The sequence below is a fragment of the Streptococcus sp. CM6 genome (genome assembly GCF_000526095.1).
Lineage (GTDB): Bacteria > Bacillota > Bacilli > Lactobacillales > Streptococcaceae > Streptococcus > Streptococcus oralis_BW.
The window spans coordinates 115344-171926 of the sequence record NZ_JATS01000018.1 but is presented as its reverse complement, the minus strand read 5'-3'; the positions used below and the strand labels follow the sequence as shown (position 1 = coordinate 171926).

General features: G+C 41.7%; 58 protein-coding genes and 1 pseudogene (2 of these 59 running past the window's edge). 45 read left to right on the top strand and 14 right to left on the bottom strand.

All coding sequences use genetic code 11. The annotated features are described in order from the left end of the window. Positions 1 to 302, top strand: partial view of a hypothetical protein gene (locus HMPREF1516_RS05420; protein ID WP_033605976.1) — the end only. 463 nt of this gene lie to the left of the window's left edge; only the last 302 of its 765 coding nucleotides appear in the window; the start codon falls outside the window, past its left edge; it ends in the stop codon at positions 300 to 302. A 104-nt stretch (positions 303 to 406) separates the two neighbouring features. Here the strand turns inward: HMPREF1516_RS05420 and HMPREF1516_RS05415 are convergent, their stop codons facing one another. Together HMPREF1516_RS05415 and HMPREF1516_RS05410 are read right to left on the bottom strand one after the other, a co-directional pair. Next, entirely contained in the window at positions 407 to 1036 is a 630-nt protein-coding gene (locus HMPREF1516_RS05415; RefSeq protein ID WP_000690839.1) for an MBL fold metallo-hydrolase, read from the bottom strand. Positions 1037 to 1099: 63 nt separating this feature from the next. Continuing rightward, positions 1100 to 2194, bottom strand: a complete 1095-nt coding sequence (locus HMPREF1516_RS05410) for a DUF2974 domain-containing protein (protein WP_033605975.1) — start codon at positions 2192 to 2194, stop codon at positions 1100 to 1102. Positions 2195 to 2350: 156 nt separating this feature from the next. On the opposite strand from HMPREF1516_RS05410, the gene HMPREF1516_RS05405 reads away from it, so the two are divergent. The 4 genes and pseudogenes from HMPREF1516_RS05405 to HMPREF1516_RS05395 all read left to right on the top strand — a co-directional run bounded on the left by HMPREF1516_RS05405 (position 2351) and on the right by HMPREF1516_RS05395 (position 5541). Then, complete coding sequence (locus tag HMPREF1516_RS05405) at positions 2351 to 3028, top strand: response regulator transcription factor (protein WP_000548985.1); 678 nt, start codon at positions 2351 to 2353, stop codon at positions 3026 to 3028. Further along, the gene (locus HMPREF1516_RS05400) at positions 3021 to 3995 is read left to right on the top strand and encodes a HAMP domain-containing histidine kinase (protein WP_000887933.1); all 975 of its coding nucleotides are present in this window, start codon (positions 3021 to 3023) and stop codon (positions 3993 to 3995) included. The genes HMPREF1516_RS05405 and HMPREF1516_RS05400 overlap by 8 nt, the downstream gene beginning before the upstream one ends. Before the next feature lie 75 nt (positions 3996 to 4070). Beyond that, positions 4071 to 4349 (top strand): annotated as a pseudogene (locus HMPREF1516_RS09870) (ABC transporter permease); the annotation flags it as partial. A gap of 142 nt (positions 4350 to 4491) precedes the next feature. Next, complete coding sequence (locus HMPREF1516_RS05395; protein ID WP_033605974.1) at positions 4492 to 5541, top strand: DUF389 domain-containing protein; 1050 nt, start codon at positions 4492 to 4494, stop codon at positions 5539 to 5541. A 212-nt stretch (positions 5542 to 5753) separates the two neighbouring features. Here the strand turns inward: HMPREF1516_RS05395 and thrS are convergent, their stop codons facing one another. Both thrS and HMPREF1516_RS05385 read right to left on the bottom strand, forming a co-directional pair. Continuing rightward, positions 5754 to 7697, bottom strand: a complete 1944-nt coding sequence (thrS, locus tag HMPREF1516_RS05390; RefSeq protein WP_000591025.1) for a threonine--tRNA ligase — start codon at positions 7695 to 7697, stop codon at positions 5754 to 5756. 334 nt (positions 7698 to 8031) lie between these two features. Then, positions 8032 to 8406, bottom strand: a complete 375-nt coding sequence (locus tag HMPREF1516_RS05385) for a hypothetical protein (RefSeq protein WP_033605973.1) — start codon at positions 8404 to 8406, stop codon at positions 8032 to 8034. A 197-nt stretch (positions 8407 to 8603) separates the two neighbouring features. On the opposite strand from HMPREF1516_RS05385, the gene HMPREF1516_RS05380 reads away from it, so the two are divergent. The 3 genes from HMPREF1516_RS05380 (at position 8604) to HMPREF1516_RS05370 (ending at position 11046) form a co-directional block, all read left to right on the top strand. Next, on the top strand, positions 8604 to 9446 hold the full coding sequence (locus HMPREF1516_RS05380) for a metallophosphoesterase family protein (RefSeq protein WP_000161099.1): 843 nt from the start codon (positions 8604 to 8606) through the stop codon (positions 9444 to 9446). A 72-nt stretch (positions 9447 to 9518) separates the two neighbouring features. Next, on the top strand, positions 9519 to 9956 hold the full coding sequence (locus HMPREF1516_RS05375; protein WP_001167378.1) for an Rrf2 family transcriptional regulator: 438 nt from the start codon (positions 9519 to 9521) through the stop codon (positions 9954 to 9956). Between the two features lie 67 nt (positions 9957 to 10023). After that, on the top strand, positions 10024 to 11046 hold the full coding sequence (locus tag HMPREF1516_RS05370) for a YdcF family protein (RefSeq protein WP_033605971.1): 1023 nt from the start codon (positions 10024 to 10026) through the stop codon (positions 11044 to 11046). A 289-nt stretch (positions 11047 to 11335) separates the two neighbouring features. Here HMPREF1516_RS05370 and HMPREF1516_RS05365 read toward each other — a convergent pair whose 3' ends face one another. Further along, entirely contained in the window at positions 11336 to 11791 is a 456-nt protein-coding gene (locus HMPREF1516_RS05365; protein ID WP_002877424.1) for an ROK family protein, read from the bottom strand. Between the two features lie 418 nt (positions 11792 to 12209). Here HMPREF1516_RS05365 and HMPREF1516_RS05360 point away from each other — a divergent pair, with 418 nt between their 5' ends. From HMPREF1516_RS05360 to HMPREF1516_RS05350, 3 genes are read left to right on the top strand one after another with little or no spacing between them, the layout of a single operon-like run. Beyond that, positions 12210 to 12422, top strand: a complete 213-nt coding sequence (locus HMPREF1516_RS05360; RefSeq protein ID WP_000646903.1) for an AbrB/MazE/SpoVT family DNA-binding domain-containing protein — start codon at positions 12210 to 12212, stop codon at positions 12420 to 12422. A 1-nt stretch (position 12423) separates the two neighbouring features. Continuing rightward, complete coding sequence (locus HMPREF1516_RS05355; protein WP_033605970.1) at positions 12424 to 13158, top strand: ABC transporter ATP-binding protein; 735 nt, start codon at positions 12424 to 12426, stop codon at positions 13156 to 13158. Further along, entirely contained in the window at positions 13158 to 13808 is a 651-nt protein-coding gene (locus tag HMPREF1516_RS05350) for an ABC-2 transporter permease (protein ID WP_033605969.1), read from the top strand. The genes HMPREF1516_RS05355 and HMPREF1516_RS05350 overlap by 1 nt, the downstream gene beginning before the upstream one ends. A gap of 301 nt (positions 13809 to 14109) precedes the next feature. Here HMPREF1516_RS05350 and HMPREF1516_RS05345 read toward each other — a convergent pair whose 3' ends face one another. From HMPREF1516_RS05345 to HMPREF1516_RS05330, 4 genes are read right to left on the bottom strand one after another with little or no spacing between them, the layout of a single operon-like run. Next, on the bottom strand, positions 14110 to 14769 hold the full coding sequence (locus tag HMPREF1516_RS05345; protein WP_033605968.1) for an amino acid ABC transporter permease: 660 nt from the start codon (positions 14767 to 14769) through the stop codon (positions 14110 to 14112). Positions 14770 to 14778: 9 nt separating this feature from the next. Then, positions 14779 to 15456 carry an amino acid ABC transporter permease gene (locus HMPREF1516_RS05340; RefSeq protein ID WP_033605967.1) on the bottom strand — a complete coding sequence of 226 codons (678 nt, stop codon included), beginning with the start codon at positions 15454 to 15456 and terminating at the stop codon, positions 14779 to 14781. Positions 15457 to 15468: 12 nt separating this feature from the next. Beyond that, the gene (locus tag HMPREF1516_RS05335) at positions 15469 to 16263 is read right to left on the bottom strand and encodes a transporter substrate-binding domain-containing protein (protein ID WP_084647646.1); all 795 of its coding nucleotides are present in this window, start codon (positions 16261 to 16263) and stop codon (positions 15469 to 15471) included. A gap of 10 nt (positions 16264 to 16273) precedes the next feature. Continuing rightward, positions 16274 to 17032, bottom strand: coding sequence for an amino acid ABC transporter ATP-binding protein (locus HMPREF1516_RS05330; protein WP_001229587.1), 759 nt, complete (start codon positions 17030 to 17032; stop codon positions 16274 to 16276). A gap of 177 nt (positions 17033 to 17209) precedes the next feature. On the opposite strand from HMPREF1516_RS05330, the gene recJ reads away from it, so the two are divergent. The 13 genes from recJ (at position 17210) to brnQ (ending at position 31596) form a co-directional block, all read left to right on the top strand. Continuing rightward, on the top strand, positions 17210 to 19429 hold the full coding sequence (gene recJ / locus HMPREF1516_RS05325) for a single-stranded-DNA-specific exonuclease RecJ (RefSeq protein WP_025169567.1): 2220 nt from the start codon (positions 17210 to 17212) through the stop codon (positions 19427 to 19429). Between the two features lie 175 nt (positions 19430 to 19604). Next, positions 19605 to 21266, top strand: coding sequence for a ribonuclease J (locus tag HMPREF1516_RS05320; RefSeq protein WP_000065596.1), 1662 nt, complete (start codon positions 19605 to 19607; stop codon positions 21264 to 21266). A gap of 68 nt (positions 21267 to 21334) precedes the next feature. Then, positions 21335 to 22114 (top strand): alpha/beta hydrolase, encoded by a 780-nt coding sequence (locus HMPREF1516_RS05315; protein ID WP_000290051.1) that lies wholly within the window; start codon positions 21335 to 21337, stop codon positions 22112 to 22114. A gap of 104 nt (positions 22115 to 22218) precedes the next feature. After that, positions 22219 to 22920 (top strand): M57 family metalloprotease, encoded by a 702-nt coding sequence (locus HMPREF1516_RS05310; RefSeq protein ID WP_000498559.1) that lies wholly within the window; start codon positions 22219 to 22221, stop codon positions 22918 to 22920. A 101-nt stretch (positions 22921 to 23021) separates the two neighbouring features. Beyond that, positions 23022 to 24845: an excinuclease ABC subunit UvrC gene (uvrC, locus tag HMPREF1516_RS05305; RefSeq protein ID WP_033605966.1), complete on the top strand. Its 1824-nt coding sequence runs from the start codon at positions 23022 to 23024 to the stop codon at positions 24843 to 24845. Positions 24846 to 24869: 24 nt separating this feature from the next. Continuing rightward, a complete protein-coding gene (locus HMPREF1516_RS05300; RefSeq protein WP_033605965.1) occupies positions 24870 to 25475 on the top strand; it encodes a hypothetical protein in 606 nt (201 codons plus the stop codon). After that, entirely contained in the window at positions 25472 to 26305 is an 834-nt protein-coding gene (locus tag HMPREF1516_RS05295) for a metallophosphoesterase family protein (protein WP_001015759.1), read from the top strand. The genes HMPREF1516_RS05300 and HMPREF1516_RS05295 overlap by 4 nt, the downstream gene beginning before the upstream one ends. Before the next feature lie 140 nt (positions 26306 to 26445). Continuing rightward, positions 26446 to 26967, top strand: a complete 522-nt coding sequence (locus HMPREF1516_RS05290) for a hypothetical protein (protein ID WP_000720914.1) — start codon at positions 26446 to 26448, stop codon at positions 26965 to 26967. Positions 26968 to 27152: 185 nt separating this feature from the next. Then, positions 27153 to 27758 carry a nitroreductase family protein gene (locus tag HMPREF1516_RS05285; RefSeq protein WP_000670152.1) on the top strand — a complete coding sequence of 202 codons (606 nt, stop codon included), beginning with the start codon at positions 27153 to 27155 and terminating at the stop codon, positions 27756 to 27758. 12 nt (positions 27759 to 27770) lie between these two features. Further along, the gene (gene pepV / locus HMPREF1516_RS05280; protein WP_000125051.1) at positions 27771 to 29171 is read left to right on the top strand and encodes a dipeptidase PepV; all 1401 of its coding nucleotides are present in this window, start codon (positions 27771 to 27773) and stop codon (positions 29169 to 29171) included. Between the two features lie 53 nt (positions 29172 to 29224). Continuing rightward, positions 29225 to 29815: a uracil-DNA glycosylase family protein gene (locus HMPREF1516_RS05275; RefSeq protein WP_033605964.1), complete on the top strand. Its 591-nt coding sequence runs from the start codon at positions 29225 to 29227 to the stop codon at positions 29813 to 29815. Next, positions 29812 to 30099: a rhodanese-like domain-containing protein gene (locus tag HMPREF1516_RS05270; protein ID WP_000658239.1), complete on the top strand. Its 288-nt coding sequence runs from the start codon at positions 29812 to 29814 to the stop codon at positions 30097 to 30099. The genes HMPREF1516_RS05275 and HMPREF1516_RS05270 overlap by 4 nt, the downstream gene beginning before the upstream one ends. 171 nt (positions 30100 to 30270) lie before the next feature. After that, positions 30271 to 31596 carry a branched-chain amino acid transport system II carrier protein gene (brnQ, locus tag HMPREF1516_RS05265; protein WP_001074573.1) on the top strand — a complete coding sequence of 442 codons (1326 nt, stop codon included), beginning with the start codon at positions 30271 to 30273 and terminating at the stop codon, positions 31594 to 31596. A 48-nt stretch (positions 31597 to 31644) separates the two neighbouring features. Here the strand turns inward: brnQ and HMPREF1516_RS05260 are convergent, their stop codons facing one another. Beyond that, positions 31645 to 32196 (bottom strand): DUF1307 domain-containing protein, encoded by a 552-nt coding sequence (locus HMPREF1516_RS05260; protein ID WP_033605963.1) that lies wholly within the window; start codon positions 32194 to 32196, stop codon positions 31645 to 31647. Between the two features lie 139 nt (positions 32197 to 32335). On the opposite strand from HMPREF1516_RS05260, the gene HMPREF1516_RS05255 reads away from it, so the two are divergent. The 18 genes from HMPREF1516_RS05255 to HMPREF1516_RS05170 all read left to right on the top strand — a co-directional run bounded on the left by HMPREF1516_RS05255 (position 32336) and on the right by HMPREF1516_RS05170 (position 48226). Then, complete coding sequence (locus tag HMPREF1516_RS05255) at positions 32336 to 33373, top strand: M42 family metallopeptidase (protein ID WP_001016924.1); 1038 nt, start codon at positions 32336 to 32338, stop codon at positions 33371 to 33373. A 1-nt stretch (position 33374) separates the two neighbouring features. After that, positions 33375 to 33836, top strand: coding sequence for an HIT family protein (locus tag HMPREF1516_RS05250; RefSeq protein WP_000335643.1), 462 nt, complete (start codon positions 33375 to 33377; stop codon positions 33834 to 33836). A 15-nt stretch (positions 33837 to 33851) separates the two neighbouring features. Next, positions 33852 to 34568: an LD-carboxypeptidase LdcB/DacB gene (gene ldcB, locus HMPREF1516_RS05245; RefSeq protein WP_033605962.1), complete on the top strand. Its 717-nt coding sequence runs from the start codon at positions 33852 to 33854 to the stop codon at positions 34566 to 34568. Positions 34569 to 34690: 122 nt separating this feature from the next. Then, on the top strand, positions 34691 to 35116 hold the full coding sequence (rplK, locus tag HMPREF1516_RS05240; RefSeq protein WP_001085808.1) for a 50S ribosomal protein L11: 426 nt from the start codon (positions 34691 to 34693) through the stop codon (positions 35114 to 35116). A gap of 207 nt (positions 35117 to 35323) precedes the next feature. Next, entirely contained in the window at positions 35324 to 36013 is a 690-nt protein-coding gene (gene rplA / locus HMPREF1516_RS05235; protein ID WP_001085676.1) for a 50S ribosomal protein L1, read from the top strand. Positions 36014 to 36192: 179 nt separating this feature from the next. After that, entirely contained in the window at positions 36193 to 36705 is a 513-nt protein-coding gene (locus HMPREF1516_RS05230) for an adenine phosphoribosyltransferase (RefSeq protein ID WP_001049316.1), read from the top strand. 181 nt (positions 36706 to 36886) lie between these two features. Next, positions 36887 to 37831, top strand: a complete 945-nt coding sequence (metA, locus tag HMPREF1516_RS05225) for a homoserine O-acetyltransferase MetA (RefSeq protein ID WP_001122694.1) — start codon at positions 36887 to 36889, stop codon at positions 37829 to 37831. Positions 37832 to 37839: 8 nt separating this feature from the next. Continuing rightward, the gene (locus HMPREF1516_RS05220; protein ID WP_033605961.1) at positions 37840 to 38517 is read left to right on the top strand and encodes a DnaD domain-containing protein; all 678 of its coding nucleotides are present in this window, start codon (positions 37840 to 37842) and stop codon (positions 38515 to 38517) included. Positions 38518 to 38613: 96 nt separating this feature from the next. Beyond that, entirely contained in the window at positions 38614 to 39372 is a 759-nt protein-coding gene (gene tpiA, locus HMPREF1516_RS05215) for a triose-phosphate isomerase (protein WP_000087900.1), read from the top strand. Positions 39373 to 39550: 178 nt separating this feature from the next. After that, complete coding sequence (locus HMPREF1516_RS05210; protein WP_033605960.1) at positions 39551 to 41287, top strand: ABC transporter ATP-binding protein; 1737 nt, start codon at positions 39551 to 39553, stop codon at positions 41285 to 41287. Positions 41288 to 41295: 8 nt separating this feature from the next. Further along, the gene (locus HMPREF1516_RS05205; RefSeq protein ID WP_000857081.1) at positions 41296 to 43077 is read left to right on the top strand and encodes an ABC transporter ATP-binding protein; all 1782 of its coding nucleotides are present in this window, start codon (positions 41296 to 41298) and stop codon (positions 43075 to 43077) included. A gap of 149 nt (positions 43078 to 43226) precedes the next feature. Continuing rightward, a complete protein-coding gene (locus tag HMPREF1516_RS05200) occupies positions 43227 to 43745 on the top strand; it encodes a Dps family protein (RefSeq protein ID WP_000229898.1) in 519 nt (172 codons plus the stop codon). A gap of 210 nt (positions 43746 to 43955) precedes the next feature. Further along, entirely contained in the window at positions 43956 to 44294 is a 339-nt protein-coding gene (locus HMPREF1516_RS05195) for a zinc ribbon domain-containing protein YjdM (RefSeq protein ID WP_001061600.1), read from the top strand. Positions 44295 to 44296: 2 nt separating this feature from the next. After that, positions 44297 to 44920 carry a Pr6Pr family membrane protein gene (locus HMPREF1516_RS05190; protein ID WP_033605959.1) on the top strand — a complete coding sequence of 208 codons (624 nt, stop codon included), beginning with the start codon at positions 44297 to 44299 and terminating at the stop codon, positions 44918 to 44920. A 112-nt stretch (positions 44921 to 45032) separates the two neighbouring features. Beyond that, positions 45033 to 46175, top strand: a complete 1143-nt coding sequence (locus tag HMPREF1516_RS05185) for an MFS transporter (RefSeq protein ID WP_000816262.1) — start codon at positions 45033 to 45035, stop codon at positions 46173 to 46175. Between the two features lie 99 nt (positions 46176 to 46274). Continuing rightward, positions 46275 to 47024, top strand: coding sequence for a tRNA pseudouridine(38-40) synthase TruA (gene truA / locus HMPREF1516_RS05180; RefSeq protein ID WP_033605957.1), 750 nt, complete (start codon positions 46275 to 46277; stop codon positions 47022 to 47024). After that, complete coding sequence (locus HMPREF1516_RS05175; protein ID WP_000794762.1) at positions 47014 to 47787, top strand: bifunctional hydroxymethylpyrimidine kinase/phosphomethylpyrimidine kinase; 774 nt, start codon at positions 47014 to 47016, stop codon at positions 47785 to 47787. The genes truA and HMPREF1516_RS05175 overlap by 11 nt, the downstream gene beginning before the upstream one ends. After that, entirely contained in the window at positions 47765 to 48226 is a 462-nt protein-coding gene (locus tag HMPREF1516_RS05170) for an ECF transporter S component (protein ID WP_000814965.1), read from the top strand. The genes HMPREF1516_RS05175 and HMPREF1516_RS05170 overlap by 23 nt, the downstream gene beginning before the upstream one ends. A gap of 102 nt (positions 48227 to 48328) precedes the next feature. Here the strand turns inward: HMPREF1516_RS05170 and HMPREF1516_RS05165 are convergent, their stop codons facing one another. The 4 genes from HMPREF1516_RS05165 to HMPREF1516_RS05150 all read right to left on the bottom strand — a co-directional run bounded on the left by HMPREF1516_RS05165 (position 48329) and on the right by HMPREF1516_RS05150 (position 53079). Next, complete coding sequence (locus HMPREF1516_RS05165) at positions 48329 to 49411, bottom strand: M24 family metallopeptidase (RefSeq protein ID WP_000040923.1); 1083 nt, start codon at positions 49409 to 49411, stop codon at positions 48329 to 48331. 127 nt (positions 49412 to 49538) lie between these two features. Continuing rightward, positions 49539 to 50321, bottom strand: coding sequence for a lipid II isoglutaminyl synthase subunit GatD (gene gatD / locus HMPREF1516_RS05160; protein ID WP_033605955.1), 783 nt, complete (start codon positions 50319 to 50321; stop codon positions 49539 to 49541). Then, positions 50321 to 51664 (bottom strand): lipid II isoglutaminyl synthase subunit MurT, encoded by a 1344-nt coding sequence (gene murT, locus HMPREF1516_RS05155; RefSeq protein ID WP_000770021.1) that lies wholly within the window; start codon positions 51662 to 51664, stop codon positions 50321 to 50323. Before murT ends, gatD begins: the two co-directional genes overlap by 1 nt. A 98-nt stretch (positions 51665 to 51762) precedes the next feature. After that, positions 51763 to 53079: an FAD-containing oxidoreductase gene (locus HMPREF1516_RS05150; RefSeq protein WP_000958902.1), complete on the bottom strand. Its 1317-nt coding sequence runs from the start codon at positions 53077 to 53079 to the stop codon at positions 51763 to 51765. Positions 53080 to 53419: 340 nt separating this feature from the next. Between HMPREF1516_RS05150 and HMPREF1516_RS05145 the strand changes: the two genes are divergently transcribed. The 3 genes from HMPREF1516_RS05145 to HMPREF1516_RS05135 form a co-directional block, all read left to right on the top strand. After that, positions 53420 to 54976 carry a DEAD/DEAH box helicase gene (locus tag HMPREF1516_RS05145; RefSeq protein WP_000671071.1) on the top strand — a complete coding sequence of 519 codons (1557 nt, stop codon included), beginning with the start codon at positions 53420 to 53422 and terminating at the stop codon, positions 54974 to 54976. Between the two features lie 282 nt (positions 54977 to 55258). After that, positions 55259 to 56047, top strand: a complete 789-nt coding sequence (gene codY, locus HMPREF1516_RS05140; protein ID WP_033605952.1) for a GTP-sensing pleiotropic transcriptional regulator CodY — start codon at positions 55259 to 55261, stop codon at positions 56045 to 56047. After that, positions 56047 to 56583, top strand: partial view of a cysteine hydrolase family protein gene (locus tag HMPREF1516_RS05135; protein ID WP_001029642.1) — the 5' portion only. 39 nt of this gene lie beyond the right edge of the window; the window shows 537 of its 576 coding nt (coding positions 1–537); its start codon is at positions 56047 to 56049; its stop codon lies off the right edge, out of view. Before codY ends, HMPREF1516_RS05135 begins: the two co-directional genes overlap by 1 nt.

The following is a 56583-nucleotide window of genomic DNA, read 5'->3' as shown; positions in this document are numbered from 1 at the left end:
TTTATTATTTGGAAAATCAAAAACCTAGCTTACTTCACACAGCATATATAGCTTCTGCAGGTGGTTTTCGCTCAGGATTTGATATTTATGAAAACGGTCAAGTCTCTTATGCAGACTGGCAGTCAACTCGTCCAGAAATGAACCTGTCTCTATATTCGTTCGATAAAAACGGAGTGCAGAAGATTAAAGAAGCAACTATTCAAATCGGTGGCAACGAAAAAGCAGAGCAAGTTTTAGATATTTCTTCTGAAAAGCTTGATTTGTCTAACATTGGTTGGAAAGAATTGAATCCGGCTAATTAGTTTTGAATTGCTTTTCTAGTCAATATTGATTCTTCTGAGCAAATATTGACATAGAAATAGAAGCTACACAAAAACCAAGGAAATTATCCTTGGTTTTTTGCTTGCTAGAAAAAGGGATTAAAGGTCTTTTCGTGAGCGATAGTCGTAGCTGGACCATGCCCGGGATAGACATCGTAGTTAGGAAGAGTGAAGAGTTGCGTCTGAATGCTATGGAGAAGTTGTTCCGTACTACCTGTAGGAAGGTCTGTCCGTCCGATGGTTTCTCGGAATAGAGCATCTCCGGTCAAGACTAGATGAGCATCAGGAAAGACGATAGAAACGCCGCCGATAGAGTGCCCTGGGGTTGGTAGAACTGTAAAACGAAATTCCTTAAGCTGGTATTCTTCATGAAAGGCAAAGGTGTGTTCTGCTGGTTTTGCGACCACATCTGCCATATCGTCGTGACGAGGGAGACCAGAGAGATTATCTACAGGTGTATAAAGCCAGCTAGCTTCACTCTCTGCTACATAAACTGGAGGATTTCCAAAAGTCTCGCGAACCAAGTCCAGACTCATAATATGGTCGTAGTGGGTATGGGTCAGGAGAATCGCGCAGACTGGTTTGTTGATTTTCTCAATAGTCTTGCGAATAGATTCCCAATGGCTACCTGGGTCAACCACAATTAGGTGTTGATCCCCTTCCAGGTAATAAGTGTTTTCATAGGCAACGGGATTCACGGTTTTATGGATTTTCATACTGGCTCCAATCTCAAAGAATGTACTAAATTAAGTATAGCATAGAAGAGAATACTTAGGGTATCAGAAAGTCTTTTTCGTGCTTTGACGATTTTTCCAAGCTTGATAGCGGGTGCCAATCAAGAGTTGGGTTAAGCGCCCCATGGTTTCTCTTTCTTCGGGAGTGAGGGATTGAGCTTGTACAAAGAGTTGATGAATGTGTTCAATGGCATTGAAGGAAGAAAGATCGTTGATAGAGGAGATGCCCGCATCGAGAATGATTCCAAAAAAGAGGTCAAAGTAGAGCTGCAGTTCTTCGTCAGGAACTGTTTCAACCCATTCCTTGAAGGTTGTATCGACTTGCTGACTATCACTATTGGTCTCGTCTAGTTGGACAAAGTGTTTGTCTTCAATCTGCCAACTAAAGGTGTCGTGCTGGGCAAGGCCACCTAAGGCGGTGCTTCGAACGACGATTTTTTTATCCGGAATTTCCAGCATCATCCCGATGATAGACCCTTGTGGGATAAATACTTTCGTTCTTTCCATCATGTTTTGATAGCCAGGTGTTTCGGTTAGTTCCTTGTGAAGCCCAGGGGCATCAAAAGTGTAGACAGCGACAATGTTTTTCTGCAAGTTTGGATCAAGTTGACTGGCAGCATAGACAGCTAGATTGCCCCCTTTTGAATGCCCTGCTAGGATGATCTTTTGATTGGGATGTTGGGCAAAAAAGTCCTCTAAATACTGGAGGGCATGTTTTTGAGCAGGGATTTCCTTCATATAGGTCATATGGAAATCTTCTTTCCAACCAATGATGCTGTCATCCGTCCCGCGAAAAACAAGCAAATAGGTATCGAGACTGATACGATAAGTCATAGCCGCAAACTGTTTTTGCAATTCAGGATCAATATCATTGATAAAGTTTGAGAGCTTGCAATTTTTAAAGCGTTTGTGTTGAGAGAGTTGATCCAACAACTGGAGACGGTTTTTATTGGTCAACATCGTCGTGTCTCTAGGGATTTGAGGTGCTAGATCTATGAGACGCTTTGGTTCTTGAGTGACTACATCATCGAAAGCAAGATAGGTCAACTCAGTCAAGGCAAGAACATCTAACTCATTCACGGGGAGGTCATAAAAGGAATCGTATGCTACATCATTGAGGTAGTCAAAAATATTGGCCATAAAAGCTCCTTTCTCTATGTTTATCCTATCACATTTACCAAGAATTAGCCAGTGGGCTTACTAGATTTTGCTATATTGCTAGCGAGCTGGTTTAAATACAGGTTTGCATTTTATCCATGGGGAAAATCTGTTATAATAAGAGCAAAGGAGGAGCGCATGCACAAGATTTTACTAGTAGAAGATGACCAAGTTATTCGGCAACAAGTTGGTAAACTACTCTCTGAGTGGGGGTTTGAGGTCGTTTTGGTAGAAGATTTTATGGAAGTATTGAGCCTTTTTGTTCAGTCAGAACCTCATTTGGTCCTCATGGATATTGGTTTGCCTCTTTTTAATGGTTACCACTGGTGCCAGGAGATTCGCAAGATTTCTCAGGTACCTATCATGTTTCTGTCTTCGAGAGATCAGGCGATGGATATTGTCATGGCGATCAATATGGGTGCGGATGATTTTATAACCAAACCTTTTGACCAGCAGGTGCTCCTTGCCAAGGTTCAGGGATTGTTGCGCCGTTCCTATGAGTTTGGACGGGATGAAAGTCTGCTGGAGTATGCGGGTGTGATCCTCAATACCAAGTCTATGGACCTGCACTATCAGGGGGAAGTCCTGAGTTTGACCAAGAATGAATTTCAGATTTTACGCGTTTTATTTGAACATGCGGGTAATATCGTGGCGCGTGATGACCTGATGCGGGAACTCTGGAACAGCGACTTTTTCATCGATGACAATACCCTGTCTGTCAACGTTGCTCGCTTGCGCAAAAAGTTGGAGGAGCAAGGCTTGGCAGGATTTATCGAAACCAAGAAGGGAATAGGGTACGGACTGAAACATGCTTGATTGGAAACTATTTTTTCTGGCCTATCTGCGTTCTCGCAGTCGTCTTTTTGTCTATATTTTTTCATTGGGTTTTCTTGTTTTTCTCTTTCAGTTTTTATTCGCTAGTATAGGATTTTATTTCTTCTATTTTTTCCTCCTCAGTAGCTTTTTAACCCTTTTATTTTTGGTTTGGGATATTTTTGCAGAAGCTCAGATTTACCGGCAGGAAGTACTCTATGCTGAAAGAGACCCAAAGTCTCCTTTGGAATGTGTGCTAGCGGAAAAACTCGAAGAGCGTGAGTCTGAATTGTATCAAAAGAAGTCAGAAGCCCAAAGTAAACTGACGGATTTGCTTGACTACTACACCTTGTGGGTTCATCAGATAAAGACTCCTATTGCAGCGAGCCGTCTCTTGGTAGCAGAAGTATCTGATCGTGAGGTCAAGCAGCAACTGGAACAGGAAATTTTTAAGATTGACTCCTATACCAATCTGGTGTTGCAGTATCTTCGTTTGGAAAGCTTCCACGATGACTTGGTATTTGAAAAGGTTCAAGTGGATGACTTAGTTAAGGAAGTGGTTCGTAAGTATGCTCTTTTCTTTATCCAAAAGGGACTGACGGTCAATCTACATGACTTAGACAAAACCATCGTGACCGATAAGAAGTGGTTGTTGGTCGTCATTGAACAAATCCTCTCAAACAGCCTCAAATACACCAAGCAAGGTGGTTTGGAGATCTATATGGAAGATCAGGAACTCTGTATCAAGGATACGGGGATTGGGATTAAAAACAGTGATGTACTCCGAGTCTTTGAACGTGGTTTTTCAGGCTACAATGGGCGTTTGACCCAGCAGTCGTCTGGACTTGGCCTCTACCTATCCAAGAAAATTTCTGAAGAACTGGGTCACCAGATTCGTATCGAGTCTGAGGTCGGAAAAGGAACGATAGTGCGGATTCAGTTTGCTCAAGTGAACTTAGTCCTTGAGTGAGAAGAGTAGATAAGAGCCCAGGATAAGACAACTGGGCTTTTCTATCTTTAACCGTGTAGCCTAGTAAATTATTTTATCTACTATAAACAAATCTCTGAGGGATATGAAGACCACAAACGAACAGGTAGGTCTAGATCAAAAGCAGATTAAGCAAACCATTAACAAGCAAATTTTGACAGTTTTCTTCCTTCCTGTAATTTTTGCATTTCTCCATTGACCTTTGCTTATCATATGCTTAGTTTAGTTCTCAAGGTCATTGAAGTAGTCGATGATACCATGAGGTTGACGATAACTTTCTCTATCTGTTCAATTGATAGATTTCTTCAGATAAAGACTGTAAAATTTTTGATATAATACTAAGGATGGACTGACGGATATTTAAAGGATAATTTTCAAAAGAATAACAGGTGAGAAGAAAAATATGTAAGATTGGACAGAAGTCTCTCTACCATCATCCAAGCAGAAACAAGATTATATGAAATAAAAGGAGTAACCAATGACCGGAAACTATTCAACACGTGAATACCGTGAGAAATTATATGATGATCTTCATGTTCGATTGAGAGATACAGTGATTTTGATGTGTGCGATTTTTATTGCCTCTATCGGCCTAAATATGAATTCAACAGCTGTCATTATTGGAGCCATGCTGATTTCCCCTCTTATGACATCGATTGTTGGACTCGGATTTGGTTTAGCTATTTTTGATACGCGTTTAATCAAGCAATCTCTAGAGGTCTTATTTACTCAGGTATCGGTTAGCTTGCTTGTCTCGGCTCTGTATTTCTGGATTTCTCCCTTATCTTATGAAAGTAGCGAATTGATTGCACGAACCTCTCCAACCATTTGGGATGTTCTCATTGCTATTGCTGGTGGGATAGCAGGTGTAATTGGGTCAAGGAAAAAAGAAGCAAACAATATCGTGCCAGGAGTAGCCATCGCAACAGCTTTGATGCCACCTATCTGTACTGCAGGCTATGGTTTAGCTAATGGAAATGTACGATTTTTATTTGGAGCTCTCTATCTTTTCTTGATCAATTGTGTCTTTATCATGCTAGCCAACATTGTTGGAACAAGAATTTTGATGAGGAAATCTCCCTTAAGTTCATTTAAAGAGCTAAATATTAAAATGAAAATTGGCTTGACATCCTTGATTGTATTATTGGTTCTTCCAGCCAGCTATTCAGCAGTCACTCTGTCGATAGATCAAGCGCGAAAAGAAGGAATCAAACAGTTTATAGCAAAAGAGTTCGCCAATCACACGGTCATTAATCAAGTCTACAAGTCAAGGAACAATGAATTGGTCTTGACAGTTGTCGGAGATCCGATTTCAGATGAAGAATTAGAAACGCTCCATCAAAAACAAGTCTCTTACGGTATTCAATCTGTTCAATTGAAAGTCAATCAGGTTCATAATTCGACAAAATTAGACAGTGATACGACCAAGGAATTTTATGAAACCATTAACAAGTATATTGATCAAAAACTCTCTGAAAAGGATTCACAAAAAGATCTCGTAAAAGAAAATGAAGCAGATAAGGATTGAGGATATTGAACTGTTCTAACTCTTGAAAGCAAATCTTGGGAGGATATCCTATATCCAAAAACTAGTGGATAGAAAGGATTGTTTATGAGGATACCATTTGTGGTGGTTTAACCAATCACTACTAGCTCAGGTTAAATAAAATATAAAAAAGCAACAACTATTTCGGTTGTTGCTTTTTCTTACTGAAAAATGTTTCTCAGACAGTGATCGTTTTATTTCTCAACACGAGATTTGTTGGCGATATCAGCAAGGATTGCTGCTACAAACTCATCTACTGGGACAGTTTGTGTTTCTTTTTGGCCGTAGCGACGAACGTTGACAGTTCCGTCTTCCATTTCTTTGTCTCCAACGATCAATTGGTAAGGGATCTTGCTGGTTTGAGAAGCGCGGATTTTGAACTGCATTTTTTCATTGCGCTCATCTACGTCTGCACGGACACCACGGTCACGGAGTTTCTTAGCCACTTCCCAAGCGTAGTCCACGTGTTTTTCGTTAGATACTGGGATGAGGGTTACTTGGTGTGGTGCCAGCCATGTTGGGAAGGCACCCTTGTAGTTCTCAATCAAGATAGCTGTGAAGCGTTCCATGGTTGAGATAACCCCACGGTGAATCATGACTGGACGGTGTTCCTCACCATCTGCTCCAACATATTTGAGGTCGAAGCGTTCTGGAAGCAAGAAGTCAAGCTGGATAGTAGAAAGGGTTTCTTCTTTACCGAGGGCAGTTTTAACCTGGATATCCAATTTTGGTCCGTAGAAGGCTGCTTCACCTTCAGCTTCAAAGTAGTCCAGTTCCATATCATCCATAGCTGCTTTCAACATGCGTTGTGCATTTTCCCACATCTCATCGTTGTCAAAGTATTTGTGTTTATCTTCTGGGTCACGATAAGACAAGCGGAAACGGTAATCTGTCAAATTAAAGTCTTCATACACGTCGATAATCAATTGAAGAATTTTCTTGAATTCTTCCTCAATTTGTTCTGGAGCTACAAAAGTATGACCATCATTTAGGGACATTTCACGTACACGTTGAAGGCCAGTAAGGGCGCCAGATTTTTCATATCGGTGCATCATGCCAATCTCAGCGATACGGATTGGTAATTCACGGTATGAGTGTACATGGTGTTTATAAACTTCGATATGGTGAGGACAGTTCATTGGGCGGAGGACAAACTCTTCACCGTCTCCCATGTCCATAGTTGGGAACATATCTTCACGGTAGTGATCCCAGTGACCAGAAGTTTTATAGAGTTCCACAGAGGCAATTGGTGGAGTGTAGACGTGTTGGTAGCCTGCAGCGATTTCCTTGTCGACGATGTAGCGTTCCAATTCACGACGGATAGTCGCTCCGTTTGGTAACCAGAATGGTAAACCTTGTCCGACTTCTTGTGAAATCATGAAGAGGTCAAGCTCTTTACCGAGTTTACGGTGGTCACGTTCCTTGGCTTCTTCACGCATTTGAAGGTAGTTCTTCAAGTCTTTCTTGTCAAACCAAGCTGTACCGTAGATTCGTTGCATCATCGCGTTGTCGCTATTTCCACGCCAGTAGGCACCAGCTACGTTGAGCAGGTGGAAGATTTGGATACGACCTGTTGATGGGACGTGAGGACCACGGCAGAGGTCTACGTATTCGCCCTGACGGTAAATAGTCAGACCGCCTTCGTCTTCAGAGTGTTCTTCAATCAATTCCAACTTGTAAGGGTCATTTTTAAAGATTTCACGGGCCTCGCCTTTGGTAACTTCTTCACGGATTGATGGGAAGTTTTCTTTAACGATTTTCTTCATTTCTTCTTCGATACGAGGAAGGTCCTCGTTAGAGATTTGACCAGCAGTATTGTCCGTATCGTAGTAGAAGCCGTCTTCGATAGCTGGACCGACACCCAAATGAATGTCTGGGAAGAGACGACGAGCTGCTTGGGCGAACAAGTGGGCAGCTGAGTGACGCAAGATTGGAAGGGCATCTTCGTGATCAGGCGTCACGATTTCGATGTTTCCATCTTCAGTGATAGCACGAGTCGTGTCAATGAGTTTGCCGTTGAATTTACCAGCCAAGGCTTTTTTAGCTAGGGAATTGCTGATAGATTGGGCAATTTCAAAAGTAGTAACGCCAGATTCGAATTCACGAACAGCGCCATCTGGGAAAGTAATCTTAATCATGGTTTTCTCCTTATAAAGTTTTTATTAGCCTAGTTATGGTGAAGGTGCCCTTGAAATATAAATAGAAATTCCTTTTGATTTTTTCGTTAATAAATCAAAAAGCGACATCCTTAAAAGGACGTCGCAACGTGGTTCCACCTTCATTTATGTTCCTCAAAAAAGAGGAACACCTCAGATTGGCTTTAACGTAGCCACCGTTTTATGTTTGCATAAAAGTCAGTAGAGTAGTATCAGTTTAGGCTTTCTATGCGTTTCCAGCAACCACGCACTCTCTAGTAGAAAGGGACTAAGTGACTTGTCTCTATGCATTATTATAGCATGATTGCGAGAATTTTCAAGGTTTTTGTATAATTTTTTTGTTTTTCTTCCGCTGGAAGACATGCTTGATACCCATGCCAGCAGCCAAGCCAAGTAGGGCAAAGAGTTCATAGGCTAGGAAGTAAAGCAGGATGAACTCACCAAAGGTGATGATGGTAAAGCAAAAGACCAGACCAATACCGAGTAGCCACCAAAGTGAGAAATGAAATCGATAGCTATAAAGTAGCGATACGATAAAGGTTACTAGGGGAGAAAAGAGGAGAATGTTATAAATGTAAAGTCCCTTCAGCGTATAAGAATCAGATATCAGCAGTAAAAGCAACTCATAGAGGGGCCAGTAAAAGAAGAAAATGACAAGGTAGTATGGAATATACTTAAGATATTTCCGCATGGCAATAGTCCTCCAATCTGCAAAAATAGAGAGATGTTGAAGACCACATAATCCTAAATGAAGGGGAACTCTCTATTTATATTATAGCACGTATTGGAAGCCTTTACAAGTTAATCCAGTGAGTAGTGATAGTGCTCTTTTTGAGTGTTTTCTGCTATAATACTAACAAAAGAAGTAAGAGGAAAAGAGGAGAAAGAATGACCAAAATAGCAGTTCTTTCAGACATACATGGGAATACGACAGCCCTGGAAGCTGTACTGGCTGATGCCAAAAAGGCAAAGGTAGATGAGTACTGGATTTTGGGGGATATTCTTATGCCAGGAACGGGACGTAGAAGGATATTGAATCTTTTAGCTGCTTTGCCTATTACTGTAAGAGTTCTTGGTAATTGGGAGAATAGTCTCTGGCGAGGTTTGCATCGTAAGCTAGATTTGACAAAAGCTAGTCATCGCTACCTCCTACGTCAATGCCAGTATATATTAGAAGAAATCAGCCCTGAAGAAATCGAAGACCTCCGCAATCAACCCATGCAAGTTCATCGTCAGTTTGGTGATCTGACGGTAGGAATCACTCACCATCTCCCTGTTAAAAACTGGGGTAGGGAGTTGATTCATACGGGAAAACAAGAAGATTTTGATAGATTAGTGACGAATCCACACGCCTCCATCGCAGTATATGGTCATATCCACCAACAGTTGCTTCGTTATGGAAGTGATGGACAGTTGATTCTTAATCCAGGGTCCATTGGACAACCCTTCTTTTTAGATGCGGGATTACGTAAGGACCTGCGGGCCCAGTATATGATCTTAGAGTTTGATGAAGCAGGTTTGGCTGATGTTGATTTTCGTCGAGTGGATTATGATGTAGAAACTGAATTGCAGTTGGCTAAAGATTTAAAGCTCCCCTATTTCCAGGTCTATTATGAAAGTTTGGTAAATGGGATTCACCACACTCATAACCAGGAACTTCTGTATGAGATTGCTCAAAAACAGGGGCATGATATTGAGTTGGATGCATGGTTAGATAGTAGTAATGATTGACATGACATCAAAAAGGGGTATAATGAGTATGAGAAGAGAGATGATGAGAATCTCAGGTGAAAGGGGAACAAAATGCAAATTTCAAGTCGATTTACCATTGCGACCCATATGCTAATTATCATTGCTATCAAGGGCCAGGAAAGTAAGGTGACCAGTGATTTTCTCGCAGCTAGCGTTGGAGTTAATCCAGTCATTATCCGTAAGACTTTGTCGCAACTCAAAAAAGCAGGATTGATTTCAGTTGCGCGTGGGACGGGCGGTACCGAGATTATCAAAGACCTTCAGGATATCAGCTTGTTGGATGTCTACCAAGCTGTAGAGTGTCTAGGAAAATCTGGCAAACTCTTTAGTTTCCATGACAATCCCAATCCTAACTGTCCAGTAGGGGCTAATATTCATAAGGTCTTGGATCAGAAATTGCTGGATATCCAACTAGCTATGGAAAATCAACTTCGTCAGATGAGTCTGGCTCAGGTTGTGGCAGATGCAGAAGCAAGAATAGCAAAATAAGAGGGCTAGGCTCCTCTTTTTCTATTGCCATAATTATGGTACAATGTAGACATTAAAGGAGGAGACTATGTACTTTATCACAGGATTTTTTGTCCTACTTTTTCTCGTTTCGTTTTTAAGGGACAATCGCAGTCTCTGGAATCCAGCTCTCTTGCTTTTGTCTCTGTTCTTTTCTTATATGTCCATTGCCAATCTTTTTTACGAAGCTGGGCAGAAAGAAGTGCACATGGTTTTCTTTGCAGGGATTTTTCTCCTGCTGCCTCTTTTAGTTTTTCTAAGTGGTTTTTTCCTTATTTATAATGGATTCGTGTTATTGAAAAAAGAAGGAAAATCCAAGGCAAATTATTTGTCTCTAGGATTAGGTTGTGTGATTCTATTCTTTTTTGTGATCATGGCGATTCGAGTGAGCGATACCAAGGGCTTGTTTTACACCAATCATCTAGTGAATATTATCTTTTTCTTTTTGATTTATTCGTATTTGATTTTTGGTTTTGCCTTTGCAGGATTTCTGCTTTATTCTATCCTGTATCTTTTTATTCCTAAGAAAAAATATTATGATTTTATCATCATTCACGGAGCAGGTTTGTTGAATGGAGAAAAAGTGACTCCCTTACTAAAGGGTCGCATTGATAAGGCAGTAGAAGCCTATCGCCAGTCTCTTAATCCCAATGTTAAAATCATCGCGAGTGGTGGTCAAGGTGGAGATGAAAAGATATCCGAAGCTCAGGCGATTTGTAATTATTTGTTGGAAGAGACAGATATTCCGAGAGAAGCGATTCTCCTAGAGGAAGACTCAACGACGACCTATGAGAATCTTCTCTTCTCAAAAGAAATGGGAGAGAAGCTGGTGACCAGTCCACGTTTTCTCTTTGTGACCAATGATTACCATGTTTTTCGTACCAGTACCTATGCTCGCCGTATTGGGATGAAGGGAGATGGCCTTGGTTGCCGTACAGCCGCCTACTATATCCCATCGGCCTTTATCAGAGAATATATTGCTCTATGTGTGAAGATGAGATGGCTTTTTATCGCTTTCTATGTTTTGTTGATTTTAGCTCTGATTTTCTCTTATAGAGGTATTTTATGGTAATCAGAAAGATGGAGCCTGCCCCGGTAATAGTTGAATTTAAGCCACGATACATATTTGGTCAAGCGCTTCCTAAAATAGCATCAGGTAAGCCTAAACTAATAAAGGCCAGATAGATGACTGCCAACAATAACGAAATCATTTAATTCTCCTTTTCAGATTGTTCTTCTTTTGATTTCTAGAATCTTGTTTTTTCCAATTGATTGAACTCCGTTCAGTATGAATGGGTCTATTTCAGTCAATCTTTCAAGGATTGGGTGGAATTCTTTAGGAGGATAGGTGTCGGAAATTTTTATATTTTCTTGTAAAGATGGACAATAATATGCAATAGCATCCGGAGCAATGACTGATGTGTTAGTGCTGTTATCGGATTTAACAAAAGAAATGTGAAGTCATTTGAACGTGATTGGCGATTTGGAGGTTTATACCCATTCATGAGATAGCCGGCTTCCCCTGCAAAACCATTTCTTCCACGATGCAATCTTTTATTGATGATAATACCAGAACCGGCAAAATCTGTATCTGGCTGGTAGAGAAGGGCCAGTGTTCTGAATTCTGGGTGAATACTACAATAACCAAGAGAAGCAACATTAACATCATTCTCTAATATTTGTAAGATATTGGTAGTTCCTGCCAGAGAAATCCCTGTTTGACAGGATAACTGATTCTTGGTCCATGTTCCTCCTTGATAAAAACAGGATCGTACTTTGTGAATATTTTCTTGCTTTAAATCAATTATTTTTGCCATCTTTTTACCTTTCGACACGTTTTGTCAAAAGCGTTGTAGCATATTATATTTTTGTTTGCAATAAGATATTTTTAAAAATCTTAGTTTCGCTTTCCTGATTTTAGGAGTGTCCTCTCTTATAGGAGAGAATAATGCTGTTTTTGATTCATGGCATCAATGTGCTTATGAATTTTTTTAATCCTCAATTTTGTTTGTAGTCACATATTTTCTAGAGAGAGTAGTTAATGAATAAGCACCACTTACAAAAAGTTAGGGTTAAGGTGTCTAAGATTCTTAGTTTTGGGATGAGTGGTACAGATTTTTACGAGCATTTTATTATGATGGTAACTGGATGTAGTTTGCACTTGTATTATTTAGGATAAGTAGTATAATTAGTATAATTAGTTATACAAATCATACCATAAAGGAGGTAACAGTTATGAAAGCACCGAAAGGTAAATATGCTTGGACAGCTACAGTTGGAGAAAAAGGTCAAATAGTAATACCAAAACAGGCGCGCGATGTCTTTAATATCAAACCTGGCGATACGATTCTGCTTCTTGGTGATGAAAAGCGTGGAATTGCCATACCGCCGAAGGGAGCCTTTGCACACTTGATGGAAATTGCTTTTGAAGAGAAGGAGGATGAATAAAATGAAGTATGTTTTAGAGGTAAATGATATTACAAAAAAATATTCAGCATTTGAATTGAAACCTATAAGTTTTCATATTAAATCAGGTGAGGTTATGGGATTTATCGGTAGGAATGGAGCAGGTAAGACTACAGCGATTAAATCCATTCTAAATCTTGTTCATCCAGATGCAGGGAATGTCCGTATTCTTGGAATGGATTATCTGGATAATGAAGATGAAATCAAACAACGAATTGGTTATGCAGTGGGAGGAACCAATTATTATAAAAGAAAAAAATTAAAGGATATTGTCGCCATTACTCGTATTTTTTATGATAACTGGGATGATGAATCGTATCGTCATTATCTTGATGCATTTAAGCTTGATGAAAATAAGAAAATTATGGAACTGTCTGAGGGGATGAAAGTAAAATTTTATCTTACTTTAGCTCTTTCTCATCATGCTAAGCTTTTGATTTTAGATGAGCCAACTAGTGGACTTGATCCAGTATCTAGAGATGAGATGAATGAAATCTTTCGAAAACTAGCAGAAAAAGGGGTAGCAATCTTGTTTTCTACTCATATTACTAGTGATTTAGAGAAGTGTGCAGATACTATTACTTATATAAAAAATGGTGAATTGCTTTTATCTGAGAGAAAAGAGGATTTTATCAGTCATTACACGAAAGAAATGGGGCAGAAATCCACACTTGAAGATATTATGGTGCATATTGAAAGGGAAGAGGTGAATTTGTGATGAGAAAACTTCTCTATAAAGAAATGAAACTAACAGCAAATCCTTTGAGTTATTGGTTTATAACTTTTTCAGCTATTACGATGATTCCAAGGTATCCCATTCTTGTCAGTTCCTTTTTTATCTGTCTTGGTATTTTTTATACTTATCAACAAGTCCGAGAATGTGATGACATCACCTACACGGTCATGTTGCCAGTTAGAAAACAAGATGTGGTTACGGCTAAATATTTATTTGTTTTATCTATCGAGTGCATAGCTTTCATATTATGTCTTTTTCTGACGATTATTCGGATGAGACTCTTAGGAGATGCCACACCGTATGTGACAAATCCGTTGATGAATGCAAATGCTGCATATCTTGGCTATATAATGCTTGTATTTGCAAACTTTAACAGTGTTTTTCTTGGAGGCTTTTTTAAAACAGCTTATAAGATTGGGAAGCCTTTTATCCTATTCTGCGCAGTCACAACTGTCATAATATTCATGGGAGAGATATTACACCATATTCCTGGATTAGAAAGTTTGAATGATTCTTCAAATTTGAACGTACCACAGATAGTAATATTACTTTTTGGTGTTGCCATATTTAACTTATGCACCTGGTTTTCTTATCAGAAAGCTATAAAAGACTTCGAAAGAATTGATTTATAAAATTGAATACATTAAGTGACCGTATTTTGTCGGAGAAAATCCAATAGAAAATGGTACTGATAAAGAATTAAAAGTTGTGGAGCTGTTAGAACAGTGTTTCATATGGAAAAAATGTATGGGAAATACCAAAATTATAGGTATCAGAGTAGCAAAATAAATTTTTATTTCCGTTTGGTACCTATGATGGTGAAATTCCTGTTGGATTTATTATGATTGGCTATGATGTTGACGATTATTGGGACAATCCGCCTGAATGAAAATATAAAAATGTGAACCCTTGTTTTGAGTTCACATTTCGTTTTTATTCTGCGGCTTGTTGCCAACGTTTTGCTAGCTTATGAGACAGGCTAGAAATGGCAAAGTTAAAGATAAAGTAAATCAAGGCAATCAGGATATAAAGACTGAAGACCTGCTCTGGTTCGAAATAGCGTCCCATGAGAATTTGGCTGGCGCCAAAGAGTTCCTGTAGAGCGATAACAGAGTAGAGAAGGCTGGTATCCTTAATCACAGTTACAAACTGAGAAATGATAGCTGGCAGCATTTTGCGGATCGCTTGTGGGAGAATGATGTAGTAGAGGATTTGCGCAGAGGTGAATCCTTGCGACATTCCTGCTTCGTACTGGCCCTTGTCCACGGCATTGAGACCGCCCCGGATAATCTCAGCCAAGGCTGCTGAGGTAAAGAGGGTAAAGGCTGTAATACCAGCTGGTGTGGACTTCATCTTAAACACCAAAAAGATGGTGAAAATCCAGAGGAGGTTGGGAACATTACGTACAAACTCGATATAAATGCTGGAGATGATTCGTAAGACGGGATTTTTTCCATTTCTCATGACAGCTAGTACTGTTCCGATAAGGGTTGATAGGACGATAGCAATCAGAGAAATGTAGAGGGTTAAGCCAAATCCTTTAAAGATAAAGATTAGGTTATCTGGGGTCAAAACTTCTAAAATAGATTCCATAGTAACCTCCTAAAGTGAATAGGCTTTTTTGTTGGCTTGCTCCATCTTGCGACCAAACTGGGCAACAGGGAAGCATAGGGCAAAGTAGAGAAGAGCAGCACCTAAAAAGGCTGGAATGTAGTTTCCGTTTAGAGCCGACCAAGACTTAGTCACAAACATCAAGTCCACTCCAGAGATGATGGCAACTGTAGAGGTATTCTTGATGAGGTTGACGATTTGGTTGGTCAAAGGTGGGAGAATGATGCGGAAAGCCTGAGGCAAGATAATCAAGCGCATGGCGCTGATATAGGTAAATCCTTGTGAGAGAGCAGCTTCCATCTGACCACTAGGAATAGACTGAATCCCTGAACGAATAACCTCAGCGATATAAGCGCCGTGATAGAGTCCCACGCAGAGAACAGCTGTCCAATAAATCGGAATCATGATGGTGTGTTCACTGATAAGAGGCAAACCATAGAAGACGATGACAAACTGTACCAAGAGGGGAGTATTTTGATAAAATTCGACAAAGATACGAGCCAAAACGCGCAAGAATGGGCGTTTACTGGTTGACATGGCCCCGAAGAAGATGCCTAAAACCATGGCGAGGATAAAGGAACCAATCGCTAGGGCAAGGGTGAAGAGGAAACCATTGAAAAATTGTCCAAAATCCTGAAAATAGGCTGTCCAAGATGATAAATTTGTCATGGGGTGTCCTCCTTAATCTGCGGTATGGCTAGATGGTTTGAGCTTGTAACGGTCATAGAGTTTCTGCAAACTACCGTCCTTGGTCCATTTAGTGACCAAGGTATCAAGATAGTTGTGTAGCTCGGTATTTGATTTCTTGGTAACAATACCATAGTCAGATGGCTTGAAACTATCATCTAGCAGTTCTGTCCGTTTACTAATGTAGCCAGACAGGATAGAGCGGTCCACGGAAAAGGCATCAATACGGTGAGCATGGAGGGAAGTAATCAATTCTGGGTAGGAACCAAGTTCTACAAACTTAAATTTCAGACCTTTCTTTTTACCTAGTTCGGTAATCAGGCGTTGAGTAATGGAACCTTGGGCAACTCCGATGGTTTTACCATTTAGGTCCTCAATGCTTTTGATGTTGGCAGACTTATTGACCAAAAAGCCAGAAGCATCTGTGTAGTAGGGACTGGTGAAGTTGTAGAGTTTTTTACGTTCTTCTGTGATGGTAAAGGTCGCGATATCCATGTCGACCTGTTCATTGTCTAGGAGTGGTCCACGTGTTTGAGCGGTAACAGGAACGTAGCGAATCTTGACCTTGAGTTCATCTGCAATCATCTTGGCCAGGTCCGTTTCGATACCAGAATAAGTTCCTGTCTTGGGATCCTTGTAGCCAAAATTCGGAACGTCTTGTTTGACACCGACAACTAATTCGCCTCTTTTTTGAATGTCTGCGATGCTGGTATCAGCCTGAACTGGTTTGGCAGCAGCAAGGCTGAAAAGGCTAATCAATAATGCGGATAAAAAGAATTTCTTTTTCATAGGCGCCTCCTTATTTGACTTTGTCACTTTCGTGGTTGATAATTTTGCTGAGGAATTGTTGGGCACGAGGTTCGCTTGGATTGTCGAAAAAGTCATCGACATCTGTCGTATCCACCAAAACTTCTCCGTCGGCCATAAAGATGATGCGGTCCGCAACTTCACGGGCAAAGCCCATTTCGTGGGTAACGATGATCATGTTCATCCCATCATGCGCCAGTTTTTGCATAACTGCTAGTACATCACCGATAGTCTCAGGGTCAAGGGCAGATGTTGGCTCATCAAAGAGAAGTAGCTCTGGATGCATAGCGAGTCCGCGTGCAATGGCAATCCGTTGTTTTTGTCCACCAGATAGCATGGCCGGATAAGAATCTTTCTTGTCCCACATGTTTACAAATTCCAGATATTTTTGGGCTGTTTTTTCAGCTTCTTTTTTATCAATTCCTAGAACTTTTATGGGTGCGAGTGTTACATTTTCTAACACTGTTTTGTGTGGATAAAGATTAAAATGTTGAAAAACCATGCCGACTTCCTTACGAAGAGGAACTAAATCTTTCTGACTAGCACCTGCTACTTGGTGTCCATTGACTAGGAGACTTCCTTTGTCAACAGCCTCTAAACCATTAATCGTACGGATAAGAGTGGACTTCCCAGAGCCAGAAGGTCCAAGCAGGACAACAACTTGTCCTTTTTCAAAACGGAGATTGATGTCGCGGAGTGCGTGATAGTCTCCGTAATATTTTTCGACGTTTTTAAATTCTACTAAAGCCATGAGAGATCTCCTTTGTGTTAGATTTTATAACATGATTCTACAACAAAAGAGTGTTCTTGTCAAATCATATCTGAAAAAAATTCACTAAAATGTTATAAAAAAGCAATCTGGATAGAGAAAATGCCTAAATCATGTTATAATGAAACGATAGAATTCTTAGAAAGAGTGGATGTTTTTTTGATAACTCCTACTTATGAATGGCAGTTCGCCCCGCAGGTTGAAGATGCGGATTTTACAAAGATAGCCAAGAAGGCTGGACTGGGTCCTGAGGTGGCTCGGTTATTATTTGAAAGAGGGATTCAGGATGAAGAAAGTCTGAAGAAGTTTTTAGAACCTTCTTTAGAGGATTTACATGACCCTTATCTGCTCCATGATATGGATAAGGCAGTAGAACGGATTCGTCAGGCCATTGAAGAAGGGGAGAATATTCTCGTCTATGGAGACTATGATGCGGATGGTATGACTTCAGCTTCGATTGTGAAGGAAAGTTTGGAACAGCTTGGCGCGGAGTGCCGAGTTTACTTGCCCAACCGTTTTACCGATGGCTATGGTCCCAATGCCAGTGTCTATAAATACTTTATCGAGCAAGAGGGAATTTCCCTGATTGTGACAGTGGATAATGGGGTTGCAGGTCACGAGGCCATTGAATTGGCCCAGTCTATGGGAGCGGATGTCATTGTGACTGACCACCATTCCATGCCGGAAACCCTTCCTGATGCCTATGCGATTGTTCACCCTGAGCATCCAGATGCGGACTATCCCTTCAAATGTTTAGCTGGTTGTGGAGTGGCTTTCAAGCTGGCTTGCGCCCTTTTAGAAGAAGTGCAAGTGGAATTGCTTGATTTGGTCGCTATCGGTACCATTGCAGATATGGTGAGCTTGACAGATGAAAACCGTATCATGGTTCAATATGGTCTGGAAATGCTGGGGCATACTCAGCGTATTGGCCTACAAGAAATGCTGGATATGGCTGGGATTGCTGCTAATGAAGTAACAGAAGAAACGGTTGGTTTCCAGATTGCCCCTCGTTTAAATGCCTTGGGGCGCTTGGATGATCCCAATCCTGCCATTGATTTGTTGACTGGGTTTGACGACGAGGAAGCACATGAGATTGCCCTCATGATTCACCAGAAAAATGAAGAACGTAAGGAAATCGTCCAGTCAATCTATGAAGAAGCTAAGACCATGGTGGATCCTGAGAAGAAGGTCCAGGTCTTGGCCAAGGAAGGCTGGAATCCTGGCGTTCTGGGTATCGTTGCTGGTCGTTTGTTGGAAGAGCTAGGGCAGACAGTTATTGTTCTTAATATAGAAGATGGTCGTGCCAAAGGTAGCGCTCGTAGTGTGGAAGCGGTCGATATTTTTGAAGCCTTAGATCCCCATCGCGACCTCTTTATCGCCTTTGGTGGCCATGCTGGTGCAGCAGGAATGACGCTGGAAGTGGAGAAACTTTCAGATTTATCTCAGGTTTTGGAAGACTATATCCGTGAAAAAGGCGCAGATGCTAGTGGTAAGAATAAGTTAAATCTAGATGAAGAGCTAGACTTGGAGTCGCTTAGCTTGGAAACGGTTAAAAGCTTTGAACGCTTGGCACCCTTTGGGATGGATAATCAGAAACCTGTCTTTTATATCAAGGATTTTCATGTCGAAAGTGCTCGTACCATGGGAGCAGGCAATGCCCACCTCAAACTAAAAATTTCCAAGGGTGAGGCGAGTTTCGAAGTGGTGGCCTTTGGACAAGGTAGATGGGCGACAGAATTTGCTCAAACAAAAAACCTAGAATTGGCAGTCACCTTGTCTGTCAATCAATGGAATGGCCAAACTGCTCTCCAGTTGATGATGGTGGATGCGCGTGTGGAAGGCGTTCAACTCTTTAACATTCGTGGGAAGAATGCAGTCTTGCCAGAAGGGGTTCCAGTCTTGGATTTTTCTGGTGAGTTGCCAGATCTAGCGACTAGTGACGCGGTTGTTGTGAAAACAATTCCTGAGGATATGACCCTGCTGAAGACCATTTTTCAGGAACAACATTTCTCTGCTGTCTATTTCAAAAACGACATCGACAAGGCCTACTATCTGACAGGTTATGGAACTAGAGAACAGTTTGCAAAATTGTACAAGACTATTTACCAGTTCCCAGAGTTTGATATTCGCTACAAGTTGAAAGATTTAGCGGCTTATCTCAATATCCAACAAATCTTGCTGGTCAAGATGATCCAAGTCTTTGAAGAGCTGGGCTTTGTGACGATCAAAGATGGTGTCATGACAGTCAATAAAGAAGCGCCGAAAAGGGAAATTGCTGAAAGTCAGATTTACCAAAATCTCAAACAGACCGTTAAAGACCAAGAAATGATGGCGCTGGGTACCGTGCAAGAAATATATGACTTTTTAATGGAGAAATAGTAGAAGTTAGGAAAGAGTTGGGTAACCAGCTCTTTTTTGAAAACAAATCTTCGTTTTGAAAATCATCAAAAAAATGGTATAATGGTAGGAAAAGATTCGGCTGAAAGTTTTAGAACTTTTAGAATAAGAGGGTAAACCTACCCTATAATCAAGATAATTAAGTTTCGGAGGGAAAATGAGTAATATCAGTTTAACAACACTAGGTGGTGTACGAGAAAATGGGAAAAATATGTACATTGCTGAAATCGATGAATCTATCTTTGTTTTGGATGCAGGGCTTAAATACCCTGAAAATGAACAACTAGGGGTTGATGTCGTCATTCCAAACATGGACTACCTTTTTGAAAATAGCGACCGTATCGCAGGGGTCTTCTTGACTCACGGGCATGCGGATGCCATTGGTGCCCTGCCTTATCTCTTGGCAGAGGCTAAGGTGCCTGTGTTTGGCTCTGAGTTGACTATCGAGTTGGCGAAACTCTTTGTCAAAGGAAATGATACGGTTAAGAAATTCAATGACTTCCATATCATTGATGAAAACACGGAGATTGACTTTGGGGGAACGGTTGTTTCCTTCTTCCGTACGACTCACTCTATCCCAGAAAGTCTGGGAGTTGTGTTAAAAACACCAAAAGGGAACATTGTTTACACAGGCGACTTCAAATTTGACCAGACGGCTAGTGAATCCTATGCGACGGATTTTGCGCGTTTAGCCGAAATCGGCCGTGATGGTGTCTTGGCACTTCTCAGTGATTCTGCAAATGCAGACAGCAATATCCAGGTGGCGAGCGAGAGTGAAGTTGGGGATGAAATTACCCAAACTATCGCTGACTGGGACGGTCGTATCATCGTTGCAGCGGTTGCCAGCAACCTTTCTCGTATCCAGCAGGTTTTTGATGCGGCTGCGGAGACTGGCCGCCGAGTCGTTTTGACTGGATTTGATGTTGAAAATATCGTCCGTACAGCGATTCGTCTCAAAAAATTGTCTCTAGCTAATGAAAGCCTTTTGATAAAACCGAAAGAAATGTCTCGTTTTGAAGACCATGAGTTGATTATCCTAGAGACAGGTCGTATGGGTGAACCCATCAATGGACTTCGCAAGATGTCCGTTGGGCGCCACCGTTATGTAGAAATCAAGGATGGGGACTTGGTTTATATTGTAACAACTCCATCCACCGCCAAAGAAGCAGTTGTGGCTCGCGTTGAAAATATGATTTACCAAGCTGGTGGTGTGGTAAAACTCATTACCCAGAGTTTGCGAGTATCAGGACACGGAAATGCGCGTGATTTGCAGTTGATGATCAATCTTTTGCAACCGAAATATCTTTTTCCTGTCCAAGGGGAGTACCGTGAGTTGGATGCGCATGCCAAGGCTGCCATGGCAGTTGGAATGTTGCCAGAGCGCATTTTCATCCCTAAAAAGGGAACGATCATGTCCTATGAACATGGAGACTTCGTCCCAGCTGGAGCAGTTTCTGCAGGTGATGTCATGATTGATGGAAATGCCATTGGTGATGTTGGGAATGTCGTTCTTCGCGACCGTAAGGTCTTGTCAGAGGATGGGATCTTTATCGTGGCTATCACTGTTAACCGTCGTGAGAAGAAAATTGTGGCTAAGGCTCGTGTTCATACGCGTGGATTTATCTACCTTAAGAAAAGTCGCGACATTCTCCGTGAAAGTTCCGAATTGATTAACCAAACGGTAGAAGAGTATCTTCAAGGGGATGACTTTGACTGGGCAGATCTCAAAGGGAAGGTTCGTGACAATTTGACCAAGTACCTCTTTGATCAAACCAAACGTCGCCCAGCAATTTTGCCAGTCGTGATGGAAGCTAAATAATAAGCAGAATACCTACGGAAAAAGTCGATATTCGGCTTTTTCTTATAGAATAGTAAAAGGAGACAACCATGGCAGTTATGAATATTGAGTATTACTCAGAAGTTTTGGATATGGAGTGGGGTGTTACCGTCCTCTATCCAGATGGCAGTCGAGTGACTGAACCAGATTGCGCAGATATTCCTGTTCTTTACCTTTTGCACGGAATGTCAGGAAATCAAAATAGCTGGCTCAAACGTACCAATGTCGAACGCTTGTTGCGTGGAACCAATCTCATTGTTATCATGCCCAATACTAGCAATGGCTGGTATACAGATACTCAGTATGGCTATAACTACTATACAGCTTTAGCAGAAGAACTCCCCCAAGTCATGAAACGTTTCTTCCCCAATATGACCAGCAAGCGCGAAAAGACCTTCATTGCAGGTCTCTCAATGGGTGGCTACGGCTCCTTCAAACTCGCTCTATCGACGAATCGTTTTTCTCATGCGGCTAGTTTTTCTGGTGCGCTCAGTTTTCAAGAATTCTCTCCTGAAAGCCAGGATCTGGAATCTCTTGCCTACTGGCGAGGAGTTTTTGGAGAAATCAAAGACTGGACAGCTAGTCCTCATTCGCTTGAAAGCATGGCTACAAAATCCGATAAAAAGACCAAACTATGGGCTTGGTGTGGGGAACAAGACTATCTTTACTCTGCCAATAATCTCGCAGTGAAAAACCTCAAAAATCTTGGTTTTGAGGTGACCTATAGTCATAGTCCAGGTAAGCACGAGTGGTACTACTGGGAAAAACAATTGGAACGTTTTTTGGCTACTCTACCAATTGACTTTGTCTTGGAAGAACGCTTATCTTAGTTTTAGGTTTCTTTCAGCTTTATTCAGTAAAATGGAGAATCTATCTTGATCAAGGAGAATGTGATTTCAAGATAGGTTCTTATTTTTATGAAAGGTGGAGCGTCATGTTCTGGATTATTCGATTATTGTTCCGATTTCTTTTGGGAATTTGGCGTTTCTTCTGGCGTCTGGTTTGGACTGTGGCCATTCTACTGCTCATTGCCTTTGGAGTGCTTTGGTATCTGACAGGTGATTTTCATTCTGCGGTCAATCAGGTTGAAAAAATGAGCAAGATTGGTCAAGGTGGCTGGAATCAATGGAAAGAGACGGGAACGCTGGAAGTCTTGTCTCAGACAGACAGTCACCAACATGCAGAAGGCAAGTGGGCTCATGCCTCAGCTCGCATCTATATTGAGCCTCAAATGGATGAGACCTTCCAAGGCGCCTATGCAGAAGCCATAAAAAACTGGAATCAAACGGGAGCCTTTACCTTTGAGGTGGTAGCGGATTCTAGTCAGGCAGATATTGTGGCAAGTGAGATGAATGATGGATCGACAGCTGTAGCTGGGCAAGCCGAGAGTCAAACCAATTTGTTAACCAAACAATTTATATCTGTAACGGTTCGCCTGAATCACTATTATCTATCTAATCCAAACTATGGATATTCTTATGAACGGATTGTGCACACGGCGGAGCACGAGCTGGGGCATGCCATCGGATTGGATCATACCAACGAGACTTCTGTCATGCAGCCGGCAGGTTCCTACTATGGAATTCAGCCTCGGGATGTGACAGCTGTTCAAGAACTCTATACCAGCAGCGACTAGATGAAGTTGGTACAATCTAAAATAAAATCAAAGCTTCTCCAACAAGTGATTGGTGGGGCTTTTTGTTCGTCCTGTTACGGCCTTTTTGCTATAATGGAACTATGAACAACTTGATCAAATCAAAACTAGAGCTCTTACCAACCAGCCCTGGTTGCTACATTCACAAGGATAAAAATGGTACTATTATCTATGTAGGAAAGGCTAAAAATCTGCGCAATCGCGTGCGGTCCTATTTCCGTGGAAGTCATGATACCAAGACGGAGGCTCTGGTGTCTGAGATTGTGGATTTTGAATTTATCGTCACTGAGTCTAATATTGAGGCACTTCTCCTAGAAATCAACCTGATCAAGGAGAATAAGCCTAAATACAATATCATGCTCAAGGATGATAAGTCCTATCCCTTCATCAAAATCACCAATGAGCGTTATCCTCGCTTGATTATCACCCGTCAGGTCAAGAAGGACGGTGGTCTTTATTTTGGCCCTTATCCAGATGTGGGGGCAGCCAATGAAATTAAGCGGTTGCTGGATCGGATTTTCCCTTTTCGGAAATGTACCAATCCGCCGTCTAAAGTCTGTTTTTATTACCATATCGGCCAATGTATGGCTCACACCATCTGTAAGAAAGATGAGGCTTATTTCAAGTCCATGGCTCAGGAGGTTTCTGATTTCCTAAAAGGACAGGATGACAAAATTATCGATGACCTCAAGGGCAAGATGGCAAAGGCAGCTCAAAGTATGGAGTTTGAACGTGCGGCGGAATACCGTGATCTGATTCAGGCCATTGGAACGCTTCGGACCAAGCAACGGGTTATGGCAAAGGATCTCCAAAATCGAGATGTCTTTGGCTACTATGTGGACAAGGGTTGGATGTGTGTCCAGGTTTTCTTTGTTCGTCAGGGAAAACTCATTGAGCGGGACGTCAACCTCTTCCCTTACTACAATGATCCGGATGAGGATTTTTTGACCTATGTGGGACAATTCTATCAAGAAAAATCCCACCTGGTTCCCAATGAGGTGCTGATTCCGCAGGATATCGATGAAGAAGCTGTCAAAGCCTTGGTGGATACCAAGATTCTTAAACCTCAGCGTGGAGAGAAAAAACAACTGGTCAATTTGGCTATAAAGAATGCCCGTGTTAGTCTGGAGCAGAAGTTCAATCTGCTAGAAAAATCTGTCGAAAAGACCCAAGGGGCTATTGAAAATCTGGGACGCTTGCTCCAAATCCCGACCCCAGTACGTATCGAGTCCTTCGATAACTCTAATATCATGGGAACCAGTCCTGTTTCAGCTATGGTAGTCTTTGTCAATGGCAAACCGAGTAAGAAGGATTACCGTAAGTACAAGATAAAAACGGTTGTTGGTCCAGACGATTATGCCAGTATGCGTGAAGTCATTCGCAGACGTTATGGTCGAGTACAACGAGAAGGTTTAACCCCGCCAGATTTGATTGTCATTGATGGGGGACAAGGTCAAGTCAATATCGCAAAGCAAGTCATCCAAGAAGAGCTGGGTTTGGATATCCCAATTGCAGGCCTGCAAAAGAATGACAAGCACCAAACCCATGAGCTACTCTTTGGAGATCCGCTGGAAGTGGTGGAGTTATCCCGAAATTCTCAGGAATTTTTCCTCCTCCAACGCATCCAAGATGAGGTGCATCGCTTTGCTATCACTTTTCACCGCCAACTGCGCTCGAAAAATTCCTTTTCATCACAACTGGATGGAATTGAAGGATTGGGACCTAAACGCAAGCAGAATCTCATGAAGCATTTCAAGTCTCTCACTAAAATCAAGGAAGCCAGTGTGGATGAAATTGTCGAAGTTGGTGTGCCGAGGGTAGTCGCAGAAGCTGTGCAGAGAAAGTTGAACCCTCAGGAAGAAGTGGAATTGGCTCAAGTGGCAGAACCATTAAAAGAATTGGAATAAGTATCTAGATAGAAAGTAGAAGAAATGAATAGGATTGAGATTGACAGAGATATACTCCTTTTTTTACGATTTGCTTACTTTGGGAATTCAAAAGATTTATTTTTAGCTGCAACTACTCGAGCCTATCTTGATTTTAATCGAACCTTGCGATTTCATGGCATGCCAGATGAACAGCGCTTGGAGATGAGAAATCGGGCCTCTAAGTGTATCAAAGAAGCGATTTTAAATCTCTTGAATCGGGATAAGCTGTGTCAAACTGATTTTGATAGTTGGCATCATAGGACTTGTGATGTTCTGATAGATTGCTATCGCTCAAATGGGATTCGATTCACTTATGGTCATGCTCAAAAGTGGATTAATATGACGTTCAAGTATCTGTATATGCTTGAAGCTGTAACCCTAGACTCCGTTTTTCTTTTTTTACACGTACCGATAGATAACATCGTGTTAGAGAGGGCTAAAAAACAGTTGTGTATCCCAAAACCTTCTCAAGTGTGGAGTAGTTGGGGAGATTACGCTTTCTATCTTCAATATCAAGAACATTTGAGGCAAAGAATAGGCAAGGAAGCTCCTCTTCGTTGGGAGTTTCACAATTGGCTAGATGAAATAGAAAAAGGAAAATCATTATGAACCATAAAATTGCAATTTTATCAGATATTCATGGCAATGCGACAGCCTTAGAAGCAGTGATTGCAGATGCTAGAAAGCTGGAGGCGACAGAATATTGGCTTCTGGGAGATATTTTTCTTCCCGGTCCCGGTGCAAATGACTTGGTCGCCCTGCTAAAGGACCTTCCTATCACAGCAAGTGTTCGAGGAAATTGGGATGATTGTGTCCTTGAGGCCTTGGATGGGGAATACGGTTTGGAAAATCCGCAAGACATCCAGCTCATGCGAATGACCCAGTTTTTGATGGAGCGAATGGATCCTGAAACGATTGTCTGGCTACGAAACTTACCTATGCTAGAAAAGAAAGAAGTTGATGGACTGCGCTTTTCTCTTTCTCATAATTTGCCAAATAAGAACTATGGTGGTGACTTGTTGGTTGGGAATGATACAGAAAAATTTGACCAACTCCTAGATGAGGAAACGGACGTGGCAGTCTATGGTCATGTCCACAAGCAGTTGCTTCGTTATGGAAGTCAAGGGCAACAAATCATCAATCCAGGTACGATAGGCATGCCCTATTTTAATTGGGAAAAGTTAAAAAATCACCGTGCTCAGTATGCCGTGATAGAAGTAGAAGATGGGGAGTTGGTCAATATCCTATTTCGAAAAGTTTCTTATGATTATGAAGCGGAGTTAGAATTGGCCAAGTCCAAGGGGCTTCCTTTTATCGAAATGTATGAAGAACTACGTCGAGATGACAACTATCGGGGGCACAATCTAGAACTCTTAGCTAGTTTAATTGAAAAGCATGGGTATGTAGAGGATGTGAAGGATTATTTTGATTTTTTGTAAAGTTAGAAATAAAATGGACGCTCTTATTTGGAAGTGAGGTTTGTAGTCGAATTGCTTAGAAAAGATGGTTTAGCTAAAGTTTGACATTGAAATTATTTTGTTATAGAATGGACTTAATTCTTAATAAAAAGGAGAACATTATGAAGAAAATTATTACAGCCAGTATGGCTCTTTTATCTGTTGTTGTTTTAGCAGCATGTTCAGGGAAAACAACGTCTGATTCTTCAACTAAAAATTCAAGTTCTGTAGAGCAAACTTCTTCAGAGACCTCATCAACAACGTCTAGTTCAAAGACAGAAAATAATGAGGTTGTTTTGATCACTGATGAAGAAATTGACAATGCTAAAACTGTTGGAGATGTGAAGAAAGTTTTTGGTAAACTAGTTGACAATTATAAAAAGCATGCAGTTGAAATTGGAGAAAAAATTCCAGAGAGTGGAAAAGAAGCATATAACGCCCAAGTTGAACCCGCACTTAAGTCTATGGAGACTGTAAGAGAGTCATTTAACGAAAGTCTTTCAAGTATTGGTTCTGATGATACAGTAGTGCCAGAACAAACTCGTACTCTATTTGTTCAACAGTTGAAAACTGGACGTGATACAATGAAGAAAGCACTGGAGTCAGCGTATAAAGCAGTTGCTCCATACACATCTGGTCAATAATATGAGAAAGTAGGTGAATTATCACCTGCTTTTTGATTTGTTTAAATCCAAAACGATACCTACATAAAAAGCTACAAGTGGATAGTAGAGAGTTTGAAAGAAGTACTAACTCTATGAAAAATCTCTGCAAGCTCTTTCAAATTATGGTAGAATGGAAGCAGTAGAATTAGAAAAGGAAATCGATTATGAAATTTCTTGAATTAAATAAAAAACGTCATGCGACCAAGCATTTTACTGATAAACCGGTAGATCCCAAAGATGTGCGTACGGCTATCGAAATCGCAACCTTGGCCCCAAGTGCCCACAATAGCCAGCCATGGAAGTTTGTGGTTGTTCGTGAGAAAAATGCTGAATTGGCAAAATTAGCTTATGGTTCGAACTTTGAGCAGGTATCATCAGCGCCAGTGACCATTGCCTTGTTTACAGATACAGATCTTGCCAAACGTGCCCGCAAGATTGCCCGTGTTGGTGGCGCAAAGAATTTCTCAGAAGAGCAACTTCAATATTTCATGAAGAATTTGCCTGCCGAGTTTGCGCGTTACAGTGAACAACAAGTTAGCGACTACCTAGCCCTCAATGCAGGTTTGGTTGCCATGAACTTGGTTCTGGCTCTTACAGACCAAGGAATCGGTTCTAACATTATCCTTGGATTTGACAAATCAAAAGCCAACGAAGTTTTGGACATTGAAGACCGTTTCCGCCCAGAACTCTTGATTACAGTGGGTTACACAGACGAGAAATTAGAACCAAGCTACCGCTTGCCAGTAGATGAAATCATAGAGAAAAGATAGAAGGAAGAAAAAATGACAGCAATTGATTTTACAGCAGAAGTAGAAAAACGCAAAGAAGACCTCTTGGCTGACTTGTTTAGCCTTTTGGAAATCAACTCAGAACGTGATGATAGCAAGGCAGATGCGCAGCATCCCTTTGGACCTGGTCCAGTAAAAGCTTTGGAGAAATTCCTTGAAATAGCAGACCGCGATGGCTATCCAACTAAAAATGTTGATAACTACGCAGGACATTTTGAGTTTGGTGAAGGAGAAGAAGTTCTCGGAATCTTTGCTCACATGGACGTGGTGCCAGCTGGTAGCGGTTGGGACACGGACCCTTATACACCAACTATCAAAGATGGTCGCCTTTATGCGCGCGGAGCTTCAGATGACAAGGGACCTACAACAGCTTGTTACTATGGTTTGAAAATCATCAAAGAATTGGGTCTTCCAACTTCTAAGAAAGTTCGTTTTATTGTCGGAACAGACGAAGAATCAGGCTGGGCAGATATGGACTACTACTTTGAACATGTAGGACTTGCAAAACCAGACTTTGGCTTCTCTCCAGACGCTGAATTCCCTATCATCAATGGTGAAAAAGGAAATATCACAGAATACCTTCACTTTGCAGGTGAAAATGCAGGTGCTGCTCGTCTTCACAGCTTTACAGGTGGTTTGCGTGAAAACATGGTACCTGAATCAGCAACAGCAGTCGTTTCAGGTGTCTTAGCTGACTTGCAAGCTAAACTAGATGCCTTTGTTGCAGAGCACAAACTTAGAGGAGAACTCCAAGAAGAAAACGGTCAGTACAAGGTGACTGTGATTGGTAAATCTGCCCATGGTGCTATGCCTGCTTCAGGTGTCAATGGGGCTACTTACCTAGCATTCTTCCTCAGCCAATTTGACTTTGCTGGACCAGCCAAAGACTACCTCGACATTGCTGGTAAGATTCTCTTGAATGACCATGAGGGTGAAAATCTCAAGGTTGCTCATGTGGATGAAAAAATGGGTGCCCTTTCTATGAATGCGGGTGTCTTCCGCTTTGACGAAGCAAGTGCTGACAATACCATTGCCCTCAACTTCCGTTATCCAAAAGGAACAAGCCCAGAGCAAATCAAGTCAATCCTTGAAAACTTGCCAGTTGCTTCTGTTAGCCTCTCTGCCCATGGTCATACACCTCACTATGTACCGATGGAAGATCCACTTGTGCAAACCTTGTTGAATGTCTATGAAAAACAAACTGGTCTTAAAGGTCACGAACAAGTCATCGGTGGTGGTACCTTTGGTCGTTTGCTAGAACGTGGGGTTGCCTACGGTGCGATGTTCCCAGACTCAATTGACACTATGCACCAAGCCAATGAATTTATCGCCTTGGACGATCTCTTCCGAGCAGCAGCAATCTATGCAGAAGCTATCTATGAATTGATCAAATAAAACGATAGAAGTCTGAGATTTTATGCTTAGACTTCTTTTTGGAGGGAAAACAGATGTCTCAAATCGAAAGAATCAAGCAAGCCATTATGGCGGATCCGCAGAATGCCAGCTACACAGAACGTGGAATCGAACCTCTCTTTGCGGCGCCAAAAACTGCTCGCATCAATATTGTCGGTCAAGCTCCGGGGTTTAAAACGCAAGAAGCTGGGATTTATTGGAAGGATAAGAGTGGTGATCGGCTGCGTGAGTGGCTAGGTGTAGATGAAGATACATTTTACAATTCGGGCTTGTTTGCAGTTATTCCCATGGATTTTTATTTCCCAGGACATGGCAAATCAGGCGACCTTCCACCCCGTAAAGGCTTTGCCGAAAAATGGCACCCACAACTCTTGCAAGAGTTGCCCGATATTCAATTAACTCTCTTGATTGGGCAATATGCCCAAGCCTATTATTTACAGGAGAAAGTTAGTGGCAAGGTGACAGAGCGGGTGAAACACTACAAAGACTATCTACCAGAATTTTTCCCTCTGGTGCACCCGTCACCACGTAATCAAATCTGGATGGCTAAGAATCCTTGGTTTGAGTCAGAAGTAGTGCCAGATTTGAAAAAAAGAATTAAAACGATTTTAGGAGAAAAAGAATGAAAGAAATAGCCTTCGATGAATTTTACCAGCTCTATCAGAAAGAATCCCTTTCAGTCTTAGACGTGAGAGAAGTAGAAGAGTTCGAGACGCTTCATTTAGAAGGTGCACACAACTTACCGCTTAGTCAATTGGCTGATACTTATGATCAGTTGGACAAGGACCTCTTGCATTATGTCATTTGTAAATCTGGGATGAGGTCAACTCGTGCTTGCCAGTTCTTGGAGGAGTATGGATACAAGGTCATCAATGTTCAAGGTGGCATGACGGCCTTTGAAAATCTTTAAAATTTTGCATTTCTCCTACTTGGTGTGGACTAGGTAGGAGAATTTTGTTTTTAGATAATTCTTATTTTTAAAAATATTGAAAACATTCAATATTTACTTCGTGATGCTTTTTTCATACTCTTATTCGTGATATACTAGGTCAGTATTTTAGAAATATGAAGGAGATTCTTTATGGCTAAAAAAGGTGCCCTAACAGGTTTGCTCCTGTTTGGAATATTTTTTGGTGCGGGGAACTTGATTTTTCCGCCTTCTCTAGGTGCCCTATCTGGAGAACATTTTCTTCCTGCCATTGCAGGTTTTGTCTTTTCAGGCGTCGGTATCGCCGTTTTGACTCTCATTATTGGAACTCTCAATCCTAAGGGATACATTTATGAGATTTCTAAGAAAATCTCACCTTGGTTTGCGACGCTTTATCTCGCAGTCCTCTATTTATCAATTGGTCCCTTCTTTGCCATTCCACGTACAGCCACAACAGCTTACGAAGTCGGGATTAGCCCCCTTTTATCAGATGCGAATAAAGGACTTGGATTGATTGTCTTTACCGTACTATATTTTGTAGCGGCTTATTTGATTTCACTCAATCCATCAAAGATTTTGGATCGGATCGGACGTATCTTGACACCAGTCTTTGCTTTGTTGATCGTTATCTTGGTTGTACTAGGTGCCTTCAAGTATGGTGGAACAAGTCCTCAAGCGGCCTCAGAAGCCTATCAATCCTCTGCTTTTGGAACAGGTTTCCTAGAAGGGTATAATACCTTGGATGCTCTTGCTTCAGTCGCCTTTAGTGTGATTGCTGTTCAAACCTTGAAACAACTCGGATTCTCAAGTAAGAAAGAGTACATTTCAACTATTTGGGTGGTTGGTATCGTTGTAGCTCTTGCCTTTAGCGCTCTTTACATCGGTTTAGGATTCCTTGGAAATCACTTCCCGGTACCAGCAGAAGCAATGAAGGGTGGAACACCAGGTGTTTATATCTTGTCGCAAGCTACTCAGGAAATCTTTGGTTCAACAGCTCAACTCTTCCTTGCTGTTATGGTAACTGTAACCTGCTTCACAACGACAGTTGGCTTGATTGTGTCTACAGCTGAATTCTTTAATGGACGTTTCCCACAAATCAGCTACAAGGTCTATGCAACTGCCTTTACCTTGATTGGATTTGCTATTGCAAACCTTGGTCTTGATGCAATCATTAAGTATTCAGTTCCAGTACTGGTAATCTTGTACCCAATCACCATCGCCATTGTGATGATTGTGATTGTTAATAAGTTTGTCGCTCTATCAAAACCAGGTATGCAGTTAACTATTGGGCTTGTTACAGCGATTGCTCTTGCAAGCGTCCTTGGAAGTTCTTTTAAGATTGAGTTTCTAGCAAATCTCGTTAATGCTCTTCCGTTTGCAGCTGCCTCTCTACCATGGTTGGTGCCAGCAATTATTGGAATCTTGCTTTCACTGGTTCTACCAAACAAACAAGAGAGTGACGTTTTTGAGATGGAATAAAAAAATTCTTGGTCATCGACCAAGAATTTTTTGTATGAGCACGACTCATTAGTTGGTTTGTTCAGTATAACCAGCTTCTTTAAGCATTTTTTTCGAGGCAGCAAAGCTTACACGGTTTCCAATACCAGAATATTCGTTCGGCATTGCTTTTTTCAATTCGTCAAGACTCGCGACAGTCATGTCAACCTCGATGTTTTGGATAACTTTTTCGTCTTGAATTTCAACTTTTTGTGTAACCCCTTTGACCCCTTCATAACCTTTATAAGTATCATCAACAATTTCCTTAACACCTTCCGCGGTATTATTAAGTTTTTCAGGGTCAAGTACATTATGAACAGTTTGTTTTACAACGTCATCTCCCTTCACAGTATAAGTCAAGGTAGAATGAATTCCAGGTTTGCTATTGTGGACAAATGTGTGGGTTTCTGTCTCATCTTTCTTTTCAGATGATTGCTGACTGCTTTGTTTGGTCTCGCTTGACTGAGTTGTTGTGTCTTCTTTGCTACTGCTGTTAGTAGGTGTTGATGCTTGTTTGGAACATCCGAGTAGGAGGACAAGTGAAGCCACTAGGGCTAGTGATACTTTAAAGTATGATTTCATATTTTTTACTTTCCTTTTATAATCAAAGTATTTGTATTATAACATGGATCGATAGTGAAAGCAACTAAACACAGTTTTTCTCCTTTTGAGAAGGAGTCTGACTAGAAAAATGTTATAATGGTAGGAAAGAGGTGAAGAAATGAATCATACTATAAACTATATCAAAGAACTAACCGCAATTGCATCTCCAACAGGCTTTACTCGTGAGATCTCAGACTATCTAGTTCATACTTTAGAGAAACTTGGTTACCAGCCTGTTCGTACAGCTAAGGGCGGTGTCAATGTGACCATTAAAGGTCAAAATGATGAACAACACCGCTATGTGACTGCCCACGTGGATACGCTGGGTGCTATTGTCCGTGCTGTCAAACCGGATGGTCGTCTCAAATTGGATCGTATCGGTGGTTTCCCTTGGAACATGATTGAAGGGGAGAACTGTACGGTTCATGTGGCTAGCACAGGTAAAAAGGTATCTGGAACCATCCTCATCCACCAGACTTCTTGTCATGTCTACAAGGATGCAGGAACTGCAGAACGCACGCAGGACAATATGGAAGTGCGTTTGGATGCAAAAGTAAGCAATGAAAAAGAAACGCGCGCCTTGGGCATCGAGGTTGGCGACTTTATCAGTTTTGACCCGCGAACTGTCGTGACAGAGACTGGTTTTATCAAGTCTCGCCACTTGGATGACAAGGTCAGCGCAGCAATTTTGCTCAATCTTCTTCGTATTTACAAGGAAGAGGGGATTGAATTGCCAGTAACAACTCATTTTGCTTTTTCAGTCTTCGAAGAGGTGGGCCACGGTGCTAATTCCAATATTCCAACTCAAGTGGTGGAATATCTAGCTGTCGATATGGGGGCAATGGGAGATGACCAGCAGACGGATGAGTATACAGTGTCTATCTGTGTCAAGGACGCTTCAGGTCCCTATCACTATGACTTCCGTCAACATTTAGTGACTTTGGCGAAGGAGCAAGATATTCCATTTAAGTTGGATATCTATCCATTTTATGGTTCGGACGCTTCGGCAGCTATGTCAGCTGGAGCAGAGGTCAAACATGCCCTCCTTGGAGCTGGTATTGAATCCAGTCACTCTTACGAACGAACACACATTGATTCGGTCGTGGCGACTGAGCGTATGGTCGATGCTTATCTCAAGAGTACATTGGTAGACTAATATGTGCTTGATTTGTCAAAGAATTGAATGGATCAAGACAGGGAAGAATCCCTACTTTGTAAAAGAACTAGAAACAGGCTATGTTGTCATTGGAGACCATCAATACTTTAAGGGCTATACCTTATTTCTAGCAAAGGAGCATGTCACAGAACTCCACCATATGGAGACTTCTGTAAAACTTCGTTTTCTAGAGGAAATGAGTTTGGTCCAAGAAGCTGTTGCCAAAGCGTTTAAAGCTGAAAAGATGAACATCGAACTGTTAGGAAATGGAGATGCCCACGCCCACTGGCACCTCTTTCCAAGACGATCAGGTGATATGAGGGGTCGTGGATTGAATGGCCGTGGTCCAGTCTGGTGGGTGCCCTGGGAAGAAATGGCGGCAGAAGATTGCCAAGTGCAATTCCATGAGTTGGAACAAATGATTAAAACCTTATCCGATGAATTAGAGAAGCATGTGATTTAAGAGAGGAAGAAAAAAATGAAAAAAAGATACATCGTTTTATCCGGTTTGCTAGCAGCAACCCTAGCAGCATGTTCTCAAGAAACACCTAAAAATGAAGAAAATACTCAAAAAACGGAACAGACTAGCCAATCTGAAGGGACCGTAGGAAGCAAATCTCAAGCTTCTAGTCAGAAAAAGGCAGAAGTTGTCAATAAGGGAGACCACTATAGTATACAAGGAAAATACGATGAAATCGTCGTAGCTAATAAGCACTATCCTTTGTCAAAAGACTATAATCCAGGAGAAAATCCAACAGCGAAAGCAGAATTGCTGAAGCTCATTGCAGCAATGCAAGCAGCTGGCTACCCAATCAGCGATCACTACAGTGGTTTTAGAAGTTATGAAACCCAAACCAAACTTTATCAAGACTATGTGAATCAAGACGGTAAGGAAGCAGCAGATCGCTACTCGGCTCGCCCAGGTTATAGTGAACACCAAACAGGTCTTGCTTTTGATTTGATTGGGACTAATGGAGAATTGGTGACAGAGGGGAAGGCGGCTCAGTGGCTCTTGGATCATGCGGCTGACTATGGCTTTGTTGTTCGCTATCTCAAAGGCAAGGAAAAAGAGACTGGCTACATGGCGGAAGAATGGCATCTTCGCTACGTCGGAAAAGAAGCCAAAGAAATTGCTGCAAGTGGTCTCAGTTTGGAAGAGTACTACGGCTTTGAAGGCGGAGATTACGTCGATTAAAAAAGTAATTTTTCTCTTGCATTTTTAGATAAATAGTGTATAATGGATAGGTATGTGTAAAGCATACTTGTGGGAGGTAAAAATCTTTAATTACCGCCAAAACCACAAAGGAGGATTTAAAAATGGCTAAAAAAGTCGAAAAACTTGTAAAATTGCAAATCCCTGCTGGTAAAGCTACACCAGCTCCACCAGTTGGACCTGCTCTTGGTCAAGCTGGTATCAACATCATGGGATTCACAAAAGAGTTCAACGCTCGTACAGCTGACCAAGCTGGTATGATCATTCCAGTTGTTATCTCAGTATACGAAGACAAATCATTTACTTTCGTTACAAAAACACCACCAGCTGCTGTTCTTTTGAAAAAAGCTGCAGGTGTTGAAAAAGGATCAGGTACACCTAACAAAACTAAAGTTGCTACAGTTACTCGTGCACAAGTACAAGAAATTGCAGAAACTAAGATGCCAGATTTGAACGCAGCAAACATTGAGTCTGCAATGCGTATGATCGAAGGTACTGCTCGTTCTATGGGATTCACTGTTGTTGACTAATCAATAACACAGTAGAAAATCTCACAGCAGTCTATTAGTTGCTTTTCATACTAGGCAAGTGACTGAGGCTTGTACTTAGGTACAGTAAAGGAACTGAACGAAGTAGGAAAAGGAAAATAATAGGCTGAAAACCCGCAAGACTTCATCATTTCGAGAAGTGACGTGGGAGATGAAAATCGATTGAACCACTTACAAGGAGAATAGAAAATGGCTAAAAAAAGCAAACAACTTCGTGCTGCTCTTGAGAAAATTGACAGCACAAAAGCATACAGTGTAGAAGAAGCTGTAGCACTTGCAAAAGAAACTAACTTTGCAAAATTTGACGCAACTGTAGAAGTTGCTTACAACTTGAACATCGACGTTAAAAAAGCTGACCAACAAATCCGTGGAGCAATGGTATTGCCAAACGGAACTGGTAAAACTTCACGCGTTCTTGTTTTCGCACGTGGTGCAAAAGCTGAAGAAGCAAAAGCTGCTGGTGCAGACTTTGTTGGTGAAGATGACCTTGTTGCGAAAATCAACGACGGTTGGTTGGACTTCGACGTAGTTATCGCTACACCTGATATGATGGCTCTTGTTGGACGTCTTGGACGTGTCCTTGGACCACGTAACTTGATGCCAAACCCTAAAACTGGTACTGTAACAATGGATGTTGCTAAAGCAGTTGAAGAGTCTAAAGGTGGTAAAATTACTTACCGTGCTGACCGTGCAGGTAACGTTCAAGCAATCATCGGTAAAGTATCATTTGAAGCTGAAAAATTGGTTGAAAACTTCAAAGCTTTCAACGAAACAATCCAAAAATCAAAACCAGCTACAGCTAAAGGAACTTACGTAACAAACTTGACAATCACAACTACTCAAGGTGTTGGTATCAAAGTTGACGTAAACTCACTTTAATCAGTAGTTTATATCAGAGAACGAGTGCGAAAGTGCTCGTTTTTTTGATGATAAGTTTACTCCAGGAAAAATAACTCCATTAATAACCTGACGGAGCAAGAGAATAGTGCTTTTCCTCTTCTTCTTTCACAGAAAATGTGGTATAATAGAGAGTAAAAAACTTTGAAAGAAAGAAAAAGATGAATTTAAAAGATTATATCGCAACGATTGAAAATTATCCTAAAGAAGGTATTACCTTCCGTGATATTAGCCCTTTGATGGCAGATGGAAATGCTTATAGCTACGCTGTTCGTGAAATTGTTCAGTATGCAACTGATAAGAAAATCGACATGATTGTGGGACCAGAAGCCCGTGGTTTTATCGTTGGCTGTCCCGTTGCCTTTGAGTTGGGGATTGGATTTGCTCCTGTACGTAAACCAGGAAAATTGCCACGTGAAGTCATTTCTGCTGACTATGAAAAAGAGTACGGTATTGATACCTTGACCATGCACGCGGATGCCATCAAACCAGGTCAACGCGTTCTCATCGTAGATGACCTCTTGGCGACAGGTGGTACTGTCAAGGCAACCATTGAAATGATCGAAAGACTTGGTGGAGTTGTAGCCGGTTGTGCCTTCTTGATTGAGTTGGATGAGCTTAAAGGCCGTGAAAAAATCGGAGATTACGATTACAAGGTACTTATGCATTATTAATGAAAAACAGTCCTTGGGGCTGTTTTTTCTTCATCTGCTATATAAACAAACTATAGCTAGTTAGAGAAAAACTATAATTGAAAACTATATCTTCTTGCAGTATAATAAAAGGACTAAGTGTTTGAGATTTGACTTCAAACACATTCAATTATTTCTAAAAGAGTACAGTTAGGAGAAGGTTATGCCGATTAGAATTGATAAAAAATTGCCAGCTGTTGAGATTTTACGGACAGAGAATATCTTTGTCATGGATGATCAACGTGCGGCCCACCAAGATATCCGTCCCTTGAAAATTTTGATTTTAAACCTAATGCCCAAAAAAGTGGTCACAGAGACCCAGTTGTTACGGCATTTAGCAAATACTCCTTTGCAATTGGACATAGACTTTCTCTATATGGAGAGCCACCGTTCCAAGACGACTCGTGCAGAGCATATGGAGACTTTTTATAAAACTTTTCCTGAAGTCAAGGACGAGTATTTTGATGGGATGATTATCACAGGGGCTCCGATTGAGCATTTACCATTTGAGGAAGTGGACTATTGGGAGGAATTCAGTCAGGTGCTTGAGTGGTCCAAGACGCATGTTTTTTCTACCCTGCATATCTGCTGGGGGGCCCAAGCAGGTCTTTATGCTCGCTATGGCGTTGAAAAACACCAGATGGAGCAGAAACTGTCAGGCATTTACCCTCAGGATACCTTGAAAGAAGGCCATCTACTCTTTCGTGGTTTTGATGATCGCTATGTAGCTCCCCATTCTCGTCATACTGAGATTTTAAAAGAAGAAATCTTAAATAAGACCAATCTGGAGATCCTGTCAGAAGGTCCTGAGGTTGGGGTTTCTATCCTGGCTAGTCGAGATTTGCGTGAGATTTATAGTTTTGGTCATTTGGAGTATGATCGTGACACTTTGGCAAGAGAGTATTTTCGTGATTATGAGGCGGGACTCGACCCTCATATCCCAGAGAACTACTTTAAAAATGATGATGTAAATGAGACCCCCTGTCTCTGTTGGTCTTCATCAGCTGCCCTCTTTTTTAGCAATTGGGTAAACTATGCAGTTTATCAAGAAACCCCTTTTGACTGGAGAAAGGTAGAGGATGATGCGGCTGCTTTTGGATATTTATAAGAGGAATTATGACATATTTTGACGCTTTTAAAACAGGGAACTTGGTTTTGCCAAGTGCCCTGCTCTTGCATTTTAAGGAACTCTTTCCTTCCAGCGAAGATTTTCTCGTCTGGCAATTTTTCTATTTACAAAATACCACAGCCTTAGGAGATGTTTCACCTAGTCAGATTGCTGAAATCATTGGGAAAGAGGTGGCAGATGTCAACCAATCTATTTCGAATTTGACTGAAAATGGTTTGCTGCAATATCGGACCATTGAACTAAATGGGGAAATTGAGCTCATTTTTGATGCTAGTCTGGCTTTTGAACGCTTAGATAGCTTGTTGGATACCCAAACTCCAGTTGCTACTGCCCAAAACCCCAAAAATCAATTGAAGGATCTGGTTGAAACTTTTCAGCAGGAATTGGGTCGCTTATTAACACCATTTGAAATCGAAGATCTTTCCAAGACTGTCAAAGAAGATGGAATCAAGGCGGATTTGATCAAGGAAGCTCTCCGAGAGGCGGTTTTTAATGGCAAACCAAACTGGAAGTACATTCAGGCAATCCTTCGTAACTGGCGCCATGAAGGTATCCAGTCTGTGGCTCAGGTGGAGGCCAAACGAGCAGAGCGAGAAGCGAACAATCCCAAACAAGTTCAGGCTTCAGCTGATTTCCTCGATGCTATGAATTTGTGGCACGATTAGTCGCTTGAAAAATCTTGAAAATTAGAGTAAGGTTTGCAAGCTCCTTATAAATATGATAGAATGATAGTGAATAAAATGAAAAAAGAGGTATGTGAAATGTCACGTAAACCATTTATCGCTGGTAACTGGAAAATGAACAAAAATCCAGAAGAAGCAAAAGCATTCGTTGAAGCCGTTGCATCAAAACTTCCTTCATCAGACCTTGTTGAAGCAGGTATCGCAGCTCCTGCAGTTGATTTGACAGCTGTTCTTGCTGCTGCTAAAGGTTCAAACCTTAAAGTTGCTGCTCAAAACTGCTACTTTGAAAATGCAGGTGCGTTCACTGGTGAAACTAGCCCACAAGTTTTGAAAGAAATCGGTACAGACTACGTTGTGATCGGTCACTCAGAACGTCGTGACTACTTCCATGAAACTGACGAAGATATCAACAAAAAAGCAAAAGCAATCTTTGCAAACGGTATGCTTCCAATCATCTGTTGTGGTGAGTCACTTGAAACTTACGAAGCTGGTAAAGCGGCTGAATTCGTAGGTGCTCAAGTATCTGCTGCATTGGCTGGCTTGACAGCTGAACAAGTTGCTTCAACAGTTATCGCTTACGAGCCAATCTGGGCTATCGGTACTGGTAAATCAGCTTCACAAGACGATGCACAAAAAATGTGTAAAGTTGTTCGTGACGTCGTAGCAGCTGACTTTGGTCAAGAAGTTGCGGACAAAGTTCGTGTTCAATACGGTGGTTCTGTTAAACCTGAAAACGTTGCTTCATACATGGCTTGCCCAGACGTTGACGGTGCCCTTGTTGGTGGTGCGTCACTTGAAGCTGAAAGCTTCTTGGCATTACTTGACTTTGTAAAATAATCTAGCTTATTCCAGACAGACAGTAAAAGTACTAAGTGACTTTGACTGCCTGTCTTATTTTTACTTGGAGCATTCTTGTGAAAGAGGGATTTTGCTAGACTAGGAAAGTTCCTTAGGGAAAGAAAGGCGTGCAGATGCGCGCTCTTTTCTATATCAAAAAGTTATGAAAGGGGGAGTTATGCTCTATATTTGGTCTTATTTGAAAAAATACCCCAAGTGGTTATTCTTGGATTTCTTTGGAGCGGTTTTCTTTGTTGTCGTCAATCTTGGACTGCCAACTGTTCTAGCTCGGATGATTGATGAAGGTGTGAATAAAGGGAATGAACAGCAATTGTATGTTTGGGCTGCAATTATGCTGGTGATTATCCTATGTGGAACCTTGGGGCGTATAGTCTTGGCTTATGCTGCTAGTAAGCTGATGACCAATATGGTCAAGGATATGAGAGATGATCTCTATGCCAAATTACAAGAGTATTCTCATCATGAATATGAAAAGATTGGAGTGTCTTCACTGGTTACTCGTATTACCAGTGATGCCTTTGTTCTCATGCAATTTGCAGAACAGACCTTAAAACTGGGTGTCATCACTCCTATGATGATGCTGTCTAGTATCTTAATGATCTTCCTGACCAGTCCGTCATTAGCTTGGATAGTAGCTTTTGCAGTACCTTTCTTGGCTGTGGTGGTTATTTATGTGGCTGTCAAGACTCGCCCTTTATCCGAAAAACAGCAGGCTACCTTAGATAAGATAAACCAATATGCCAGGGAAAATCTGATGGGACTCCGTGTCATTCGTGCCTTTGCCCGTGAGGAGTTTCAAGAGGAACGCTTTGCAGGGCAAAATGCAGTCTATGCAGCTAATTCCAATCGTCTGTTTAAACTAACTGGCTTGACAGAACCCTTGTTTGTTCAGATTATCATTGCCATGATTGTAGCTATTGTCTGGTTTGCTCTGGACCCTATCAAACAAGGAAGCTTGCAAATTGGGGACCTGGTAGCCTTTATCGAATATAGTTTTCACGCCCTCTTGTCCTTCCTTTTCCTATCCAATCTCTTCACCATGTATCCTCGTACATCCGTTTCGAGTGAACGTTTGAAAGAAGTCATGGAGATGCCGATTTCTATTGATCCCAATGAAGGAGGTGTCAGAGAGACAGCAACCCACGGATATTTGGAATTTGAAAATGTCACCTTTGCCTATCCTGGTGAGACGGAAAATCCTGTTTTGCACAACATTTCTTTCAGCGCTAAACCGGGTGAAACCATTGCCTTTATCGGATCGACCGGATCGGGCAAGTCCTCTCTTGTGCAATTGATTCCTCGTTTTTACGATGTCACGCTTGGGAAAATCAAGGTTGATGGTGTCGATGTGAGGGATTACCGCCTCAAGTCTCTTCGTCAAAAGATTGGTTTTATCCCGCAGAAGGCCTTGCTGTTTACAGGAACTATCGCTGAAAATATCCGCTATGGGAAGGAAGATGCTAGTCACAAAGACCTACATCAGGCAGCGGATGTGGCGCAAGCCAAAGATTTTATCGAAAGCCGAGAAGAAGGTTTTGCGACCCATCTAGCCGAAGGTGGAAGCAACCTTTCTGGAGGACAGAAACAACGTCTCTCAATTGCCAGAGCGGTTATAAAAAATCCTGATATCTATATTTTTGACGATTCTTTCTCAGCTTTAGATTATCGTACGGATGCTATTTTACGCCGTCGTCTCAAGGAAGTAACACAGAATGCTACAGTTTTAATTGTTGCTCAACGTGTCGGAACCATCATGGATGCGGATCAGATCATCGTTCTTGATAAGGGAGAGATCGTGGGTCGCGGTCGCCATGAAGAATTAATGGAAACCAATGATATCTATCGTGAGATTGCTGAGTCGCAGTTGAAAAATGCATCTCTAACAGAAGAATAGGAGGAAATATGAAAACACAATCTAGTTTGGCTCGTTTGTGGAGCTATTTGAAAGCCTACCGTTTTTCTGTCTTTTTTGCAGTCTTTCTAAAAGTTTTAAGCGTAGTCATGAGTGTCTTGGAGCCTTTTGTATTGGGGCTAGCCATTACGGAGTTGACAAAGAATCTCTTAGATATGGCTAATGGTCTTGCAGGCGCTCGTATCAATACTGGCTACATCGGAACTGTTTTAATCATTTACCTCTTTAGAGGTCTCTTGTATGAACTTGGGTCTTATTATTCCAACTATTTCATGACCAATGCGGTTCAGTCTATGACTCAGGATCTGCGAAATGAAATGACCGAGAAAATCAATCGTATCCCAGTATCTTTCTTTGACAAACACCAATTTGGTGATTTGTTGGGACGCTTTACCAGTGATGTTGAGACGGTTTCCAATACCCTTCAGCAGTCTTTTCTGCAAATTGTCAATGCCCTTTTGACGATTGTCCTCGTCATGGGAATGGTATTATACTTGAACTTTCAGCTGGCTATAGTGGTGATTCTATCCATCCCAGTGACCTATTTTGGTGCCAGAAGCATCCTGAAACGTTCTCAGCCTTATTTTAAAGAGCAGGCGGCTATTTTAGGACGGATGAATGGTTATGTGCAGGAAAATCTCACAGGTTTTAATGTTTTGAAACTCTATGGTCGTGAGGAAACCTCGCATAAAGAATTTTCTGAGATTACGGACGACCTCCAACGTGTTGGCTTTAAAGCCAGCTTTATCTCTGGGCTCATGATGCCAGCTCTTCATGCTGTATCGGACTTGACCTATCTGATCGTTGCAGTTCTCGGTGGTTTACAGGTTATCGCGGGCCGTTTGACAGTGGGGAATATGCAGGCCTTTGTTCAGTACGTTTGGCAGGTCAGCCAGCCTATTCAAAACATCACACAACTTGCGGGTCAAATGCAAAGTGCTAAGTCTTCGCTAGACCGCATCTTCGACATCTTGGATGAGACAGAGGAAGTCAAGGGAGAAGAACTCGAAATCCTTGAACCCTTAACAGGTCAGGTGACCTTCCAACATGTTGACTTCCAGTATGTTGAAAACAAACCATTGATTCGAGACTTTAATCTAGAAGTTCAACCGGGAGAGATGGTAGCGATTGTTGGTCCGACTGGAGCTGGTAAGACAACTTTGATTAATCTACTCATGCGTTTTTATGATGTTACAGCAGGTGCAATCTTAGTTGACGGGCAGGATATTCGCCAGTTTTCACGACAAGACTACCGACGTCAGTTTGGGATGGTCTTGCAGGATGCTTGGCTTTATGAAGGGACAATCAAAGAAAACCTACGTTTTGGAAATCTTGACGCCAGTGACAAGGAAATAATAGAAGCTGCCAAAGCAGCAAATGTAGACCACTTTATCCGAACTCTTCCTGGCGGTTACAACATGGAGATGAACCAAGAGTCAAGTAATATTTCCCTCGGGCAAAAACAACTCTTGACCATCGCGCGTGCTCTCCTAGCCAATCCTAAAATTCTCATTTTGGATGAAGCGACTTCCTCTGTTGACACCCGTTTGGAACTCTTGATTCAAAAAGCCATGAAACGCTTGATGAAGGGAAGAACCAGCTTTGTCATCGCCCACCGTCTCTCTACCATTCAAGAAGCGGACAAGATTCTCGTTCTTAAGGATGGACAGATTATTGAACAGGGAAATCATGAAAGCTTGCTCCAAGCAAAAGGTTTTTATTATGACCTGTATCAAAGCCAATTTTCAAGTAAATCCGAGCAAGTCGGCTAATCAAAACTGTCCAGACTATTCTTAAATTATCAGTCTATTACAACTTTTCTCAGATAGTACACTTTTCTTGCTATCGTTTTATGGTAGTAGTATACTTATACTGTAACCACTAATAAGGTGGTTATAAAAAAAGAAAAGAGGTAAGAAATATGGTTGAATTGAAAAAAGAAGCAGTAAAAGACGTTACAACATTATCTAAAACAGCGCCAGTAGCATTGGCAAAAACAAGGGAAGTATTGAACCAAGCAGTAGCGGATTTGTATGTGGCTCACATTGCCCTTCACCAAGTTCACTGGTATATGCGTGGTCGTGGCTTCATGGTATGGCATCCAAAAATGGATGAATACATGGACAGTCTTGATGGCTATCTTGACGAAATCAGCGAACGTTTGATCACCCTTGGTGGCAAACCTTACTCAACTTTGACAGAATTCCTTCAACACAGTGAAATCGAAGAAGAAGAAGGAGAATTCCGTAATGTTGAAGAAAGCTTGGAACGTGTTCTAGCGATTTACCGCTACCTCATCGCTCTTTTCCAAAAAGCTTTGGATGTGACAGATGAAGAAGGCGATGATGTTACAAACGATATCTTTGTTGGTGCTAAGGCTGAACTTGAGAAAACAGTTTGGATGGTTGCAGCAGAACTTGGACAAGCTCCTGGTTTGTAAGATATAGTTGCTACCCCTTTTATCATGAGGTGCTTGATAAGTGCCCATGACCAATCATCTTTTAAAAGTCATGTAACTGTAAAAAGTGCATGACTTTTTTTGTCTGCTGGACTTAGGACACATTGTCAAAAGTAGGATTTTACGGTATAATAGTTGCTGTTCGAGAAATTTTGATTTTCAAAGAATAGTGAAATGTTATAAGGAGAACCTATGAACAATTTACCAAATTGCCCAAAATGTAATTCAGAATATGTCTATGAAGACGGAAGCCTCTTGGTATGCCCAGAGTGTGCCTATGAATGGAACCCTGCTGAAGTTGCAGAAGTAGAAGAAGGTGTTGTCGCTATTGATGCAAACGGAAATAAATTGGCTGACGGTGATACTGTAACCTTAATCAAGGACTTGAAAGTAAAAGGTGCGCCAAAGGATTTGAAACAAGGAACTCGTGTTAAAAATATCCGTATCGTAGAAGGTGACCACAACATTGACTGTAAAATTGATGGTTTTGGAGCCATGAAACTCAAGTCAGAATTTGTTAAGAAAATCTAGCCATGAAACTGAATTATAAATTTATCTTTTATAGTCGTGTACTTTTGTTCTTAGCGGCATTTACAGGAGTTTATTTAGAAATTACCAAGCACGGTGGCTTTGGTATGCTCCTTTACTACACAGTGTTGTCCAATCTTTTGGTAACGATTTTCACGGGTTATCTGCTCCGTGTGATGAGCCGTTCAGGTGAAAATTGGCAAAGTCCGACCTTGATTCGTCTCAAGGGTGGCGTTACCATGAGTATCATGATTACCTGTGTGATTTACCATTTTATGCTTGCTCCGATTGCGACAGACTTTTACCGTGTGGAAAATTTCCTTTGCCACTATATCGTTCCACTCTGGTTTTTAGCCGACACCCTCTTCTTTGATAAACAGGGTCAATACAAGATCTGGGATCCAGTCTTGTGGACCATCTTGCCCTTGGTTTATATGATTTTTGCCTTGTTTAACGGCCTGGTCTTGAAGCTCAATATTCCGAATTCCAAGGACAATCCCTTCCCTTATTTCTTTTTAAATGTGAACAAGGGTTGGGACGTGGTTATCAAATGGTGTTTGATCATTTTTGCGGCTTATATGGTTGCAGGCTTCATCTTCTATCTGATTAAGCAAATCAAGCGAAAATAGTCTTCCTATTAGGAAAGTTAGGACGGAGTCTCTAGTTCAATCGGGCTCCTTCTTTTCTTGCCATCTTCCTTTTAAAAGGATCAACAGTGAGAAATATACAGAAAGAAAATCCATGAAACAATATTTAGAACGGGCTAGTATTTTGGCCCTCTCCCTCGTTTTGATTACCTCCTTTTCCATCTCAAGTGCTCTGCCAGCCATGTTTGACTACTATCAAGGCTACCCCAAGGAACAAATCGAGCTCCTGGTCAGTCTTCCTTCTTTTGGGATCATGATTATGCTGGTTTTAAATGGGTTTTTGGAGCGGTTGTTTCCTGAGCGACTTCAGATTAGTCTAGGACTTCTCATCCTTTCTATCGGTGGAACAGCCCCCTTCTGGTATCAGGAGTACAACTTTGTCTTTGCGATGCGAATTTTATTTGGCTTGGGTGTTGGAATGATCAATGCCAAGGCCATTTCCATCATCAGCGAACGCTATCATGGAAAGACACGGATCCAGATGCTGGGTCTTCGTGGATCAGCAGAAGTTGTCGGGGCATCGATTTTGACTCTAGTGGTAGGTCAACTCTTATCCTTGGGATGGACAGTGACCTTCTTGGCCTACAGTGCGGGATTTTTAGTATTGATCCTTTATCTGCTCTTTGTTCCTTATGGGAAAGAAACAAAGAAAAAAGAGGCTGAAACGACTCGTTTGACAGGACAGATGAAAGGATTAATTTTTCTATTGGCTGTCGAAGCAGCAGTTGTTGTCTGCACCAATACAGCTATCACCATACGCATTCCTAGTCTGATGGTGGAAAGAGGTCTAGGGGATGCCCAGTTATCGAGCTTGGTTTTAAGTATCATGCAGTTGATTGGTATCTTGGCAGGTGTGAGTTTTTCTTTCTTTATCTCTCTGTTTAAAGAAAGGTTGCTCCTTTGGTCAGGTATCACCTTTGGATTGGGGCAGATTGTGATTGCCTTGTCTCCGTCATTGGGTGTGATGGTAGTTGGAAGTGTTGTGGCAGGTTTTTCCTACAGTGTGGCCTTGACCACTGTCTTTCAGCTTCTTTCTGAAAGAATCCCAGCCAAGCTCCTCAATCAAGCAACTTCATTTGCGGTTTTAGGATGTAGTTTTGGAGCCTTCACGACACCTTTCATTCTTGGGGCGATTGGCTTGGTGACTCAAAACGGTATGTTAGTCTTCACTATTTTAGGATGTTGGTTGATTGTCACTTCTATCTTTGTTATGTACGCACTTCAAAAAAGAGCTTAGGATTGGTTTCCTAAGTTTTTCTTTTTGGGAATTTTGTACCCAGACAATTATTGGTTTTTAAACTTGTTTACACTTTTATTTCCTGATAAAATAGAAGTTATGACAAGATATAAAGCAACTATTTCTTATGACGGTTACGCCTTTGCTGGTTTTCAGCGCCAACCTCATGCACGGAGCGTTCAAGAGGAAATCGAAAAAACCTTAACGAGACTCAATAAGGGACAAGCCATCACTGTTCACGGTGCTGGTAGGACGGATAGTGGGGTCCATGCTCTGGGACAGGTTATTCATTTTGACCTGCCCTATCAGATGGATGAGAAAAAACTCCGTTTTGCTCTGGATACTCAGTCTCCAGAAGATATCGATGTGATTTCAATTGAGATCGTGGCAGATGATTTTCACTGTCGTTACGCTAAGCATAGCAAGACCTATGAGTTTATCGTGGATAGGGGTCGTCCTAAAAATCCTATGCGTCGTCACTACGCTACTCACTTTCCCTATCTTCTCGATGTGGAGCGGATGCAGATGGCCATCAAAAAGCTAGAGGGAACTCATGATTTCACCGGTTTTACAGCGTCTGGGACCAGTGTAGAAGATAAGGTTCGCACCATCACAGAAGCTAGTTTAACAGTCAATGAGACAGGCCAATTTTTGACCTTTACCTTTTCAGGAAATGGATTCTTGTATAAGCAGATTCGCAATATGGTGGGAACACTGCTCAAAATCGGAAATAATCGAATGCCAGTTGAGCAGATTGACTTGATCTTGGAAAAAAAAGACAGACAGCTTGCAGGTCCAACGGCTGCACCGAATGGTTTGTATTTAAAGGAGATTCGATATGAAGAATAATCGTATTTTAGCCCTTTCTGGGAATGATATTTTTAGTGGAGGTGGTTTGTCAGCTGATTTGGCTACCTATACCTTGAACGGCTTGCATGGCTTTGTAGCTGTCACTTGTTTGACGGCCTTGACCGAAAAGGGCTTTGAAGTCTTCCCTACGGATGATACTATTTTCCAACATGAATTAGATAGCTTGCGTGATGTCGAGTTTGCAGGGATTAAGATTGGTCTTCTCCCTACTGTCAGTGTGGCTGAGAAAGCCTTGAACTTTATCAAGCAACGTCCAGGAGTGCCTGTGGTATTGGACCCCGTCTTGGTCTGCAAGGAAACGCACGACGTGGCTGTTAGTGAGCTCTGCCAAGAGTTGATTCGTTTTTTCCCTCATGTCAGTGTGATTACGCCAAATCTTCCTGAAGCAGAATTATTGGCTGGTCAGGAAATTAAAACATTGGAAGACATGAAAGCTACAGCGCAGAAATTGCATGATTTAGGAGCGCCAGCAGTCATTATCAAGGGAGGCAATCGCCTCAGTCAGGACAAGGCAGTGGATGTCTTTTATGATGGACAAACTTTCACTGTTCTAGAAAACCCAGTCATTCAAGGCCAAAATGCTGGTGCAGGTTGTACCTTTGCCTCAAGCATTGCCAGTCACTTGGTTAAAGGGGATGAACTTTTACCAGCAGTAGAGAGCTCGAAAGCTTTCGTTTACCGTGCTATTGCACAAGCAGATCAATATGGAGTAAGACAATATGAAGCAAACCAAAACAACTAAAATCGCCCTTGTATCTCTATTAACCGCCCTTTCTGTGGTTCTAGGTTATTTCTTAAAAATCCCGACACCAACAGGTATTCTAACTCTCTTAGATGCGGGTATCTTCTTTGCGGCCTTCTACTTTGGTAGTAAAGAGGGGGCTGTCGTTGGAGGTCTAGCAGGTTTCTTGATTGACCTCTTATCAGGCTACCCTCAGTGGATGTTCTTTAGCTTGATCAACCATGGCTTGCAGGGATTTTTCGCAGGATTTAAAGGGAGATCTCAGTGGTTAGGACTTATCTTGGCAACGATTGTCATGGTAGGGGGCTATGCCTTGGGTTCAACTTGGATGAATGGCTGGGCGGCAGCCCTACCAGAAATCCTACCAAACTTCCTGCAAAATATCGTGGGTATGGTTGTAGGGTTTGTGCTTAGTCAGAGTATTAAGAAAATTAAGTAAAGCGGCTGGAGAAAAGTTTTAAAAATCAGAAAAACGCATAATATCAAGTGTTGAAAAGCCTTGATATTATGCGTTTTATTGTGGGAAGATTTTCGAAGAATATTAATCAAAATAAAGCAAATCTTTGCTAGTGCTTGTAAAGAGGTCAAAGCCATCCTTAGTAACAACACCACAGTCTTCGATACGAACGCCGACTTTACCAGGGATATAGATACCAGGTTCAACAGAGAAGCACATGCCTTCTTCGATGACCATGTCATTTCCTTCCATGATAGATGGGAATTCGTGGACATCCATACCGATACCGTGACCGAGACGGTGGTTGAAGTACTCACCGTAACCAGCTTTTTCGATGACTTCACGGGCAGCGCGGTCCACTTCATGTGCAGTCACCCCCGGTTTGATAAAGTCAAGGGCAGCTTGTTGGGCTTCAAGGGTCAAGTTGTAAATATCTTTCTTGAATTGGTCTGGTTTGCCGACAGCGACTGTACGAGTCATATCTGATGCGTAGCCATTGACCATAACACCCAGGTCAAAGAGGAGAAGGGCGTCTTTTTCGACCTTGTTTGCACCAGGAATTCCGTGTGGATTTGCAGCATTATCACCAGTCAAGACCATGGTATCAAAACTCATTTCATAGCCTTCACGCTTTAAGGCAAAGTCGATTTGGGCGATGATATCTGTCTCTGTTTTATCAAGAGAGATATTGTCAAAACCAACTTTTACAGCTTTATCAGCATAGAGACCTGCAACCATCATTTTTTGGACTTCATCGGCTGATTTGATGAGGCGCATGCGTTGGATGCGAGGAGTGAGGTTTTCAAACTCAGCAGTTTCAAAAACTGTTTTCAAACCATGGTATTTGGTCAAGATGAGATTGTCAAACTCAACAGCGACACGTTTGAAGTCGTGCTGTGGTAAGGCATTTTTGATTTTTTGCCATGGATTTTCAGAATCCACATAGCCCACAACTGGGAAAGATACAGTGCTGCTTGCACGTTCCACTTCAAGGGCTGGGACAAAGAGGAGGGGGTCCTGATCTGCTAGGACAAAAAGGAACATTTGGCGTTCATGAGGATCACTGTAAAAGCCAGTGAGGTAATTGATAGTGACGGGGTCAGATACGACAGCGACGTCTAGTTTTTCTGATTCAAGATATGTTACGATTTGTTGTAATTTAGACATATGCTACCTTCTTTCTACCCCTCTATTTTGGCAAAAAAAGAGATAAAATGCAAGAGAGAAGGGTAAAAGAACAGGCAAAAAGAACTCCGACAAGATAGTGGAGTTCTTTTATCTAATTTTCCTTAGTTTAAGAAAAGTCAGCCTTGCTTTTCACGTCACGGTATTCTTCAGCGATTTCTTGGCTGAGAATGTCCTCATAGGCAGGGAGTTGGATGTCCTGACCGTATTTTTTCTTGAGAGCAGTAGTGACTAGGCGATAAGCCAGATTGGCATTACGAGAGAGGATAGGTCCGTGGAAGTAGGAACCAAAGACATTCTTATAATGAACCCCTTCGCCAATCTTTTCTTCGTTATTTCCATTTCCATAGACAACCTGACCCAGTGGTTTTTGGTCATCAGAAAGGAAGGTACGTCCCTGGTGATTTTCAAAGCCATAGTAGGTTTCATCAAAATCTTCATTGTGAATTTTGATGTCACCAATAAAGCGGTTGTTGGTTTGGTTGAGAGTATAATGTCCCATGACACCTAGCCCTTCTATGCGTTTCCCTGAAGCTTCAACATAATATTGACCCAATAGTTGGAAACCACCACAGATGGCTAGAACCACTCCGTCGTTTTGGATGTAGTTGTCAATGCTTTCTTTTTTAGCAGGTAGATCGCCTGCGATGATGCTTTGTTCAAAGTCTTGACCACCACCGAAAAAGGCGATATCGTAGTGATTTTCGTCAAAGTCATCATGGAGAGAAACGATATCAACTGTTACATGTGCCCCCAGTTTTTCAGCTACATACTTGAGCATGAGGATGTTTCCATTGTCCCCGTAGGTATTCATGAGGTTTCCATAGAGGTGGGCGATGTTGAGCTGATAAGGGTAGTTGCCAGCTTTTGAGGAAAGTGAAGTATAAACCATTAGTTCATCTCCTTTCTAACAATCTGACGACTAGCCAGCAGTTCGCGGAATTCAAGCATAGCAGTATAGGTTGCTAGGATATAGGCATGCTTACAATCTTGGTTCTCAATGGTTTTGAGAACTTGTTCCAGACTGCTTGTCTCAGTGATTTTATCAGCTGGGTAGCCAGTCACTCGAAGACGGCGTGCAATTTCAGAATGACGAACACCACCAGCGTTGATTTCAGGAATGTCCATGTCAGTGATTTGTTCAAAGTCCGCATCCCAGATCCAGCTAGTATCAATCCCATCAGCATAGTTGGCATTAAGGAGGACAGATAGGCTAAATGGATAAGGAGCTAGTTTGATCATCTCGATAGCTTGGGTCGCGCCAACAGGATTTTTAATCAAGACAAGGGTGCATTCCTTGTCACCGATATGGAAGGTCTCCTGGCGTCCAAAGACAGCACGGCTCTTGTCAAATCCTTGCTTAATCCGTTGCGAATCAGCCCCGAGAAAACGAGCGATGGCAACCGCAGCAAGAGCATTGTAAATATTGTAGAGTCCACCGATTTGAATACCGTATTCTTGTCCGTCGATGACAAAGCGAGAGCGATTGTTGGTCAACTCAACCAGTTCTGTCAGACGGTAGTCCAAGTCAGGACGTTTGCAACCACAATTTTCACAGATATAGGCCCCCAAGTTGGCATAAGTATTGAGTTCATATTTTAGGATGCCTTGACAGTCAGGGCAGAGAATCCCTTCGGTATTATAGTGAGCCAGTTTGGCAGGTCCTTTTTCCAAGTCAAAACCAAAATACTCTACAGGATTTGGAATAGCTGGCTTGTAGAAAAGTGGACTGTCACCATTGAGGAGAACAGTAGCCGTAGGCACCTTACGAATGGCATCCAAAATCATCTTATAAGTCGTGTAAATCTCACCATAGCGGTCCATCTGGTCACGGAAGATATTAGTGATGACAAAAAGGCTAGGATGGATATAGTCACAGATACGAGAAAGACTGGCTTCGTCAATTTCAAGGACTGCAATATTTTTTCCAGTTTTAGAGGATTTGGCCGTCAAGAAGGTTGTCGTAATCCCTGTAATCATATTGGCACCGCTTTGATTAGTCAGAACCCGACCATAAACCTCTTTTAAAATGCCGACAGTGAGGGCAGTTGTCAGGGTTTTCCCGTTGGTTCCAGTGACCACGACAATCTCGTAGTTCTTAGCTAGGTTTTGTAAAATATCTTTATCGAATTGAAGGGCGAGTTTTCCTGGGAGCGTACTTCCTCGGCCAAGACGGCTCAAGATGAAGTGAGAAGAACGCCCAGCTAGGAGGCCCAAAGTAGTTTTTAATTTCATGTTTCTATTATATCATAAAAGAGAGAAAAGATAGATTTGAGATTTCGCAGAAACAAAAACAGCCCAAAGAGGGCTGTGAGATAAGATAAGACTTCAACTTAAATCGCAAACAAGTCATTCAAGTTCTCAGCCAAGGTTGGGTGAGTGAAGATTTGTTTTGTGAAGTAAGTGTAAGGGATCTTGTTGTCCATAGCAACAGTGATGATGTTGATGATTTCTTGAGAACCTTCTGAGAAGATAGTTGCACCGAGAATCTCTTTTGTTTCAGTATTGACAACAGCTTTGAAGGCTCCGCGAAGGTCTCCATTTACGTGACCACGAGGCATAGTAGCAACAGGGATTTCCTTAACAGCGTAAGGGAGTTTCAAATCAGCTGCTTGGCTTTCCATCAAGCCAACTTGAGAAAGAGCTGGTGTGATGAACATGGTGTTTGGTACATTGAGACGGTCTTCAAGTGTGTAGCTGCCATCTCCAGCAAGGTAGCTGTAGACAACACGGAAGTCATCAAGTGAAATGTAGGTGAATTGAAGTCCACCATTGACGTCTCCAACTGCAAAGACACCAGGAACGTTTGTTTGGCAGTGTTTGTCGACCTTGATAGCACCACGCTCCGTTAGTTCAATATCTGTATTTTCAAGTTGAAGTGGTTCTACATTCGGTTTACGTCCAGTTGCGTAGAGAAGGGCATCGAAACGGTAAGTTTCCTTTTCAGTTACGACGAGGACTTGATCACCGTCGTTTTTGATTTCAGTAGTATGGATGTTTTGAAGCAATTCAATACCGTCTTCTTCCATGTATTGTTTAGCAAGAGCTGCGATGGAAGGTTCTGCACGAGGAAGGAATGTATCCAAGGCATCTAGGACTGTGACTTTGCTACCAAGTTTGTTGTAGAGTCCAGCAAATTCAAGACCGATGTTTCCACCACCAAGGACTCCAAGTTTTTCAGGCAATTTGTCCAAGTTTTGGATACCTGTTGAGTCAAAGACATTTTTACTTGTAGCAAGTCCAGGAATTGGCAAGACGTTTGAAACAGCGCCAGTGTTGATGACGATTGTTTCAGCAGTCATTTCTTGTTTTTCGTCACCAGCCTGGATCTCGATCACCTTATTTGACACGAAATGTGCCTCTGCATCAATGACATCAACGCCATTATCGGCCAACATTTTATAATTCTTAGCGTTAAGACGACCAGTCACCGCACCACGCTCTTTCATGGTATCGTCAAATGACCAACCCTTTTCAGCCGCTACAATCATAGTCTTGGTTGGGATACAAGCAATATTAATGCAAGTACCACCATACATCGCTTTACTGCGCTCGATGACAGCAACTTTTTTTCCAGCCGCATTCATCTTAGCAGCCAAAGTCTTACCAGCCTTACCAAATCCAATAACAATTAAATCGTATGTTAACATTTTTTAATCCTCCTGTTTGATTTCATTCTAGCACAAGAAAAAAACTTTTGCACAAATCTGCTACGGGAAAAAATATTGGACTAAAATAGTCTAACGAAAGCTTTCGGGAATCAAGTTCAAAAAATAGAAAAATCGTTTACATGATTTTCCTTAAAGATTCTACTATCTTTTACCCCGTTCTTGTGTTATACTAGATAGGTTGCAAAGAAACTAGTACTTTTCTTTCGTGGAAAAGAAGCAACACGGTATCTCGTTTTTGTAGAAGATACGTCATGAAAAGAAAAGTATGAACTAAAGCCCTATAGGGTGGCTTCGCACCACCTTTAGAAAGAAGAATAACGTGAAATTTAATGAATTTAACTTGTCTGCTGAATTGCTAGCAGAGATTGAAAAAGCTGGATTTGTAGAAGCAAGTCCTATTCAAGAGCAGACCATCCCCTTGGCTCTTGAGGGAAAAGACGTTATCGGTCAAGCACAGACTGGTACAGGAAAAACTGCAGCCTTTGGCTTGCCAACTCTTGAAAAAATCCGTACAGAAGAAGCGACCATCCAAGCCTTGGTCATCGCTCCAACTCGTGAACTCGCTGTTCAAAGCCAAGAAGAACTCTTCCGCTTTGGCCGTAGCAAGGGAGTGAAAGTTCGCTCAGTTTACGGTGGTTCCAGCATTGAAAAACAAATCAAGGCCCTCAAATCAGGTGCCCATATCGTTGTAGGAACACCAGGCCGTCTCTTGGACTTGATCAAACGCAAGGCTTTGAAATTGCACGATATTGAAACCCTCATCCTTGATGAAGCAGATGAAATGCTCAACATGGGCTTTCTTGAAGACATCGAAGCTATTATCTCGCGTGTCCCTGACAGTCGTCAAACCTTACTCTTTTCAGCAACCATGCCAGATGCTATCAAGCGTATCGGTGTTCAGTTTATGAAAGAGCCTGAGCATGTCAAGATTGCTGCCAAAGAATTGACAACAGAGCTGGTGGACCAGTACTATATCCGAGTTAAGGAGCAAGAAAAATTTGACACTATGACTCGTCTCATGGATGTGGAACAGCCTGAACTTGCTATCGTATTTGGTCGTACCAAACGTCGTGTGGATGAATTGACTCGTGGACTTAAAATCCGTGGCTTCCGTGCAGAAGGTATTCATGGTGATTTGGACCAAAACAAACGTCTTCGTGTCCTACGTGATTTTAAAAATGGGAATCTCGATGTTCTAGTTGCGACGGACGTTGCAGCGCGTGGTTTGGATATCTCAGGTGTGACCCATGTCTACAACTACGATATTCCACAAGATCCTGAAAGTTACGTTCACCGTATCGGTCGTACAGGTCGTGCTGGTAAGTCAGGTCAGTCTATTACTTTCGTAGCTCCAAACGAAATGGGCTACCTTCAAATTATTGAAAACTTGACTAAGAAACGCATGAAAGGTCTCAAACCTGCAAGTGCAGAAGAAGCCTTCCAAGCTAAGAAACAAGTAGCTCTCAAGAAAATCGAACGTGATTTTGCAGATGAAACCATTCGTGGCAACTTTGAGAAATTTGCTAAGGATGCTCGTAAGTTAGCAGCAGAATTTAGTCCAGAAGAATTGGCTATGTATATCTTGAGTCTGACAGTCCAAGATCCAGACAGTCTTCCTGAAGTGGAGATTGCGCGTGAAAAACCACTGCCGTTCAAACCGTCAGGAAATGGACGTTCTGGAGGTAATCGTGGACGCGACAATCGTCGAGGAGATAACCGTCGTGGTGGTCGCCGTGATGACTTCAAGAAAGGCAACCGCGGGAACGATCGTTTTGATAAAGACAGACGTTACCGTAATAAAGACAATAAGAAACCTCACAACACTTCAAGTGAAAAGAAAACAGGCTTTGTTATTCGTAACAAAGGAGACAAATAGGAAAAAGCGATTCATATTGTGAATCGCTTTTATATATAAGGAGACCAAGGGTAAAAGAAGATGGTGATAGTAAAGGATAGGTGAAACGGAAAGGGATTTACCATATCATCTTCTTATAATGTTATAGTAACAAAAAATAATTCAGCTGTCAACACAAAAGATCTTATTTTTCTAAAATATTTTTGCTGTTCAAAATTGCAATTAAATAAGCAATTTTCAGATAATAATTGAAAATTCACGCTCTTTATGTTATAATGGTAGCGATTAAATGCGAGGTAAAAAATGGCACACTTATTAGAAAAAACAAGAAAAATTACTTCTATTTTGAAACGCTCAGAGGAGCAACTTCAAGATGAACTTCCCTATAATGCGATTACACGCCAGTTGGCAGATATTATTGATTGTAACGCTTGTATTGTGAATAGCAAGGGGCGCCTTTTAGGCTACTTCATGCGTTATAAAACGAATACAGATCGTGTAGAGCAGTTTTTTCAAACTAAGATTTTTCCAGATGATTATATTCAAGGTGCAAACATGATCTATGATACGGAAGCCAACCTTCCTGTTGAACATGATTTGACAATTTTCCCTGTAGAGAGCCGTGCGGATTTTCCAGATGGTTTGACGACCATTGCTCCGATTCATGTATCAGGGATTCGCCTAGGTTCGTTGATCATTTGGCGCAATGATAAGAAATTTGAAGATGAAGATTTGATTCTTGTTGAGATTGCGAGCACGGTGGTAGGGATTCAACTCTTGAACTTCCAACGTGAAGAGGATGAGAAAAATATTCGCCGTCGTACTGCTGTTACCATGGCGGTTAATACCCTTTCCTATTCAGAACTTCGTGCCGTATCAGCTATTTTAGCTGAATTGGATGGAAATGAAGGACAGTTGACTGCATCTGTTATTGCAGACCGTATTGGCATTACACGCTCGGTGATTGTCAATGCGCTTCGTAAACTGGAGTCAGCAGGAATTATTGAGAGCCGTTCACTCGGAATGAAGGGGACTTATCTCAAAGTTCTAATTGCTGATATTTTTGAGGAAGTGAAAAAGAGGGACTACTAATGGCAAAGGCTTTAATCTCAATTGACTATACAGAGGATTTCGTAGCAGACCATGGAAAGCTGACTGCAGGGGCACCTGCTCAAGCCATATCAGAGGCAATTAATCGAGTAACCAGATTAGCTTTTGATCGTGGGGACTATATCTTTTTCACCATTGATGCCCATGAAGAGAAGGATACATTCCACCCAGAAAGCAAGCTCTTTCCGCCACACAACATCATCGGGACTAGTGGCCGTAACCTCTATGGCCCCCTAGCTGGCTTTTATGCTGAGCATGAGGCGGATAGTCGCGTCTTTTGGATAGACAAGCGTCACTATTCAGCATTTTCAGGTACGGACCTAGATATCCGCTTGCGAGAACGTCGTGTAGATACAGTCATTTTGACCGGTGTACTGACTGACATTTGCGTTCTTCATACGGCTATTGATGCCTATAATTTAGGTTATCAAATCGAGATTGTCAAGCCTGCAGTTGCCTCTATTTGGCCAGAAAATCATCAGTTTGCTCTTGGTCATTTTAAGAACACTTTGGGAGCC

Bases quoted from the DNA above. Each gene is read 5' to 3' on its own strand.
- HMPREF1516_RS05335 (WP_084647646.1), bottom strand. From the start codon at position 16,263: ATGAAAAAGAAATTCTTTTTATCCGCATTATTGATTAGCCTTTTCAGC.
- HMPREF1516_RS05295 (WP_001015759.1), top strand. From the start codon at position 25,472: ATGAACCATAAAATTGCAATTTTATCAGATATTCATGGCAATGCGACA.
- brnQ (WP_001074573.1), top strand. From the start codon at position 30,271: ATGGCTAAAAAAGGTGCCCTAACAGGTTTGCTCCTGTTTGGAATATTT.
- HMPREF1516_RS05350 (WP_033605969.1), top strand. From the start codon at position 13,158: ATGAGAAAACTTCTCTATAAAGAAATGAAACTAACAGCAAATCCTTTG.
- HMPREF1516_RS05365 (WP_002877424.1), bottom strand. From the start codon at position 11,791: ATGGCAAAAATAATTGATTTAAAGCAAGAAAATATTCACAAAGTACGA.
- HMPREF1516_RS05170 (WP_000814965.1), top strand. From the start codon at position 47,765: ATGAAGCAAACCAAAACAACTAAAATCGCCCTTGTATCTCTATTAACC.
- HMPREF1516_RS05185 (WP_000816262.1), top strand. From the start codon at position 45,033: ATGAAACAATATTTAGAACGGGCTAGTATTTTGGCCCTCTCCCTCGTT.
- HMPREF1516_RS05190 (WP_033605959.1), top strand. From the start codon at position 44,297: ATGAAACTGAATTATAAATTTATCTTTTATAGTCGTGTACTTTTGTTC.
- HMPREF1516_RS05355 (WP_033605970.1), top strand. From the start codon at position 12,424: ATGAAGTATGTTTTAGAGGTAAATGATATTACAAAAAAATATTCAGCA.
- HMPREF1516_RS05150 (WP_000958902.1), bottom strand. From the start codon at position 53,079: ATGTTAACATACGATTTAATTGTTATTGGATTTGGTAAGGCTGGTAAG.
- HMPREF1516_RS05410 (WP_033605975.1), bottom strand. From the start codon at position 2,194: ATGGCCAATATTTTTGACTACCTCAATGATGTAGCATACGATTCCTTT.
- metA (WP_001122694.1), top strand. From the start codon at position 36,887: ATGCCGATTAGAATTGATAAAAAATTGCCAGCTGTTGAGATTTTACGG.
- codY (WP_033605952.1), top strand. From the start codon at position 55,259: ATGGCACACTTATTAGAAAAAACAAGAAAAATTACTTCTATTTTGAAA.
- HMPREF1516_RS05345 (WP_033605968.1), bottom strand. From the start codon at position 14,769: ATGGAATCTATTTTAGAAGTTTTGACCCCAGATAACCTAATCTTTATC.
- HMPREF1516_RS05375 (WP_001167378.1), top strand. From the start codon at position 9,519: ATGCAAATTTCAAGTCGATTTACCATTGCGACCCATATGCTAATTATC.
- HMPREF1516_RS05400 (WP_000887933.1), top strand. From the start codon at position 3,021: ATGCTTGATTGGAAACTATTTTTTCTGGCCTATCTGCGTTCTCGCAGT.
- truA (WP_033605957.1), top strand. From the start codon at position 46,275: ATGACAAGATATAAAGCAACTATTTCTTATGACGGTTACGCCTTTGCT.
- HMPREF1516_RS05290 (WP_000720914.1), top strand. From the start codon at position 26,446: ATGAAGAAAATTATTACAGCCAGTATGGCTCTTTTATCTGTTGTTGTT.
- ldcB (WP_033605962.1), top strand. From the start codon at position 33,852: ATGAAAAAAAGATACATCGTTTTATCCGGTTTGCTAGCAGCAACCCTA.
- HMPREF1516_RS05220 (WP_033605961.1), top strand. From the start codon at position 37,840: ATGACATATTTTGACGCTTTTAAAACAGGGAACTTGGTTTTGCCAAGT.
- HMPREF1516_RS05200 (WP_000229898.1), top strand. From the start codon at position 43,227: ATGGTTGAATTGAAAAAAGAAGCAGTAAAAGACGTTACAACATTATCT.
- HMPREF1516_RS05330 (WP_001229587.1), bottom strand. From the start codon at position 17,032: ATGGCTTTAGTAGAATTTAAAAACGTCGAAAAATATTACGGAGACTAT.
- HMPREF1516_RS05405 (WP_000548985.1), top strand. From the start codon at position 2,351: ATGCACAAGATTTTACTAGTAGAAGATGACCAAGTTATTCGGCAACAA.
- HMPREF1516_RS05380 (WP_000161099.1), top strand. From the start codon at position 8,604: ATGACCAAAATAGCAGTTCTTTCAGACATACATGGGAATACGACAGCC.
- thrS (WP_000591025.1), bottom strand. From the start codon at position 7,697: ATGATTAAGATTACTTTCCCAGATGGCGCTGTTCGTGAATTCGAATCT.
- gatD (WP_033605955.1), bottom strand. From the start codon at position 50,321: ATGGTTTATACTTCACTTTCCTCAAAAGCTGGCAACTACCCTTATCAG.
- HMPREF1516_RS05310 (WP_000498559.1), top strand. From the start codon at position 22,219: ATGTTCTGGATTATTCGATTATTGTTCCGATTTCTTTTGGGAATTTGG.
- HMPREF1516_RS05315 (WP_000290051.1), top strand. From the start codon at position 21,335: ATGGCAGTTATGAATATTGAGTATTACTCAGAAGTTTTGGATATGGAG.
- HMPREF1516_RS05275 (WP_033605964.1), top strand. From the start codon at position 29,225: ATGTCTCAAATCGAAAGAATCAAGCAAGCCATTATGGCGGATCCGCAG.
- HMPREF1516_RS05250 (WP_000335643.1), top strand. From the start codon at position 33,375: ATGTGCTTGATTTGTCAAAGAATTGAATGGATCAAGACAGGGAAGAAT.
- HMPREF1516_RS05165 (WP_000040923.1), bottom strand. From the start codon at position 49,411: ATGTCTAAATTACAACAAATCGTAACATATCTTGAATCAGAAAAACTA.
- rplA (WP_001085676.1), top strand. From the start codon at position 35,324: ATGGCTAAAAAAAGCAAACAACTTCGTGCTGCTCTTGAGAAAATTGAC.
- murT (WP_000770021.1), bottom strand. From the start codon at position 51,664: ATGAAATTAAAAACTACTTTGGGCCTCCTAGCTGGGCGTTCTTCTCAC.
- HMPREF1516_RS05270 (WP_000658239.1), top strand. From the start codon at position 29,812: ATGAAAGAAATAGCCTTCGATGAATTTTACCAGCTCTATCAGAAAGAA.
- HMPREF1516_RS05340 (WP_033605967.1), bottom strand. From the start codon at position 15,456: ATGACAAATTTATCATCTTGGACAGCCTATTTTCAGGATTTTGGACAA.
- HMPREF1516_RS05175 (WP_000794762.1), top strand. From the start codon at position 47,014: ATGAAGAATAATCGTATTTTAGCCCTTTCTGGGAATGATATTTTTAGT.
- rplK (WP_001085808.1), top strand. From the start codon at position 34,691: ATGGCTAAAAAAGTCGAAAAACTTGTAAAATTGCAAATCCCTGCTGGT.
- HMPREF1516_RS05210 (WP_033605960.1), top strand. From the start codon at position 39,551: ATGCTCTATATTTGGTCTTATTTGAAAAAATACCCCAAGTGGTTATTC.
- HMPREF1516_RS05195 (WP_001061600.1), top strand. From the start codon at position 43,956: ATGAACAATTTACCAAATTGCCCAAAATGTAATTCAGAATATGTCTAT.
- HMPREF1516_RS05300 (WP_033605965.1), top strand. From the start codon at position 24,870: ATGAATAGGATTGAGATTGACAGAGATATACTCCTTTTTTTACGATTT.
- HMPREF1516_RS05415 (WP_000690839.1), bottom strand. From the start codon at position 1,036: ATGAAAATCCATAAAACCGTGAATCCCGTTGCCTATGAAAACACTTAT.
- HMPREF1516_RS05205 (WP_000857081.1), top strand. From the start codon at position 41,296: ATGAAAACACAATCTAGTTTGGCTCGTTTGTGGAGCTATTTGAAAGCC.
- HMPREF1516_RS05385 (WP_033605973.1), bottom strand. From the start codon at position 8,406: ATGCGGAAATATCTTAAGTATATTCCATACTACCTTGTCATTTTCTTC.
- HMPREF1516_RS05230 (WP_001049316.1), top strand. From the start codon at position 36,193: ATGAATTTAAAAGATTATATCGCAACGATTGAAAATTATCCTAAAGAA.
- HMPREF1516_RS05285 (WP_000670152.1), top strand. From the start codon at position 27,153: ATGAAATTTCTTGAATTAAATAAAAAACGTCATGCGACCAAGCATTTT.
- uvrC (WP_033605966.1), top strand. From the start codon at position 23,022: ATGAACAACTTGATCAAATCAAAACTAGAGCTCTTACCAACCAGCCCT.
- HMPREF1516_RS05360 (WP_000646903.1), top strand. From the start codon at position 12,210: ATGAAAGCACCGAAAGGTAAATATGCTTGGACAGCTACAGTTGGAGAA.
- pepV (WP_000125051.1), top strand. From the start codon at position 27,771: ATGACAGCAATTGATTTTACAGCAGAAGTAGAAAAACGCAAAGAAGAC.
- HMPREF1516_RS05260 (WP_033605963.1), bottom strand. From the start codon at position 32,196: ATGAAATCATACTTTAAAGTATCACTAGCCCTAGTGGCTTCACTTGTC.
- HMPREF1516_RS05320 (WP_000065596.1), top strand. From the start codon at position 19,605: ATGAGTAATATCAGTTTAACAACACTAGGTGGTGTACGAGAAAATGGG.
- tpiA (WP_000087900.1), top strand. From the start codon at position 38,614: ATGTCACGTAAACCATTTATCGCTGGTAACTGGAAAATGAACAAAAAT.
- HMPREF1516_RS05370 (WP_033605971.1), top strand. From the start codon at position 10,024: ATGTACTTTATCACAGGATTTTTTGTCCTACTTTTTCTCGTTTCGTTT.
- HMPREF1516_RS05395 (WP_033605974.1), top strand. From the start codon at position 4,492: ATGACCGGAAACTATTCAACACGTGAATACCGTGAGAAATTATATGAT.
- HMPREF1516_RS05255 (WP_001016924.1), top strand. From the start codon at position 32,336: ATGAATCATACTATAAACTATATCAAAGAACTAACCGCAATTGCATCT.